Source organism: Phaeodactylibacter xiamenensis (assembly GCF_000759025.1).
GTDB classification, from domain to species: domain Bacteria; phylum Bacteroidota; class Bacteroidia; order Chitinophagales; family Saprospiraceae; genus Phaeodactylibacter; species Phaeodactylibacter xiamenensis.
In genome coordinates this window covers 173,015-230,685 of record NZ_JPOS01000079.1, presented here as the reverse complement: position 1 = coordinate 230,685, position 57,671 = coordinate 173,015, and the positions used below count along the sequence as shown (strand labels likewise).

43 protein-coding genes and 1 pseudogene (1 of these 44 cut by a window edge) are annotated in these 57,671 nt (G+C 52.3%); 18 read left to right on the top strand and 26 right to left on the bottom strand.

Annotated features, from left to right (window positions below; all coding sequences use genetic code 11):
• The first annotated feature begins 46 nt into the window (after positions 1-46).
• The 8 genes from IX84_RS33565 (at position 47) to IX84_RS20845 (ending at position 12,876) form a co-directional block, all read left to right on the top strand.
• Entirely contained in the window at positions 47-211 is a 165-nt protein-coding gene (locus IX84_RS33565; RefSeq protein ID WP_160213859.1) for a hypothetical protein, read from the top strand.
• A gap of 153 nt (positions 212-364) precedes the next feature.
• Positions 365-1,105 (top strand): glycoside hydrolase family 108 protein, encoded by a 741-nt coding sequence (locus IX84_RS31275; RefSeq protein ID WP_052516250.1) that lies wholly within the window; start codon positions 365-367, stop codon positions 1,103-1,105.
• The gene (locus tag IX84_RS20870; protein ID WP_044225285.1) at positions 1,102-1,359 is read left to right on the top strand and encodes a hypothetical protein; all 258 of its coding nucleotides are present in this window, start codon (positions 1,102-1,104) and stop codon (positions 1,357-1,359) included. Before IX84_RS31275 ends, IX84_RS20870 begins: the two co-directional genes overlap by 4 nt.
• Positions 1,360-1,362: 3 nt before the next feature.
• On the top strand, positions 1,363-2,175 hold the full coding sequence (locus tag IX84_RS20865) for an Eco57I restriction-modification methylase domain-containing protein (RefSeq protein ID WP_044225283.1): 813 nt from the start codon (positions 1,363-1,365) through the stop codon (positions 2,173-2,175).
• The gene (locus tag IX84_RS20860; RefSeq protein ID WP_044225280.1) at positions 2,175-2,414 is read left to right on the top strand and encodes a hypothetical protein; all 240 of its coding nucleotides are present in this window, start codon (positions 2,175-2,177) and stop codon (positions 2,412-2,414) included. The genes IX84_RS20865 and IX84_RS20860 overlap by 1 nt, the downstream gene beginning before the upstream one ends.
• Positions 2,414-4,984 (top strand): hypothetical protein, encoded by a 2,571-nt coding sequence (locus IX84_RS20855; protein ID WP_044225278.1) that lies wholly within the window; start codon positions 2,414-2,416, stop codon positions 4,982-4,984. The genes IX84_RS20860 and IX84_RS20855 overlap by 1 nt, the downstream gene beginning before the upstream one ends.
• 1 nt (position 4,985) lies before the next feature.
• Entirely contained in the window at positions 4,986-9,122 is a 4,137-nt protein-coding gene (locus IX84_RS20850) for a DEAD/DEAH box helicase family protein (protein WP_044225277.1), read from the top strand.
• A gap of 13 nt (positions 9,123-9,135) precedes the next feature.
• The gene (locus IX84_RS20845; protein ID WP_044225275.1) at positions 9,136-12,876 is read left to right on the top strand and encodes a zeta toxin family protein; all 3,741 of its coding nucleotides are present in this window, start codon (positions 9,136-9,138) and stop codon (positions 12,874-12,876) included.
• A gap of 13 nt (positions 12,877-12,889) precedes the next feature.
• On the opposite strand, the gene IX84_RS20840 is transcribed toward IX84_RS20845, so the two are convergent.
• The 3 genes and pseudogenes from IX84_RS20840 to IX84_RS33560 all read right to left on the bottom strand — a co-directional run.
• Positions 12,890-13,171, bottom strand: coding sequence for a helix-turn-helix domain-containing protein (locus IX84_RS20840; protein WP_044225273.1), 282 nt, complete (start codon positions 13,169-13,171; stop codon positions 12,890-12,892).
• Between the two features lie 14 nt (positions 13,172-13,185).
• A complete protein-coding gene (locus IX84_RS34680; protein ID WP_394333437.1) occupies positions 13,186-13,308 on the bottom strand; it encodes a hypothetical protein in 123 nt (40 codons plus the stop codon).
• Between the two features lie 178 nt (positions 13,309-13,486).
• Positions 13,487-14,332, bottom strand: a pseudogene (locus IX84_RS33560) (phage integrase SAM-like domain-containing protein); the annotation flags it as partial.
• Positions 14,333-14,546: 214 nt separating this feature from the next.
• Between IX84_RS33560 and IX84_RS20825 the strand changes: the two are divergent.
• Both IX84_RS20825 and accC read left to right on the top strand, forming a co-directional pair.
• Entirely contained in the window at positions 14,547-15,791 is a 1,245-nt protein-coding gene (locus tag IX84_RS20825) for a transposase (RefSeq protein WP_052515835.1), read from the top strand.
• Positions 15,792-16,080: 289 nt separating this feature from the next.
• Positions 16,081-17,547 carry an acetyl-CoA carboxylase biotin carboxylase subunit gene (gene accC / locus IX84_RS20820; protein WP_044225267.1) on the top strand — a complete coding sequence of 489 codons (1,467 nt, stop codon included), beginning with the start codon at positions 16,081-16,083 and terminating at the stop codon, positions 17,545-17,547.
• 135 nt (positions 17,548-17,682) lie between these two features.
• Here accC and IX84_RS20815 read toward each other — a convergent pair whose 3' ends face one another.
• The 3 genes from IX84_RS20815 to IX84_RS20805 form a co-directional block, all read right to left on the bottom strand.
• Positions 17,683-17,913 (bottom strand): hypothetical protein, encoded by a 231-nt coding sequence (locus tag IX84_RS20815; protein WP_044225264.1) that lies wholly within the window; start codon positions 17,911-17,913, stop codon positions 17,683-17,685.
• Positions 17,894-18,760 carry a S24 family peptidase gene (locus IX84_RS20810; protein ID WP_044225262.1) on the bottom strand — a complete coding sequence of 289 codons (867 nt, stop codon included), beginning with the start codon at positions 18,758-18,760 and terminating at the stop codon, positions 17,894-17,896. Before IX84_RS20810 ends, IX84_RS20815 begins: the two co-directional genes overlap by 20 nt.
• Before the next feature lie 101 nt (positions 18,761-18,861).
• Positions 18,862-19,467 (bottom strand): cohesin domain-containing protein, encoded by a 606-nt coding sequence (locus IX84_RS20805; RefSeq protein WP_044225260.1) that lies wholly within the window; start codon positions 19,465-19,467, stop codon positions 18,862-18,864.
• A gap of 174 nt (positions 19,468-19,641) precedes the next feature.
• Between IX84_RS20805 and IX84_RS20800 the strand changes: the two genes are divergently transcribed.
• The 3 genes from IX84_RS20800 to IX84_RS20790 all read left to right on the top strand — a co-directional run bounded on the left by IX84_RS20800 (position 19,642) and on the right by IX84_RS20790 (position 22,869).
• On the top strand, positions 19,642-20,631 hold the full coding sequence (locus IX84_RS20800; RefSeq protein ID WP_052516249.1) for an OmpA family protein: 990 nt from the start codon (positions 19,642-19,644) through the stop codon (positions 20,629-20,631).
• Between the two features lie 4 nt (positions 20,632-20,635).
• Positions 20,636-21,805: a zinc-dependent metalloprotease gene (locus IX84_RS20795; protein WP_052516248.1), complete on the top strand. Its 1,170-nt coding sequence runs from the start codon at positions 20,636-20,638 to the stop codon at positions 21,803-21,805.
• 209 nt (positions 21,806-22,014) lie between these two features.
• Positions 22,015-22,869, top strand: a complete 855-nt coding sequence (locus IX84_RS20790) for a DUF6438 domain-containing protein (protein ID WP_044225259.1) — start codon at positions 22,015-22,017, stop codon at positions 22,867-22,869.
• Position 22,870: 1 nt separating this feature from the next.
• Here the strand turns inward: IX84_RS20790 and IX84_RS20785 are convergent, their stop codons facing one another.
• Positions 22,871-23,770: a glycosyltransferase family 2 protein gene (locus tag IX84_RS20785; RefSeq protein WP_044225257.1), complete on the bottom strand. Its 900-nt coding sequence runs from the start codon at positions 23,768-23,770 to the stop codon at positions 22,871-22,873.
• Between the two features lie 228 nt (positions 23,771-23,998).
• Between IX84_RS20785 and IX84_RS20780 the strand changes: the two genes are divergently transcribed.
• Entirely contained in the window at positions 23,999-25,855 is a 1,857-nt protein-coding gene (locus IX84_RS20780; RefSeq protein ID WP_152605168.1) for a T9SS type A sorting domain-containing protein, read from the top strand.
• On the opposite strand, the gene rimM is transcribed toward IX84_RS20780, so the two are convergent.
• The 5 genes from rimM to IX84_RS20755 all read right to left on the bottom strand — a co-directional run bounded on the left by rimM (position 25,850) and on the right by IX84_RS20755 (position 31,524).
• A complete protein-coding gene (gene rimM, locus IX84_RS20775; protein WP_044225253.1) occupies positions 25,850-26,362 on the bottom strand; it encodes a ribosome maturation factor RimM in 513 nt (170 codons plus the stop codon). The two genes, IX84_RS20780 and rimM, sit on opposite strands and share 6 nt — an antisense overlap.
• A gap of 36 nt (positions 26,363-26,398) precedes the next feature.
• Positions 26,399-27,514 (bottom strand): tRNA 2-thiouridine(34) synthase MnmA, encoded by a 1,116-nt coding sequence (gene mnmA / locus IX84_RS20770; protein WP_044225251.1) that lies wholly within the window; start codon positions 27,512-27,514, stop codon positions 26,399-26,401.
• 272 nt (positions 27,515-27,786) lie between these two features.
• Positions 27,787-28,833 carry a T9SS type A sorting domain-containing protein gene (locus tag IX84_RS20765; protein ID WP_044225248.1) on the bottom strand — a complete coding sequence of 349 codons (1,047 nt, stop codon included), beginning with the start codon at positions 28,831-28,833 and terminating at the stop codon, positions 27,787-27,789.
• An 81-nt stretch (positions 28,834-28,914) separates the two neighbouring features.
• Complete coding sequence (locus tag IX84_RS20760) at positions 28,915-30,456, bottom strand: hypothetical protein (protein ID WP_044225247.1); 1,542 nt, start codon at positions 30,454-30,456, stop codon at positions 28,915-28,917.
• Positions 30,457-30,462: 6 nt separating this feature from the next.
• Complete coding sequence (locus tag IX84_RS20755; RefSeq protein WP_044225245.1) at positions 30,463-31,524, bottom strand: DUF7948 domain-containing protein; 1,062 nt, start codon at positions 31,522-31,524, stop codon at positions 30,463-30,465.
• Positions 31,525-31,938: 414 nt separating this feature from the next.
• Here IX84_RS20755 and IX84_RS20750 point away from each other — a divergent pair, with 414 nt between their 5' ends.
• Entirely contained in the window at positions 31,939-32,853 is a 915-nt protein-coding gene (locus IX84_RS20750; RefSeq protein ID WP_044225243.1) for a septal ring lytic transglycosylase RlpA family protein, read from the top strand.
• 86 nt (positions 32,854-32,939) lie between these two features.
• On the opposite strand, the gene IX84_RS20745 is transcribed toward IX84_RS20750, so the two are convergent.
• The 6 genes from IX84_RS20745 to bioD form a co-directional block, all read right to left on the bottom strand.
• Positions 32,940-34,208, bottom strand: coding sequence for a hypothetical protein (locus IX84_RS20745; protein WP_044225241.1), 1,269 nt, complete (start codon positions 34,206-34,208; stop codon positions 32,940-32,942).
• A 3-nt stretch (positions 34,209-34,211) separates the two neighbouring features.
• Positions 34,212-34,970: a triose-phosphate isomerase gene (tpiA, locus tag IX84_RS20740; protein ID WP_044225239.1), complete on the bottom strand. Its 759-nt coding sequence runs from the start codon at positions 34,968-34,970 to the stop codon at positions 34,212-34,214.
• Between the two features lie 3 nt (positions 34,971-34,973).
• Positions 34,974-36,077, bottom strand: a complete 1,104-nt coding sequence (gene bioB, locus IX84_RS20735) for a biotin synthase BioB (protein WP_044225238.1) — start codon at positions 36,075-36,077, stop codon at positions 34,974-34,976.
• 1 nt (position 36,078) lies between these two features.
• Positions 36,079-36,633, bottom strand: coding sequence for a hypothetical protein (locus IX84_RS20730; RefSeq protein WP_044225237.1), 555 nt, complete (start codon positions 36,631-36,633; stop codon positions 36,079-36,081).
• 98 nt (positions 36,634-36,731) lie between these two features.
• Entirely contained in the window at positions 36,732-38,021 is a 1,290-nt protein-coding gene (gene bioA / locus IX84_RS20725; protein WP_044225448.1) for an adenosylmethionine--8-amino-7-oxononanoate transaminase, read from the bottom strand.
• Between the two features lie 87 nt (positions 38,022-38,108).
• Positions 38,109-38,747, bottom strand: coding sequence for a dethiobiotin synthase (bioD, locus tag IX84_RS20720; protein WP_044225234.1), 639 nt, complete (start codon positions 38,745-38,747; stop codon positions 38,109-38,111).
• A 95-nt stretch (positions 38,748-38,842) separates the two neighbouring features.
• On the opposite strand from bioD, the gene IX84_RS20715 reads away from it, so the two are divergent.
• The 3 genes from IX84_RS20715 (at position 38,843) to IX84_RS20705 (ending at position 43,618) form a co-directional block, all read left to right on the top strand.
• Positions 38,843-39,769 (top strand): DUF72 domain-containing protein, encoded by a 927-nt coding sequence (locus IX84_RS20715; protein WP_044225229.1) that lies wholly within the window; start codon positions 38,843-38,845, stop codon positions 39,767-39,769.
• A gap of 50 nt (positions 39,770-39,819) precedes the next feature.
• The gene (ppk1, locus tag IX84_RS20710) at positions 39,820-42,003 is read left to right on the top strand and encodes a polyphosphate kinase 1 (protein WP_238578314.1); all 2,184 of its coding nucleotides are present in this window, start codon (positions 39,820-39,822) and stop codon (positions 42,001-42,003) included.
• Positions 42,004-42,103: 100 nt separating this feature from the next.
• Positions 42,104-43,618 carry a DUF4836 family protein gene (locus IX84_RS20705; RefSeq protein WP_044225226.1) on the top strand — a complete coding sequence of 505 codons (1,515 nt, stop codon included), beginning with the start codon at positions 42,104-42,106 and terminating at the stop codon, positions 43,616-43,618.
• A gap of 26 nt (positions 43,619-43,644) precedes the next feature.
• On the opposite strand, the gene IX84_RS20700 is transcribed toward IX84_RS20705, so the two are convergent.
• From IX84_RS20700 to IX84_RS20665, 8 genes are all read right to left on the bottom strand, one after another.
• Positions 43,645-43,956 (bottom strand): type II toxin-antitoxin system VapC family toxin, encoded by a 312-nt coding sequence (locus tag IX84_RS20700; protein WP_081968870.1) that lies wholly within the window; start codon positions 43,954-43,956, stop codon positions 43,645-43,647.
• Entirely contained in the window at positions 43,956-44,192 is a 237-nt protein-coding gene (locus tag IX84_RS20695; protein ID WP_044225223.1) for a hypothetical protein, read from the bottom strand. Before IX84_RS20695 ends, IX84_RS20700 begins: the two co-directional genes overlap by 1 nt.
• Before the next feature lie 153 nt (positions 44,193-44,345).
• On the bottom strand, positions 44,346-46,178 hold the full coding sequence (locus tag IX84_RS20690) for a Xaa-Pro dipeptidyl-peptidase (protein ID WP_044225221.1): 1,833 nt from the start codon (positions 46,176-46,178) through the stop codon (positions 44,346-44,348).
• Positions 46,179-46,246: 68 nt separating this feature from the next.
• A complete protein-coding gene (locus tag IX84_RS20685; protein ID WP_152605167.1) occupies positions 46,247-47,134 on the bottom strand; it encodes an AsmA family protein in 888 nt (295 codons plus the stop codon).
• A 90-nt stretch (positions 47,135-47,224) separates the two neighbouring features.
• A complete protein-coding gene (locus IX84_RS20680) occupies positions 47,225-47,866 on the bottom strand; it encodes an AsmA family protein (protein WP_044225217.1) in 642 nt (213 codons plus the stop codon).
• Positions 47,867-47,940: 74 nt separating this feature from the next.
• Complete coding sequence (locus IX84_RS34010; protein WP_052516247.1) at positions 47,941-48,378, bottom strand: glycoside hydrolase family 17 protein; 438 nt, start codon at positions 48,376-48,378, stop codon at positions 47,941-47,943.
• Between the two features lie 30 nt (positions 48,379-48,408).
• Positions 48,409-49,104 (bottom strand): hypothetical protein, encoded by a 696-nt coding sequence (locus tag IX84_RS20670; RefSeq protein ID WP_152605166.1) that lies wholly within the window; start codon positions 49,102-49,104, stop codon positions 48,409-48,411.
• Between the two features lie 4 nt (positions 49,105-49,108).
• Positions 49,109-57,671, bottom strand: partial view of a PKD domain-containing protein gene (locus IX84_RS20665; RefSeq protein WP_044225213.1) — the 3' portion only. It continues 1,145 nt past the right edge of the window; only the last 8,563 of its 9,708 coding nucleotides appear in the window; the start codon falls outside the window, past its right edge; the stop codon is at positions 49,109-49,111.

Sequence of the window (57,671 nt, the reverse complement as noted above, 5' to 3'; positions counted from 1 at the left end):
TAAATGTACGATTTTGTTTGTACAAAAACAAGTATTCTTTTTGGGAATGAAAACACCACCCAAGTCCATACTCATCGTGCAATTCGAGGACCAATCAACCTACCGCTTTGAAAACGGCGAACTGGCAGAAGAAGTCGAAGGCAGCCCCATCGGAAACCACCAATCCGACCCTGAAATTACTAAGGGCGTTTCAGTCAAAAATTGCGAATAAGGCAACTAATGATTAATTTAGTGGCTCGAAGAGCTGCTATCATTAAGGTTGTGACTAACCGCAGCCAGAAAGAAAGCGCCCAGCCCCTTATCTACGGGGGAAGGCGTTTTCTTCAGCAGCATTCAAAAGGATAGCAGTTAACAAATACTGCTAATGGCAAGCTTCAATTTATTCGCGGGCAAAATCCTACAGATCGAGGGCGGTTACAACGACAACCGCGACTGGGATGAGAACTTTTTGAACGGAGCGTTCATCGGTACTAAGTACGGTATTACGCCCGCTACACTCGCCCACCACCTGCGCCGGGACATTACCCAGGCAGACATGGTAAACCTGACTAAGGCAACCGCTCTGGAAATCTACGAAAAGGAATACTGGGACCGTTACCGCCTTAGCGAGTTCGACAGTCAGGACTTAGCGGAGATCGTAGCGGACGGCATCATCCAGCACGGCCCGGGCGGCAACGGGGACACTAGCGGTGTAACGATGCTGCAGCAAACCCTCAATGACCTGGGGGAAGACCTCGAAGTCGATGGCATACTGGGGAGCCTGACCGTAGCCGCCTCCAACCGCCAAAGCAAAATCAATGGCGGGCTCCTATATAACCTCTACCGGGACTCCCGCCTGAAATACTACGAATGGCTTGCCCTGCAAGACCCACGAAAGCTCAGCGTACTGCCGGGCTGGAAAAACCGCATCAACAACCACTTTCCGGAAAAAGAAGACGGCGCCGTCATCGTCACCGCCTCCAAATTCCCTGTAGACCGCCTAATCGAAGTAGCGGTAGCAAAGTATGGCTGGGGCTGGATTATTGCTGCCGCTGTGCTGGTGCCAGTCACTGCGTATGCGGTGTACCAGCTCTTTTTCCGGAATGAAAAACCAGCCGCCGCATGAAAAGCCTGTTCGCCCAATCAGGAGAAAAGCCAATCGCCAAGCCTTACGAGCCCCGGCCCAAGATGCCTAAGCCGCTCTTGACTACGGAACAGGCCTTCTACATCGTGATAGGAATAATATTTCTAATGCCTGTTGCTGGTACTTTTTTGTACCGGCGAGGGCACCTGCTTGCAGGCCGGATTTTGATAGGGCTATTTATCCTACTGATCCTCATCAACCTGCTGGGCACTAGTGAAATCGGAGCAAAGAAGTAAATTATGACCAACCGGCAAGCCTACGGGCTCAACCGACAGATCGAAGCCTTGATTGACCAAAAAGGCATAAACCCAACTGCATATTCAGCAGATGAGAAAACCATGCTTAGCCAGTATTCCGGCTACGGCGGGCTAGACCAGTTTTTGGAAGAATCGAACGCGGGAATCCTCTACGAGTTTTTCACGCCCATACCTATAGTCAAAAAGATGTGGGGCTTGGCACTAAAACTTGGTTTCAAAGGAGGCGAAGTCCTGGAACCGGCAGCGGGCAATGGGGTATTCCTTGCTCAGGTGCCCGCCCGGCAATACCTGGAACGGGATGCCGTGGTGACCGCTATTGAGCCGCAGCAGTACAGCTATGCTATTCTGCGCATTCTTTATCCCGAAGCCCGGGCTGTTCAGGGCTTGTTTGAACAGCAATTCATTAATGAGGAAGTCAATTTGTCTATCAAAAACAGGGCCGCACCAGTGTTTGATTTAATCATTGGCAATCCTCCTTATGGAAGTATTACAGGTGGTAAAGGGGGGCGGTACATGGAAATGGGCGAAAGGAGTTATACAAAAGCGCGGTCATACGACGAATACTTCATCCGGCGCGGGATCGACTTGCTCAAGCCCGGCGGCATCCTGATCTACATCATCGGCTCAGAAGTGGCCAACGGCGGCGTGCCTTTCCTTCAGCGCGGCAACAGCCAGGTAAAGGAAGAAATTGCGGCCCGCGCCACCCTCTCGGATGCCTACCGCCTGCCCAACGGTGTATTCGACCGCACCGACGTACTGAGCGACATCGTTTGTTTCACCAAAAACGCAGCATAATGGACGCACAAGACCTACTCAACGACCTGAAAACCGCCATCAACGAGCAGCTGGACCAGTGCGAGGAAGACGGCACCGGCACCTTCACCCCAAAGGTGTGCAGCTTCATCAACAAGCCCGGTGGGCGGGAGAAAATCGTGCAGCTCGTGGTCAACTACGTGGCAGAAGAAGGCATGACCATTGCTGAGGCGATCGACCACATCGAGCGCGACTTTAACGATAATCTAATGGAACACTAATGACCGTACTTGGCAAAAAGATCATCCTTTCCATGCCCAACGGCGAGAAGCGCGATGCCCGGTTCGCTATTGTGGAGCTGGACAGCGTGCTGGCTTCTCACAACGAGCTGACCTTTGCGCCTACTCCCGGCTACCCGGTAAACGAGCAGAGGCAAAACGTGAACGACCGCAACTACGAGGACGACGCAGCGGCACAAGAGCGGGTGCGGGACAATGCCCGCAGGCTGGACCCTTACCGCCTGCTGACTACGAGCCGGACACCATCGGGCAGCCCCATCGTCGCCGGGCAGCAGATTGATGGCAAATGGATTGTCGTCTCTGGCAACAACCGCACCATGAGCACCAAGCTTGCGGCAAGCCGGCACCCGGAGAACTACAAAGCCTATGTGGATGCGCTGTGCGAAGAACTGGAAGCCTTTGGTTTTTCAACTACGGGCAAAACCGAAAGGATAGATTGCCAGAACGGGAAGCTGATTTACCTGCCCACGGGCGACGATTTCAGCATCAACAACGATGCCTATCAATTCCGCCAGCCTTTGCTCGTGCGGATCGACTACGGCTTCCCGGCTTTTCAGACCCGGGAGCTGGCCAAGTACAACCAAAGCACCATGAAGGGCAAGCGGGCGGTGGACAAAACCATTGAGCGCAGCAACAGCCTGCGGGAAAACCCGCTGTGCCAAACCCGCATCCCGGCTATGCTCGACCAGCACGAGCGCATGAGCGATTTCTACGCCGACCGGACGGCCCAAAAGCAGATGCTCGAAGCCCTGCTACAGTGCAACATCATCACGGAGCAGTCCGTCCCCGAATATTATGACGAGGGCTACTTCACAAACGCCGGGAAAGAACTCGTAGAGTCAGTCCTGGCGGGCGTAGTGCTGGAAAAAGCGGCCCTGAAAGCCGCCGAGCGGGACGGCATCAAGCAAGCCCGGCGGGTGGTGGTGTACGCCATGCCCGTACTGGTCAGCAACAGCACTTTGCCCGGCAGCGCTAACCTGATACCCCACATCAACGATGCCATCCTGTACCTGAACGAGATGAAAGCCAGCGGGCTCCCTTTCGACCAGTTTATCAATCAGGGTGCCTTGTTCTCCGAAAAGGCGTGGCCCCCACAGGCCATCTACCTGAGCCGCCTGATGTCCCAGGGGCAGCGCAAATTCAAAAGGGCAATTAAGGCATTTAACGAGAGCGTGCGGCGCAACACCGGGGCAGCACTGTTTTCTGATGAGAACGTCACTCCTGAAGAAGCATTCCAAGCTTATGTAATTGATCACATACCGGCAGAGGAAGCCCGGCTGATCGAAGCGTATGCCAACGCCCCCAACCCGCCCAAAAGCCGCTACCCGGACTGGCTTTTCGTCGGCAACATGGGCGGCAGTACGGTCTATGCTGACCGCCGAAAACGCAAAAACGACGACTACCTGAGCATCGCCCACCTCAACCCATACAACGGCGAAGTAACCCGGCTGATTAAGCCAACCGACAAAGATTACAGCCAAGACTATGAACTCGTTTACCAGCTGGCGGAAGAGGATGGGGTTAAGCAAATGCCTGAAGCGGAAAAAGAGCTTGACCCCCGCCCCGGAGATTACTTTGTCTCCGTGCATGACCAGGGGCAAAAACCGGTGCTTGCCCTTGGGCCGTTCCCCAATCATCAGGAGGCACTTGACAACGTGGGCGCGGTACGCGAGTATGTCACGGCCAATGACCCACAGGGTCATTTTTACGCTTATGGTACTGCCCGGCAGGAAAAGGGCACCGGCAATACGGGCAAGCTCAACTCGAAACTGGTCTATGCGCCCGGGCGGCCAATGTTAGCGCAACGTGGCGTACCGGTCAAAACCGATACCTTCTTCGCCCATGGCATACAGGTAAAAGTGACAGACCACGGTGGAAAGGACGGCAACTGCCGGATGCCCCATGGAGGGCCCCGCCTGCTCAGCCTGCAGGCAAAGCCCGGCAGCCAGCCTTTTATGCAAGATTACTACAAGGCCGTATGCGAAGCCGCCCGGCGGTACGATGGCATTTACTACGAAGTCGGCGGCCCGGCAGAAGAGCTTGTCAATAAGCTGCTCAAAGGGGCACTGGAGAGCGGGGAGCCTTCTGTTAAGATCATCTTTGGCTCCCGCCAGGAAGTGTGCGGTAAGGTCTATCACAAAATCCGCTACATCGGCAAAGCCCTGCCGCCTCCGGTTTTATCGCCCTACGAACAGATTTTCATGGAGTCGTTCGGCATCTCCCAGGCAGATGCCCACGAGATCTGGATGCGGGCCATGGACGAGTACGGCCGTCCACTTGACGATGTCAGCCGGGCAGAGCTGGTCCGGCGTGGGAAGGGCCAGCTTGATGCGCTAAAGTGGGAGCGCACTGAAGAAGGCTATCAATACCTGATTGGTCTGAACCAGGAAATACTTGGGGCCCCTCGTGAGGGAGCAAAAAACAGGCCGGCAAAAAACAGCTCCAGGAAAAAACCCAAAGCAGTGAAACCTTCGCCCAAAGAGGCCACCACCAAACTGCTGTTGGCGAAAGCCAAAAAGAAAAAGAAGCTCAAACTCTTAAAACTGGGATAGCATGATAGAAGCAATCATTAACGACAACTGGTATGTCCAGAACCCGGAAAAGGTACTCGGCACGCCCTACCAGGCCACCGGGCGCTTCTCTGACAACGTCACAAAGTACCGGGGCACGATGGAAGACGTGATGCGCATCCCGGGCGTAGCTTATGAAGCGGCTAATATGCTCTCGCCCCATATTTCCAGCGAGCATAGCGATACATTTGCAAAAGACATTCATATCCCGCAACAGAGGAATATCAAGCGGGCTTTAAAAAAGGCAAAAAAAGAAAAGAGCGCCCGCGGCCAGGCCAAAGCCGGCGAGCTGGATTTGATCACCTTTGATGAGATCGACCAGCAGTACAACAAACACCTGACGGATGCCCAAAAGGAAGTCTTTGTCTGGTACCAGACTAAGGTGCTGGGCCGTGCTATGAAAGGCGGGTGGAAGAAATACTACAACCCGGCTGCATTGTCGAAAAAAGTAGTGCCCCTGGAGTGGGCCAAACAAGAGCTCGTGTACTGGTTCGGCGATGGCTTCCTGCCAGCCTTTATCTACATGTCCGGCAATATCGCCGAGCGCCGGGAAATGCTCGGCCAGGACCAGCCCAAGATTGAAAGCATGAAAGATGGCAAAGCCATCTTTGAGCAGCAGTCTGCCGCCCTTGACCAGGTATGGAACCGGGTTGCGCTGCGCCGCAAGCGCCTCAATGCTGAGCGGGTGGAAGACCGCCTGATCATTAAGCCGGTCAGCAACCTGGCCAAAAAATACACCATCAGGCACCTGAAAGGCGAAGTCCGGCTGAAAGCCAAAATCCGGCAGAACGGGCAGATCGACTATGCCCGTACTTTGCAAAGAGGCATGCGGCAGGAACTCAAAGCGCCAATTTCCCTGCAAGGCGCTTTCGTGCTGTGGATGAGCGAGAATGCCCGGGAGCTGGGCATCCGGCGCGGGCTGACCTGGCGATCCATCAAGGAGCTTTACCTGGAAAGCCGCAAGCGCGGGAAAAAGGAGGACGTGCAAGAGTTCAAGCGCAACAAGTCCGCCGCCCAGCAGGAGGGCATCCGCCTGTTCTCGGACTTCCTGGCCAAAGCCATTACCGATGAAGACCGGGAAGCCATCGAGCGCATCTGGAATGAGCGCTACAATAGCGAAGTACCGGTAGACCTGGACCAGGTGCCCATCGGCTTTACCATGGCCCGCATCTACAACGGCATGGAAATGGACATCCGCCCGGAAAAGCGGGAGGCCGTTGCTTTTGCCCAGGTCAGGGGCGCGGGCTGCCTGGCCTACGGGGTAGGGCTGGGCAAGACCTGGTGCGCTATTTTCATCGCCGCCCAGTTCCTCGAAAACGGCTGGTGCAAACGGCCCTTCTTTGTGCTGCCCAACCAGGTCTACAAACAGTTCATGGGCGAGTGCAAAGGCATACTGCCGCACATCCCCCAAAATGACCTGTACAACCTCAGCGAAGATTACCTCGAAAATATCCCGGAGGAGGGGCCCATGCCCGAAGGCTCCATCACCTTCCTGACCTATCAGGGCTTCAAGCGGGTGGGGCTGGACGATATGCAGGAACTGAACTTCTTTGGGGAGCTGATGCCCATCCTAGAGCAGGAAGATAACCTTGCAACAGGCAAAGCCGCTAGCAAAGCCTACGAGCGCCTCAAAAACAAGGTCGGGGGGCTGATCGGCGTATCGCAGATGGGCGCACGCGCCAATATCGACCGCATGGGGCTCGACATGATGGTGGTGGACGAAGCGCACAGCGCTAAGAAGATATTCACCACCGTAAAAGCCGAGGAGGAAGAAAACCTGGACAATGAAAAGCGCATCAAGCGCTACGATATCAGCTCCGGGGAGCCTTCGGCCATGGGGCTCAAAACCTTTATGGTCGCCCAGTACGTCCAAAGGGTAAACCCCACCGGCAACGTCCTGCTGTTGACCGCCACGCCCTTTACCAACTCGCCTATGGAAATTTACTCCATGATCAGCCTGGTGGGGCTGCGCTATTTGCAGGAGCTGCAGCTGAAGAACCTCAAGCAGTTCTTCGACCAGTTTGTCAATACGTCCAATGAGCTGGTGTTCACCATTGCGCTCAACCCGGAGTTCAAAGATGTATTTGTGGGCTTCTCCAACCTCGATGCTCTGCAGTCTATCATCCGCCGTTTCTTCCTTTACAAGCAGTCGACCAAAAACCTCAAGCGGCCCAACAAGATCGTCCTGCCCCTGCGCCGCAAGGTGGTCAACGGTATGGAGATCAGGCTCGGCGGGAACGAGACGATTGAAACGGTGCTTCCATTCAACGCTTACCAAAAAGAACGCATGGACAGCATCCTGGCCTACGCTGCCGGGCAGATTAGCGTCAATGAGGCTTGCCAAAACGCCAAGGTAGACTCAGACGATAACGGGGGCGGCGTGCGCATGCTCCGTGCGGCAGGCATGGCCAGAAAAGTAGCCTTTTCGCCCTACATTTTGGAGTGCGATGAGGAAACGAAGAACCCCGGATCGCCCAAAGCCTTCATAGAAAGCTCGGCAAAGCTGGAGTTCATCACCGGCTGCATCCGCAGCGTGAAAGCCTACCATGAGCAGCAGGGCTCGCCTATGTCCGGGCAGATCATCTACAGCAATATGGGCGTAGAGTTCTTCCCTTTGCTGCGCGATTACCTGATCGAAAAAGTAGGTTTCCAGCCGCATGAGGTGGGCATCATCGTCAGTGAAAGCCGCATGAAAAAGATGGGATTCAAGGACAAGCAGACGGTGCAAAATGCCTTCCTGGGCCGCCGTTTTAACCCGGTAACACGCGATTACGAAGACATCCCCCACGAGTTCCGCTGCAAAGTGCTCATCGGCAGCGCCACCATACGCGAGGGCATCAACCTTCAGCGCTACGCTTCCTGCCTTTACATCCTGGAGCTGCCCTGGAACCCCACCGACGTCAATCAGCTCGAAGGGCGGCTGTGGCGGCAGGGCAACATCCACCGCAGCGTGCGCATCGTCAACCCGCTTATGGAGGACAGCATGGACATCTTCATGTTCCAAAAGCTGGAAGAGAAAACTGCCCGCATCAATGCCATTTGGGACTTTGATAATAACCAGAGCACGCTGGACACCCGCGACTTTGACCCAGCAGAGCTCAAGTACGTCCTGATCAAAGACCCTTTTCGCATCGCCGAGCTGGAAGCCAAAGAGCGCAGCCTGGAGCTGGAAGACGAGATCGTTGCCATTGATTCCCAGCTTAACACTCTGCAAGGGCTGCGCAACGACCGCTATCAGGCATTCAACCGTTTGGAAGAGATTGTAGAGGCGGTAAGCTACTACCGCGGCCTGCCGGAGGGCGCAGCGCAAGACCCCGACGAGATGCGGCGGCAGGTTTCCTACATCCTGCGCTCCAAAAAGCTCAAAGACGGGCGGCTGGTAGAAACGCTGCGCGAAGAAGTAGAGCGGGGCTACAAAGTCAGCCATTACTACCGCAACCCCTACGAAGATGCCTGGATAAAGCCTGCCGGTATAACGCCCCCTTATTGGTACTCCAACTGGAAAAAGAGCGTAGCAAAGTACAACCGGGCCGTGGTGGAAATCCTCAAGCCCAAAGGGCTGGACGACTCCGAAGAAGCCATCAAACAAGCGGTTGAGCAGCTCCAGGCAGAAAAAGAACAGAAGAGAAAAGAAAAGGAGGGCCTGCTCAAGGCAGAGCGCCTGCAAGAAAGGGCCGAAGAGATCAGGCTGAAAAAGGAAGCCGAGGGCATCGCTGCGGCTTCCATCGACGCGCGGGTGGCACAGTTCGCACAGCTTAATTACATGCTCGATGGCCTGCGCGTGGAAGAGCCCCAGGAAAGCATTGCCGGTGAAGCGGAGGATGCCCTGTACCGGGCAGGGGAAACCGTAGGCTATGCCGGTAAAAAAGCCCGTGTAGAGAAGGCTTACCGGGGCAGCAATGGGAAGTTTTACTACCTGGTCAAACAAAGCTCCTATGTAGAGCTGGCCCTTGAGGCGGAGCTGTCCCCGAACAATGCAACTCAGCAAAAACGTATGCAAGCCCGGCAGATGGGCAGCGTGCAAAAAGAGTTGCCGCAAAGGGCGAACACTAAGACAAAGATACTGCTGGCCAAAGCCAGGAAACGCAAAAAACTAAAACTGCTGCAGCTCGCAGCCTAAAACTTGAACAGCTATGAAATCTAAGGCACAAGCGTACCTCAAAACGATGGGCATGGACACCGCAAGCCTGCCCCAAAAGTACCAGGAAAACTTTGAAGCCATGCGGGACTTCGAGGAAATACTCGATATCGCGGAGCCCGGTTCCGAAGACTATAAGGAAGCCCTGGCTGAGTGGGAGGACTACGACGAGCAGATCCTCGCGGCATTGAAAAGGGACTACCCCGCGCAGCAAGGCTATGGGGGCACCCTGCGCTGGAACTGGGTCAGGGAAGGGGAGGAAGTGCGGGTGGACTGGGACCACCCCGAGCGGTACGTAGACGGGCGGTATTACATTATGCTGCCCAAACCTGCCGAGGGCAAGCTTGCCACTTACGAAAAAGTAGGCGAAGGCGATATCGAATTCCCCGGGCAGGATAAAAGAATACAGGAACTGCTCGCCCGCGCACCGCAGTGGGTCAAAGCCAAAACGCCCAGCCCGGAGGAAAAAGAGGGGCTGGGAAATGTCAACCGTGAGTTCCGGCAGTACATACAGAAACTGGATAGCGAACGCACAAAGCTCCCGGATTCATTGCCCTACATGAAGGGCGACAAAATCGTCGATGTAAAAGGCAGAGAGCACAAAGTCTACCTCGTGGTCGATGATGTCCCCTTTGCCATTTCCACCCGCCACCAAAGAGACGATGGGCACAAGCTCACCTTCCTGGAATACTACGACCGGCAGTCCAAGCTTTGGAAAAACGACGGCGAGCCTTACTACCATACCCACGCGCCAACTGAAGCGGCGATCCGCGCACGCCCCCGAGGCTTCTTTGAAGCGCGTTCCGCCGTGCCTGACAGCATGCCCCCGGTGGATGAAAAAGGCAAACGGCGCATTGACAGCCAAGCTTTGGATGCCCTGGAGGCGCACCTGGAAAAGCTGCCGCAGACCAAAGACATGCACTCGGAGTACGGGGAGTACACCGATGAGCGGAAAAAGCTGCACAACAAGATCATCACCGAAGAAGTTGAAGGCAACACCTGCATCCGCCGCGAAGCCCCCATCGCCATACTGACCGGCGGGCTGCCAGGCTCCGGCAAGTCGACCTACATCCGCAACAACAAGGACTGGATGGACAACCCGGCTATCTTCAAAGTTGATGCGGACGAAATCCGCGCCAAACTACCGGAATACAAGGGGTGGAACGCTTCTCAGACCCACAGCGAAACGCAGGATATCGTCAAAACCCTGCTCGGCAAAGTGGGCAAGTTTGGCTGTAGCTATGATGTCATTTACGATGGCACCATGAACAAATCCAAAAAGTACAAGCCCCTCATCGAAGTGCTCAAAAAGGAAGGCTACCGGGTGTTCATCATGTTCCTGAAAGTCGATAAAGCCACCAGCCTGGAACGGGCAATGGGGCGCTATCAAAAGTCCGGGCGCTACGTCCCCCGCTTTGTCATCGAAGAGGGCGTTCAAAATGGGCTAACGGCTTTTGAAGAACTCAAGGGCATGGTAGACGGCTACGTGCTGATTGACGGTAAAACTCAAAAAGTGCTGGAAAAAGGCGGTGCCGAAATCCCCGACGACCGGGACTACAGCAAGCTGGACGATCAGCCGTCCCAAAAAACAAGCAAAGCCAAGCCCCGCAAAAAAGCCAAAAAGGTCTACAAGAAAGACTACTACGCTGCGATGGACAAAGCCCATCCGGGGCTCAGCAAAGCCCAGGTCAAAGGCATGGGGCAAAAGGAGTACGAGGCCCTGATGGACAAGCTGGAGCAGGGCGCGAAGGGTATGGGCCTTACGGCAAAAAAAGCATCAGAGTATGCCGAGGCTTACGTCAGTGTGCATTTGCCGAAAGGCAGCACGGCCCAAAAGCCCAAAGGCTTCACACCACCTCCCTCCATGGAAGTCTTTCTGGTCATGAACCAGCCGGAAGAACCGGGGCAGTATGATCTGGAAGATGCCGACCTCTACCTGTCCAAAGAAAAAGCCCTGGCCAATAAAGACGAAGGCATAGCCGTGCGGGCTTCGCTCGATATTGAACAGTGGATGGAAGACAACGGCCTCTCTTTCGAGTCTGAAAAAGACTTATTGAAAGAAGTGCAGGAACCGGGCTGGTCATGGGATGGTGTGGTGTCTATTGAGGAGGAAATTGATTACCCTGAGTACACGCTCCCGGAAACCATCAAAGCCTACGGGGTGCTTAGTTTCGTAGACAAGGAAGAAGATTACTATGAATACGATACGCTGTCAATCGAGTTCAACAAGGGCCTTGTCGTTAAAACAGCGAAGGATTTAGGGCAGTGGGCCGTAGAATTGGACTTCAAAGCCGCAAAGTGGCTGGACAGGCTCAAACAAGAAGGTGGCCCGGTGCCTGCTATTCAGTCTTTGGAAGACATGAAAACTGAAATCCGGGGCGGAGGGTACGAGTACGATGATGGCATCGTTACTATCGGAAAGGTACTGCACAACCCGGACGACCTTTCCAATTTGAGAAAAAGCACGGGCACTGAGCCTTCAGCGGGCACTAAGCCTTCCTTTTCCTGGCGTACCGCTGCGGACACCTCCAAGCTGATGCCCATGCTCAACCACTGCCAGGAGTACGCCCTGAAGGTAGACAAAGACTTGCCCGTACAGCTCAAAGGCACCGGCAAGGAAAGCATAACGGTAACCGCTCAGAAAGGGGAGTACCTCATCTTCGACGATAAAGGGCACCTGGTCTACGTGATGAACGCCAACAGCTTCAAAAGGAAGTGTATTGAAAACACTACCCTCGAAAAGCACCTCAAGGAGAAGCACCAAAGCGGGCCCAAGCCCAGCGGCCGGCCATTGCCCAAAGCGCTGGAAAAATACCGGGGCGTATTCGGGGACTACGATGGGGACGGCGTACTGAACGTGGACGACCCCGACCCCTACACGCCGGGCGACGGGACAACCGTGGAAGAAGTTAAGCTGGCCGATGAGATCGAAAAGATCATCGACTTCCGAAAGGATTACGATACTGCCCGAAATGAATTTGTGGAGATCCTCAAAAAGCATGCAGAGGGCGAGACGGATATCCTCAGCCGCACCAAAACGCCATATTCCATCATCAACAAGCTCCGCCGAAAGCGGCTGGTTGGCAAAAAAGGCTTAACAGATGTGATCGGCACCATGGTCGTCTTCCCAGACCAGAAAAGCCTGGAAGATTTCAAGGACAAGGTAAACGCCGGAAAGCTGGGCGAAGTCCTGGAATTCGATGACTACTACAAAAAGCCACAGGCCGGCTACCGCGCCTACCACTGGAATGTCGTCTACAAAGGCTCACCGGTGGAGATCCAAGCCAAGACCGAGCGCGTGAAGAAGATCGCCAAAGCCAACCACACCCTCTATAAGGAAGGCAAAGACGATGCCGAAAAGTGGTACAGCCTCTGTATCGACTCTTACCGCCTGACCAAGATCGACACGCCAGCCCAGGGCAGCTACCGGAGCGTAGTAAGCAAAAGCCAGTTGCAGGCAGCTTACACCACCAAGGGGGAGCGGAAATACCGGAAATGCGCTGCCTTGCACTCGGAGCTTGCTAAATGCCGCATGAAAGGCAACTGCACCACAGAACAGCGCGAACGCTACAAAAAGGAGGTCGACACCTGCGGCAACCTGGCGAAGACTAAAGTAGGTGTACCAAAGTACGTCATCTACCTCCATGCAGAAACCAAAAAGCGCAGAAAAAAAGGCGAGGCATATAGTGATGCACTCGCCCGGGTGGCCGAAGAGCTGCGCAAAGCAGCCGCTTAATCATATCGTTTTTTTATACATGCTTTTCGTGGGTCGAAGTAAATAATGCTTCGGCCCTTTTCATTAGCTCTATCGGGTTTTGACCAGTCATAGCACAAATAATCAGAAACCGTGACAGATCCAGTTGGTATTTCCCGTTTTTGATCCTGCTCATACCAGACTTGTGGATACCCAGTTTCTCAGCGACTTCCCGGCTTGAAAAGCCTTTGTTTTTGTAGCCGGTAATCATGAGACTGACAATAATTTCTGTCAGTGTTTCAGCCTTCTCAATTGCAGTAATAATGCCTTTGTTCATAATCAGGAAGGTGCTTATTTAAAATGATCAAACTTCTGAGCTTTCTCAGCAATATCCATGTTGCCGGAGCGAAAATAGACAGCTAAGCTGGCAAGGTTTTTCCATCCCCCTAGCATCTTTATTCCATGCTGGCTCATCCCCTGCATATCCAAATTCGTTGCGGCGCTTCTTCGTGCAGTGTGCATACTTACTAAATTTCCATTTTGGAACAAGCTCATCCCCATCCTCGACAAGGGTGCTAATTCCTGCTATCTCAGCAACACGCCTTATGCACTTGTTGCGATAGCTGTTAGTGTACCGCGAGCAATCATAATCGTATCTTTTTAAGATTGTTTTTGCCTTGGCACTTACAGGCACAATCACCTGTGTTTTAGTCTTTTTGTTCGTTCCTACGTAAAACACTTTGCTGTTTTTCTCAATGAAATTTGATTTTGAAATAGCCGTCACATCGCTATCTCTAAGCAAAAGGTAGTAGGCAAGCAAAAAGAAGTCTCTTACAATATACTGAGCCTTTGACAGCTCAGAATCTGGGGTTTTTTCGATTTGTGCAATTTCGTTAGGGGTTAAAAAAGGCTTTGGGCGAGCTCTGCCCTGTTTATGCTTGATTTTCTCTATATGTGGATTATCAACCCGCTGGTGCATAATTGCCTTCTTAACTCGACCTAAATGATAAGCAGTTGTAGCCTTAACAAACCCCATCTTCTTCATATAGGTGACGAAATCAGCAACCCATTTTTCGTCAATATCCTTGATATATGATTTGATGGAGTAGTGTTTTTCAAACTGCCTGACTCGGCTTATAGTATTCCGATAAGCTTTTGCAGTACCAGCAGAATATTCACCTTTGTTCAAAGTGATATATTCTTCAAGCGCTTCGGTCAATAGCTTGCTTTTTGAAGATTTCAAAAAGTTTTCAAACGTCCCCCCATTAAGGAAGTGTTCTTCAAGAGCTATTTTCCTGGCTCTGATCTTGGCATTATAAAGCCTTGCGTTGGGGTGTTTAGACTTTACGACTTGCTTGTTCTTATCCCAGAACTTTGATTCGATATAAATACCATCAACCATAAAATATCGCACTACCCCATTAAGGTTAACATATACCTTGACAGCAGCCGTGCCATCCTTTCGCGGTTGGCCCCACAGAACAGTCCGAATTGTCACTATCTTTTGCTTAAAAATGTCTTAAAAAAGTGCTGACCAAAAATAAATAAAAAACACCAAAAACAAGCAAAAGAAAGGTCTGTTACTCTTTTGTAATCAGAGTGAATTATAATTTGTGTATTTGCAAGTGCTATTTGCATTACATAACTAAGCAATAGTTCGGTAATTTTTTGAAGCATTTGGATAAAACGAAAGGAAGCATCATTTTAGTGATATGCGACTATCTACTAATGATGCTTCCAGCAAGAGCCAGGCTCTTGTGGAAACGATACTAAGCAAAATTGATGGCTTAAACAAGCCGAGACGAAATTTTATCATTTCGATCATTGTACTGTATTTATCTCTACGAGGTCGATACACGTTCAAAGGCATGGAGCGATATGGCACTTACTGTGAAAAGACCTACCGACTCCAATTTGAAAAGTCATTCGATTTTCTCCAATTCAATATTGAGTTAAGTAAAGAACATTTAGGTGCTCACCGGATTATCGCCTTTGACCCAAGTTATCTTCCCAAAAGTGGGAAGCACACCCCACAGCTTGACAAATTCTGGAGTGGTTGTTTGGGTAAATCCGTCAAAGGCCTTGAAATAGGTGGTTTGGGCGTAGTCGGCATAGATGATCATACGGCTATGCCATTGGAAGCTATCCAGACGCCTGGTCAAAAAGAACTCAAAGAAAAAGGACAATCCCTGGTAGATCACTATGCCCAGTTGATCATCGAAAGGAAAGAGCAGCTTCGCCAGGTATCTAAGTATGTGGTCGTAGATGGCTATTTCTCAAAGATTTCCTTTATCGGCCCGGTTTGCAAGCAGACCGATCTAGAAGTTGTTTCTAAATTTCGTAAAGACGCTGATTTGAAATATCTCTACGCCGGTCCCAGAGAAAAAGGGCGTGGCCGGCCCAAGAAGTATAACGGTAAAATCAAGCTGAAGAAAATTGACAAAGACCAATTCCAACTGCTCCACGAAGATCAGGAGGTGAAAATATGGGGATTGATCTGTTGGGCAGTCCGTTTGAAAAGAAAGGTCAATTTAGCCTATGTTGAGTTCCTTGACGAAGGTCAGCCTACAGGCCGGTATGCCGTATACTTTTCAACGGATCTGGAACTGGATGGCCAGTTGATCTACGCTTATTATAAGGCTCGTTACCAGATTGAGTTCTTATTCAGAGATGCCAAGCAATACACTGGTTTGACTCACTGTCAATCCAGAGATGAAAAGAAGATGCATTTCCATTTCAACACCTCCTTGACGGCGGTTGGAGTAGCCAAGGCCGCCCACTACCTGGACCAGGATGTAGAACTAAGAAATGGATTTTCTTTAGCTAACGTAAAGACCTCGTATTTCAATGAACTGATACTGGATTTATTTTTATCCAACTTCGAAATCGACCCAGAACTGGAAAAAAATAAATCTGCCTTGCAAAGGCTATTGAATTTCGGCAAGATTGCCGCTTAAAAAATTACCGAACTATTGACTAAGGAAAATATTTAAAATAACAAATTTTAATTAATACCCTGTAATACAGAGTTTTAAAAAGCGATTTTTTAAAGCTTATGTCAAATACTTAAAAAATACCTTATATGAGATTTTATCTGATGAAGATTTACACCTAGTTTTCGGTATAGGTAAGGATTAAAGTTATTCCGCCTGTACGGGGATTCATGAATTATAGTTATTTTCCCGCAGGAAAACAGAACGAGCAGCTCGCAATTCTCAGAGCTGTCCAACAAAAAAGCTAAAACCAATGAAGAAAATCCTTGTCGCCAACCGGGGCGAAATCGCACTACGTGTCATGCGGACCGCAAAGAAAATGGGTATACGTACCGTTGCTGTTTACTCTGAGGCAGACCGGCACGCGCCTCATGTCAAATTCGCTGACGAAGCGGTATGCATCGGCCCTCCGGCGTCCGCTCAATCTTACCTGCTGATTGATAAAATCCTTGATGTTGCCAAGTCCCTGAATGTAGATGGCATACACCCGGGCTACGGTTTCCTGAGTGAGAATGCGAAGTTCTCCCAGGCTGCCGAAGATGCGGGTATCAAATTCATAGGACCGGGTCCGCACGCTATTGAAGTGATGGGTAGTAAACTGGCGGCTAAAGATGCGGTAAAAGCCTACGACATTCCTATGGTGCCCGGGCTGGACCACGCCATTACGGATATTGACGAAGCAAAAAAAGTAGCTAAAGAGATTGGATTCCCCGTACTGATCAAGGCCTCCGCCGGTGGTGGTGGCAAGGGGATGCGGATTGTTGAAAATCCGGATGAATTTGAAGACCAGATGAAGCGGGCCATTAGCGAAGCGACTTCTGCTTTTGGCGATGGCTCGGTATTTGTTGAAAAATATGTGACTTCTCCCCGCCACATCGAAATTCAGGTGCTGGCCGATGAGCACGGCAACTACATCCATTTCTTTGAGCGGGAATGCAGCATTCAGCGCCGCCACCAAAAGGTGGTGGAAGAAGCGCCTTCCGCTATCCTGACTCCGGAGCTGCGGGAGAAGATGGGCAATGACGCCCTCAACGTAGCCCGTTCCTGTAACTACACCGGAGCCGGCACGGTGGAGTTCCTCATGGATGCCGACATGAACTACTACTTCCTGGAAATGAATACCCGCCTGCAGGTAGAGCACCCGGTCACGGAGCTCATTACCGGCGTGGACCTGGTGGAACAGCAAATTCTCATCGCAAGAGGCGAGCCTTTAAAGATCAAACAGGAAGACCTGAGCATTACCGGCCACGCCCTGGAACTCAGGGTGTATGCCGAAGACCCGGCGGAGAACTTCCTCCCAAGCGTTGGTACTTTATCCCGGTACCGCCGCCCAAAAGGAGATAACATCCGCCTTGACGATGGGTATGAAGAAGGCATGGAAATCCCAATCTATTACGACCCGATGATTGCCAAGCTGGTGACCTACGGTGTTAATCGCGATGCGGCCATTCAGCGCATGATCGAAGCCATTGAGATGTATGAAATCGAAGGGGTGGAGACGACTTTGCCGTTCGGTAAGTTTGTTTGCGAACACGAAGCCTTTACAAGCGGAAAGTTTGACACTCACTTTGTCAAGCACTACTTCACGCCCGAAGCTCTTGAGAAGGGGAATGAAGGTGCCGCAAAAGTGGCAGCCAAGCTGTCTGCATACCTGTTTGAACGCAACAAGATCCAGCTCAACGTTCCGGAAGTGAATCATTCGGAATGGCAGAATCGATAGTCGCTTGTTGAAAGGGCTAAAAAGCCTTTTTCGCACCTGAAAGCGATAATCCTTCATCACGTTACCCGGAACAAATTGAACCGGGACCAAAGTGCCCGCCTCGATTTTACGATCCTGGCGGGTTCTTTTGTTGTTTTAAGGGTGCAGGGTATGAAAAGAGACGACCTTAACCGGTTGCCCCCACATGTGGATGGACATTTCCTCTTCTACTGGTTTGAGTGTCACTTCGACCGATTCCCCATCGTGCTTGAGCTGTTCGGGCATTTGGATAGGCCGGTACTCCCGCCCGTCATCGGCTACAATGCCCCAGAAGCCGCCTTCCAGCTTCACGTGTTTGATGGTCCCTTTAATCCTGATGTTTTTCATGTGGCTCGGTGGTTGATTTATTATTCAACAAACGCTCCACCGTATCGTTGAGGTTGTTGATAAGCCTGGACTGATTTTGGATGGTTTGCTTGAGGTCCTTCATTTCATCGTGAAGGTAGCGCTTGATGTTTTGCGGGGAAGGCAGGAAAGGGCTTATCTTCGCCCGCACATACCAGATTTCCCGAATATCGCCCAGGTTGAGGTGGTAAGGTTCGTAGAAGTTGTTATCAGAATGCAGCTCCAGGCTTTGCTTCTCTTTCAGATGGTTGAACGCCCGCTTCACCACCACATCGCCCCGGGTAACGACTACATAAACGTAGCTGTCCTTGACTCCGGATTCCCAGAGGGTGGGCTCCAGGTAGCTGCAAATGACCTTGTCCCCTTCAAACAGCGTGGGTTCCATGCTATCGCCCGCTACATCAAAAGACCGGTGAGTTCCAATTTTGTACTTGTAATCCGGCAGCGTGAAATGCGGCAGTTCCTGAATGAAGGTGGGGTCGGTCATCTCGGCAGCATAACCTGCCTGCGCCGGTACGGGCACATGCACAATGCGCTCCTCCTCATTGGAGTTGGTCACGATAGTCAGTACCCGGAAACTTTTATCACCTTCCTCACTCATGAACATGGGGCCCTCACCGGTGTAGATATAGACCGGATTGATCTTATACTGTTCCACGGCTTTACGCAGCAGCTCTATCGTTACGTCGCGCCGGCCCTTCAGAATTTCGCTCAGGCTTTGAGGTAAATAATCAAGCGACAAGGCAAACTGACGGCTGGACCGAACTTGGTTATCCGCCTTCAGTTTATCGTGGCACTTGACGAAACGCTGGGTAACGATATTACTCATAAGTTATGATTTCTAACAAAAATAAAATTTCTGTCCATAAAATGAGTAGTAACGCGGGTAAGTTTACCAAATAAGTGACACCTATACTCAAAATACTGTCATTACTGTACTGTAATCGTGCCCGGCTCACTGTCCAGCCCTACGAGTTTCTCCCCCAGATTGACCACTTCGATAGCGGTAGGCTGATCAATAATCTGCACCGGGCTTGATTGCCCACTCGCCTTTGCTTCAAAGCAAACCGTGTAGAGCGGGTTCCCCGTACTTACCGTCACACCTTTAAGCGCATTATCGATCCAGGCCACCGGCATCACGCCTTCCTGTACCCGGGTTGTACCGAAGTTTTGGATGGTCAGATAAGGCAGCCCAAAGTCCTTCAGACCCTTAAAGGTAAGCACATTCGGGTTCCATGCCACGGTATACTGCATGGATAAAAGGCTGTTGAACCCCTTCGCGCGTACCGGTGTACAGACCGTTTCCCCGGCAGCAACCGTTTGATCGTCGATGCTCAAAAAAAGGACTTCCGTACTCTGCGGGGGCTGATAAAGCGAGGGCTGCGGGCGGGCCTCTTTTTCATCAGGCACAACAGTTGCTGAAGTTGCCGGCTGATTGGTTTCGGATTGCTGATCAGCAGTGGAACCGGAGGCATCGCTCTGGCAGCTCCACAACATGAAAAAGACAGGCAGTAAGAAGAATAAACGGATGGTCATTGGATTATTTTTTCTGCAAAGTTAATGGGCTTACCTTTGGTATTGCAAAAAATCACGAATCAATCCGGCTGAAATAAATCACCGCCTGCAAACTAGACCAGTGGAGAGATACGTTAAGAACAGGTGTTTCTGTGATTTCACAAAATTTGGTACATTGCACAAAAAATTTGCAGCATGAAGCCCCTTTTTCCAATTGCCATTTTATTTGTTGCGCTGCTGTCCAGCTGTGTGACCAAGAAGGAGTATCAGGAAATGGAAGAGCTCAAAGCCTTCTACGAGCAGGAAGCCCAGTCCACGGATTCTCTACAAAATGAGTACAACAAACTCGCTGAAGAAACCAGGCAACTGGAAATTGAGGTCCGTAATACCCGCCTTGAGCTGGAGGAGTACGTTGTGACCAATAAAAGCCTGAACCGCAGCTATCAGGACCTGCTTCAGCGTATGGACCGCATCCTCGAAGAGCGCAATGAGCTTGACGAGACCGCCTCCTATGAAAAGGTAGCCCTGCAGCGGCAGCTCACCCAACAGCAACAAAACCTGGACAAGGACAGAGAACGCCTCGAAGGGCTGGAATACGAGCTTTACCAAAAAGCCAACCGCCTCAATACCATGGAGTACGACTATACCGCGATGAAAGGCACCCTTCAGGACCGGAATATCCGTATTCAGGAGCTGGAGGAAATGCTCAACCTCAAGGAGGATAACATGCAGGGCGTTCGGGCCAGCCTGGATGATATTGTCGGGCAGTTCTCCTCCCGCGGGCTTAGCGTGGAAGACCGGGGCGGCAAGCTTTATGTTTCTCTTAGCGCTGAGCTGCTCTTCCCAAGCGGCAGTACCCGTATTGACCCCTCTGGCAAGGAAGCCCTGCGCCAACTGGCCGGGGCACTAAAGAACAACCCGGACATTGACATCCTCGTCGAAGGGCATACCGATTCAGATGGCAGTGAACTGGCGAACTGGAACCTCAGCGTGGACCGGGCTGTTGCCGTCACCCAAATTCTGACTCAGTTTGGGGTATCCCCACAGCGGCTTACCGCTGCCGGCCGGGGCGAAAACATGCCGGTGGCGACCAATAATACTGCTGCCGGTAAAGCACAAAACCGCCGTACGGAAATCGTCATTTCGCCAAAGCTTGACGAGGTGTACGAGCTGTTGAGCAATTAAAACTATGTTTCCTGTCACTGCGCGTTTTCTACTGGTTTACACTCTATTGAGCAGCGTAGTTGCGCTAGCTCAAGCTCAGCCACGCTGTGCGCTGAACACCCACAACAGCCCGGTGAGAAACAGTGGAGCCATCGTGCCAATACGGGAGCCTGTTGTCATACCCGTGGCTGTGCACGTAGTCTGGCATACCGCTGAAGAAAATATTTCCGACGAACAGGTCGTGTCACAGATTGAGGTCCTGAATCAGGACTTCCGAAGCCTGAATGTGGAAGTCCCATTTGTCCACCCCCTCTTCGATGAGCTTGTCAGTGACCTGGAGCTGGAATTCTGCCTCGTTGCCATCACCCGCACTTACACACCGGTGGCAGGCATTACCAATACCTTTTCCAACGGCAAGCGGCGCCTTTGCTATACAGACCTGGGCGGCAGAGACGGCTTCGACCCCGACCGGTACCTGAACATTTGGGTGGCTGGCCGGAACGATGGCGCACTAGGCTCCGCCACTTTTCCGGAAGAGGGACAGGAAACGCCCACTGAGGATGGGCTCTACATTCAGCCTGATGCCTTTGGCACGACCGGCACTGTAAGCCCCCCTTTTCACCTGGGGCGGACCTGTACGCATGAGCTCGGCCACTACTTCAATCTGCAGCACCTCTGGGGCCCCAATGCAAACAATTTCAACTGTGATCAGGACGATGGCATTGCCGACACCCCACTTCAGGCCGACACCTACCAAGGTACCTGCCCTACCCTGCCCCCGTTTTCCTGCGGCTCACCGGATATGTTTATGAACTTCATGAATTTCACGCAGGACGCCTGCATGGCGCTGTTCACACCCGGCCAAAAAGCGCGCGTGCTGAGCACCCTGCAGTCCTACCGCCCCGGGCTGCTGCAAGGCTCCTGCACGCCTGTTTCCATCCAAACAACGGGCACCTCTTCGTCAGAGGTCTCTATAATTGGGAATCCCGCCAGAGACCATCTTCGAATCCGCCTGCCTGGAAATGAACCGGCAAAGCTTGCAATTTTTGACCTTGCCGGCCGTTTAGTACAGCAGGTTGAAGCCGCAGGCCCCGAAGCGGAGCTCAGTGTGGCGGGCTTTTATGCCGGAAATTATTATATAAAAATCCGGTATGGGAATAAAATGCACGTCAAAAAGCTTATTATTGCCCGGTGAGAACGATGGCGGTGGCCAGTAGCTGTAACCAACCAGAATTGTTGTATTATGGCAGTGAATCCGTGTGATAGAACTGAAGAAAAGGGTGGCGAGCATTCCATACAAGAAGTTGTACCTGCCCGGCCACTCCGGTTTCTATCCACCGGCACACCCCGCAAGCGGAGCTGTGCTGCCATTATCCACTGCTTAAACCAAACCTTCGTTTCCTGATGAGTATCAATCCTCTCGTTCCCCCCAGGAATCTGGGCTTCCTGCTTTTTTTCGGTGCGGTCCTGACCATGCTCCACAGTTGTGGCTCCCCGGCTTCGGCTTCACTGAGTAAGCTCGACCCCCTCATTGAAATGAGCAAAGGGCCCTGCTACGGACGCTGTCCGGTATTCACCCTGACCATTTACGAAAATGGCATTGCCAGTTACAAGGGAGAACGCTATACCGACCGGCTGGGCACCTTCGTCAGAAAACTGGAAAAATCTGAAATGGAACGCATCCTGGGCGAATTTGACCGGGCCAACTTCTGGCAGTTCCGCGATAGCTACCGGGGGCGCATCCCGGATATGCAGAGCGTCACCATCTCCTACCATCAGAATGGCAAGAAGAAAACGGTGACCGGAAAGGAAATCCGGCCTAATGCGGTCAAATGGCTGGAGTCCCAACTCGATCAAATCGCACAAAGGGAGGGCTGGATCCTTAAAGAAGCACCGGAAGAACAAGTGCCGGACTTCCTCATCCCTGATCAGCTGCTGGTCGAACTGGGCGAAGATACGGACCCTGAAGAATGGGCAAAAAAGTACGCACAGACCGACATGACTTTCCTGCGTTCCCTCAATGACACCGGGTACTGGATTTTCTCCTACGATGAGGAGACCATCACCCCGGATCAGATACTGGAACAGGTGCGTAATGACGAGGAAGTCATTAGCGCAGAGTTCAACAAAAAAATCTACGAAAACCTGGAAGAGGAATTGGAGGAAAGCTCCCCCGCTAAGGAGGCGGCTCCCGCTTCTGATGCCGGCACCCAAAGCAAGGGAAAATCCAATACCCCTAAATCCGGCAAACAGCAATAAATTAATTGCACAAATAGTGAAGCAGCATCCCCAGCTTGTAAAGGTCAAAAGCCCGCAGGTTGGGGGTGTTAGCGTATAGAAGGTGCTGTTTTAGCAAGGGGCGGACCTGATCCAGCAGATAGCGGGCCGGTCGCGCCGCTTTCCAGGCATCAAGGCGTTCGTAGGCGCGAAGCAGGCGGGTCTCCCTCAGGCTGCCTTCCTGATACAGAAATGCCAGGTTCTCAATGGCCTGTTCGGATTTGCGCAGAAATGTCTCTGCCGCCTCCAGCCCGGCATGGATCAGCGGGTTATCGAGGTGCAAAATGGGAATGCCCCGCCGCTGCAGTTCCAGGCCAAAGAGCGTATCCTCATGCCCGTACTGCAACAGGCGCTCATCGAACTGTATCGGGGCAAACAAGGTTTTGGGAATGAGAAAATTATTGGTCATAAAGCTGTGGTAGGGCTGTTTTTGCCGCGCTTCTGCCTGCTGCACCTCCCGCGACCTGCCATAGTGCCAATGAAATCTGAGCCGAGGTGATTCCGGAGGCTCCGGCTGGTAAATCCGCCCCCCGTAGAGCAAACGGCCAGGGGTACAGTGCGACTGGTATTTCTCCAGGTAATCCGCCCGGGCGACCTCTGAATCGCCATCCATAAACAACAAATAGTCGTACCGCGCCGCTTCCGCCAGGCGGTTCCGGATACGGGAGCGCCCCAGGTTTTCAGGCATCAACCGATAGGTGACGCCCGGCAACTGCCCAAGGGGAGCATTTATGTTTTGAAATTCAGGAAGGGACGCATCGTCCCAGCAAAGGATTTCCACGGCCCATTCCAAGACATCAGCCTGTTGGCGCAAAGCCTCCACCAACGGCCGCACGTCATAGTTGTAAACAGGAATCAGTATAGAAAGCCCGGAAGCTGGCATAGGAACATTGGGTTATGGTCGCTCAAACTTAGGTATTTTTTAAACCAACTCCTTTTCCCGGATCGCCATAATATTTTGTAACTTTAAACGGGATCACTTGCTGTAACTATACCGACGATAAAGTGGTTTGCCACAGCAAACCAACTTGATGTCGGCATAAACGCTGGAAAGTGGCCTGCTACGATATCGCAAACCACTTTGTTAAGCGCATACAATCCGGTACCCGCAATGAGAAAACGATTGCTCGCCATAATACTATGCTACGGCCTGATCAGCGGCCTGCATGCCCAGGACTTCATCCTGCAAGGCTGCTACTGGAGCTGCCCGGAAGATGCGCCCGGCAGCCTGCCTGATAGTGCCACCCTTCGTTTTTGGGTAGACCACCTGACGGAGCAATCCCCGGAATTTGCCCATGCCGGCTTTACCGCCATCTGGCTGCCCAACCTCACGGCACAGGCACCACCGCAGGTCCGCACCCTCATTCAGCGCCTCGAAGCACAGGGCCTGACTGTCATTGCAGAAATCGACCTGAGCCAGGACTCCCTTGGCTCGTTGGCGGAACAGGGCATAGCGCTCCGGGAAGCGCTGGGTGTGGAAGCCTTTAGCATTACCGACCTTCCGCTCTCCCCTGCCGAGGCGTTTGCTGCTGATTTTAAAACCCTTGCTGCGGCCGGCCTTGCTCCTAAGTTTGTCATTCGGGGCGTGCCGGGCTTTGACCGTAAGAAAGGACAGGTGCAATGGATACGTAATATCCTCAAAGCACTGGGGCAGGATGCCAGCCCTAAACCGCGCATTTACGATTACCAACTACGGGAGGCGCTCCGCCAGGCTTGTTCTGACTCCACCTACGATGTACGGAAAATTTATCAGGTCAGCATCCGGGATGCTTCCGCGCTATCGGGTTACAATATTGTGACCATGGCCAACCATCCGGCCTATAAAAACCAGAATGCAACGCCCGGCGACTACGATGACCCCATTTCCAGCCCCTTACTGGCCTACGCCTATTTACTGACCAATAATCAACTTGGCCTGCCTACGGTTTTTTATGGTGACTACTTCGGTGGGGAATCAGAGCTGGCAGAATATGAAGACAAAAAGCCCCTGCGGGCTCACATCGACCAACTGCTGGCCATCCACCGGCAGTTCATCTTCAACTCTTCCATGGTGGAATACCTGAATGCAGCAGGCAGTGAAAAGCGTTCGGCTTACTACAGCGGAGATTCTACCCGGGCATTAGTTTTCCAGCTGGAAGGCAGTAATACGCCGGCGGGACTAAAGAGCAGCACACAGGGCCCCCGGGACGTGCTGGCAGTCATCAATTTTGGAAAGGACACGCTGTCCATTAAGCAGGAGCTCAACACTTCCAATATCAAAAACGGCGATTACTTCACAGATGTCACCGATCATGCCCTTACGCCGAAAGCCACCCTTGTCCATTTCGATTCCCTGGATGCCTCGCCCTCGGCAGTAGCGCTCGAGGTACCTCCCCGGTCTTACGCTATATGGGTGCAGGGCAGAGCTCAAAAGGTCAGGCCCAGCCGTATTCAACTGACTGCCATTCCCTATCCCGACTATATTGAACTCAACTGGGAGGTCGCTTACGAACGTAAAGTGCTGGGATACCAGATCGAACGCTCAGTCAATGGCGGAGCTTTTGAGCCGATCGGACAGCTCCCTCCGCTTTCCAATGAAAATGAGCCGGCGTCTTTCCTGTTCCTGGATAAGGATATTTTTCCCGAAGAGGAACTGCGCTACCGCGTAAAGCTGATTGATCAGGAAGGCAGGCATCAATTCAGCCCGGTTGCCGAAACCCGGCCTGCACAGCGTAACCTGAAGTTTGAATTAATCAAAGCGCCGGAACAACATACCTGCGCCTTCAAAATGAGAAGCAATTACAGCGGGCAGGGGGCACTTGCTATTTATGATGCTGGCGGTACGGTTGTTTTTGAACAGCCACAGACCATTAAAAAAGGGGAAAACGTGACCCGGGTTGATTTATCGAAACTCGACAAAGGCATTTACTACATCCGCTTCCGGGCGGAAGAAGGGGAACTTTGGAGTACAAAGGTGGTAAGGCTATAGGTCGAGCAGCCCTTCCGGCAGTTGCATTTCCACCCGTTCTGCTTCCGGGTCGATCGCCTGCAGGAAGGTTTCATTCAATGGGATCAGGACTTCCCGCCCCTGATAACTGACCAGCGCTAAGATTTGCTCCGGATAGGCTTCCACGGATAGGATGGGGCCGATTTCGCCTTCCGTTTCCGTCACCACAGTAAAGCCCTCCAGCAGGCGGAAATCCTCAATGCCCAGTTCCTCCGCCTCCACCTCCTCAGCGGGCAACAGGATATCCAGGCCCGTTAGTGCTTTGGCGGCCTCTTTCGTGTCCACATCTTCCAGCTTAATGACCAGCGGGCTTTCCAGAAGGACGCCCTCATTAAAATAGGGCACCGGGCTGCCATCAACCGGAGCGAACAGCACTTCTGCTTCAAGGGCCGCATCAAGAAAAGCATCCTCCACTAAGATGCGGATGCCTCCGTTTAGCCCATGCGTTTTGCCGAACCGGCCGACCTTGGTATAGGATTCTTTTGCCATAGTTTTCTTTGTGCGGCTCTGAGAACCGCTGCCCCATTAGTTCTGCCGCCCCTCGTCCAAAAAGCTGCCGTGAATAATACCACCGCCCAGCACATCATCTCCTTCGTAAAACACAGCCGACTGCCCGGGGGCCACGCCCTTCACATTAGCGTAAAAGTCAACATGGATATTTTCTCCCATATTGCTTAACTGGCTTAAGGTGCCCTGATCGTTGTAGCGGATCATCGTAACCGCCTCTGTGCCATCGGGGATTTGGTCGTACTTCATCCGGTTGACCTTGCCGACCATCATGCCATTCCGGACAAGTTCCTCCTGCCGGCCCAGCACAACGGTATTCGTGTCGGGGCGGATTTCCGTCACATACATCGGCTCCCCAAAGGCAACGCCCAGCCCTTTGCGCTGACCGATGGTGTAGAAGGGATAGCCTTTATGGGTACCAATTACGTCCCCTGCGGTATTGACAAACTGCCCCCCATCCACACGCGCTTCCAGCCCGTCGACCCGGCGCTTGAGGAAGCCCCGGTAGTCGTTGTCGGGCACAAAACAGATTTCATAGCTTTCCGCCTTTTTGGACAAGGCTTCATACCCCCAGTCGGCAGCCATCTGCCGGACTTCAGGCTTTGTGTAGGGGCCCAGGGGGAAACGGCTGCGCGCCATGCACTCCTGGCTCAGCCCCCAGAGGACGTAAGATTGATCCTTGTGCTCGTCCACTGCCTTGCTTACGTAATGCCGCCCGTTGAGCTCATTGAGCTGGGCATAGTGCCCGGTAGCAATGAATTCGCAGTCCAGCGCATCCGCCCGCTTCAGCAGGGCACTCCATTTGATGTGGGTATTGCAAAGGACACAGGGATTGGGGGTGCGCCCTGCCAGGTACTCGTCCACAAAATTGTCGATGACATAATCACCGAACTCATCGCGTATATCGATAATAAAGTGGTGGAAGCCTACTTTTACAGCTACCTCCCGGGCATCGTTGATGGAATCCAGGCTACAGCAGCCCGTCTCCTTGGAAGACCCACCGGAATTGGCGTAATCCCAGGTTTTCATGGTGATCCCAACAACTTCATAGCCCATATCGTGCATCATCATAGCTGTGACGGTGCTGTCAATGCCCCCGCTCATGGCTACCAATACTCTTCCGTGCTTACTCATGAAAAAAATTACAGTTTTGATTCTGGCCAACTGCCTTCAAAATCAACACACAAAGGTACAAATTTGGGCGCTGATTAGTTCAACCGGTGGAGTAGAATGTAGGCAGAAAACAAAGGCCTTTTTGTCATCCGCGCTACCGGAGACTCGGCAGCTATTGTGAATAAGTCCGATTTTGTGCCGCGTACCTTTTGATCCATTTGTCTATTCTGATCAATGGTCCTACCGCACGTTTGATACTGCCATACTGCTCATTTTGCCGTCGCTTTTACCGGTCACTCCTTCACAAACTTCCGCACCACCTGCTCCGCCCCTGCCTGCAAGCGTACCACATACACCCCGCTCGGCCAGTCCGCCACATCGACCTGCCAGCTTTGCAGGACCGGGCCCAAATTCAAAGCTTCGGTATGAAGGGTTTGGCCGGACAGGTTCTCGATTTGAAGCTTGCCCTGGGTGGATTGAGTATGTTGAAGTTGTAATTGGAGAGTGGAGGTGACGGGATTTGGGAAAAGCCAAAACCCGTCCTTCGTCGATTCAACTTCATGTTGTGATACGATCATTTCTTCATCGATCTCGAACATCAGCCCAATGGTAGTGGTAGAGAGCGTTATCGAATCTGTTACTCCGGAGTAGTCCTCTCCTTTTTGGATCATTTTTACCCCTAAAGCATAGATGCCAGGCGCTTTAGGCTTATCCCAATAGAGCATATCGTTCTCTATATACAAATCCTCTGAAGGGATCGTATCAAGGAAACCTTCGGCTGGAAAGGGGACAATCTCGTAGGTATAACTAAAAAAATGATAACCTGAGTTAGAGCTATCAGGCAACCTAATTAATTGATGCGTTAATACTCCATCCGAACGGACTTCAAAGTTCCTTCGCCCAGCAGTGGGATTAAAAAAATTCTCTTGCCAGCCATTGTCTTCTGGAAAAATATAAATAGAGTCCCTAATAGAAATAGTCCTGATTTCAGACTGATCTATATTCCTAACTTCAGGAATTAAGAAGCTGTCCTGAAAGAGCAGCTCAAACATTCCCGAAGTATCGTAGGTGTAATGCGTCCCATACTCAATCCGGTAGAGCTCTGAATCTTCAAGATAAGCTGTGCCAAAATGCTCTAATAAACTACTGTTTCCATCTCCCCAGGCTATGATAGGTGTCTGAATTTCCGGAATTTCGACTAAGTAAAATAGCCGAAGGTATATGGTCTTACCTGCCACATCTTTACTAGCAATTTCTGCGCCTCTAATGTGTTGTGCCTCTACGGATATTGCTGTAAAAACAAAAAAAATAACCGAATAAATCAATGCGATAGCTCTCATTCTTTAGTTTTTAATGACTTTCACTGCTGAACCGTGCATGGTGAAGAAATATGCTCCTTTGGGTAGGCTATCAAACTCTACTTACAACTCCGAATTCCCTCTTTCCAGTGCAAAGGTTTTAATAAGCTGTCCGAGACTGTTTACCAGATTGATTTCTGAATCAAAAGAAAGCGGAGCAAAGGTTAAAGTTACAGATTGCTGCCCAAAGACAGGATTTGGGAAAACCTTTAAACCTGAACTTAAAGAGCGTTCATTTTCTTTTACAGAAGTGACGGTCAGACCACCTATAGGAAGTTTTGCAAGGAAATTATCCCTGCTACCGTAAAGGGTTTCCTGTTTGTACATATCATCTGGTGAAGCAGGAAACTCTAGTGGGAAGTCAATATCGCTCTCGGTTATACCCGCAAAGATGAAGTCTCCATTTGATAAATTAGCTACACAACTAACATACTCATCTGCATTGCCGCCAAAATAAGTCCCATACTTAAACAAATAAGAAGGCGTAAAGCCCATTATGGAGATGTCCTTTCCACCTTGAAGTAAAGGAGAACCTACCGTACCTTGAAAGTATAAATCTAGACCATAAGGAGGGCAAACTGGGTAGTCTAAAACGCTCGATGGCAAGCCGCAATATTCTAAGAATGGAACCGGTTCACAATCTGTAGACCCAAAAGCAATCAACGTTCCATCTGAAGAATAAATAACGGATTCTCCTGATTCTTGAAAAGGAAATATAGAGTTATTTTCAAAGCATCCGTAAGCAGAAGCCCAATCAAGTTTACGGTCAACAAATACCGAAACCACATGCTCTCCTTTCCCTGTTTGGAAAAATGAACCATAAGTATCAGGTGGAGGGAATGTGGAAAAATTTGAAGTCGAAAAAACAATAGCTACTTTATTGTTTGAAGCCACTGCGATTTTGTTAGCTCCCGGTCCAAATCTATCAGCCCCGTTCCCACCATAAAAAGTGCTCCATAATAGATTATTACCAGCATCAAACTCAGCAATAAAAACATCCTCTATATTATCACTACTACCATTCCCTTTAGGAAATGAATCTGATCCTGATGAAGAATACTTCGGGAAACCACCATCAGTTGGAGGAGTGTTTTGTTGAATTGAATAGGATTTTGTATTTGTATCCCCAACTAAGAAAAAATGACCATTATTATCGCTAAACTCTATATCCACAGGCCGATCTCCACTATCTCCTCCAAAGTGAGTTAACCAAATAAAGTTTAAATCTGCACTGATTTCACCAACAATTACGTCCAATGATCCAGCAACAGTTTGATTGTAAGCCCCCGTCTGAGCGACATTTGTAACTGTTCCTGAACCCTCTGACGTCCCTGCTACAATAATTTTATCACTATGAATATCAATAGCCCTAAAATCATTCCATTTCAAGCCCCCAATAACTTTCAGTGCTTCAATAGTTCCATCAATTTCTTTTATCTTACCTAGAAAACCTTGCCGATCACCAAAACCAATAGGAGGATTACCCGTTGTGAGGGGGATATCATCAGAGTTTGTTCTTCCAACCAAGAAAATATTATCTCCATCCACTTTTATATCGTACCCTATCTCAAATCCCCTGCCACCAAAAATAGTTATATAATTCAATACATTCTACGAATTAAACTTGGCAACTATTACAGAATTAGAGGATAAATCTGAATCATTGGAGTTATTGGAAACATCAATTAGTTCTCCATCTACCTCAGGGAAGACAAAATTCTCTGTTTCGCCTGCCACAAAAATGTTATCTCCTCCATCTACATCAATAGCTCTCACCAAGTCTCTACTAGAGTTTGAACCGAAATATGTTATCCAGTTATCCCCTGAGTTTACTATAACTGGATCACGCCGCAACTCCACCACCAGCACCTTAGTACTATCATAGCTCCCCGTACTGCTAAAGCTCACCCGGCTGCCCGCAATACTATATTCCGGTTTCCAGGCCGTGGATACCTCCTGGCCCAGGCTGTCTATCTGGAAAGCTTTAGGGGCTGGCAAATTAAAATCTCCTAATGAGGTGCCCACGAACAAGTTGCGCGCTTTCAAATAAAGAGAGTCCTGCCCATGAAAATCCAGCTTTAGGTCATCGGGGTCCCCGCCCGGCTGTATGACAAAGTAGTACACTATGCCGCTCTCATCAGCAAACATTTGCAGGTTGATGCCATCATAAAGATCGGTTACGGCTACCCGGCCGTACTGCCCGACACGTGCCCGGCCTTCCGGGATGTGCCCCAGATAGTAATTCCGGTAGTTGTCCAGTTGGTCCAGCCCGGCTGCGCTCATCAGGGCCTTCTTGCTGTCAAAAAACGTAATGTCAACGCGGTGCAAAGTGTCTGGCGTAGCGCTGCTCGTGTCTACACTAGCGGTCACAAAGCTTAGTGTATCGTTCTGCACATATAAGGGCGGATAACTGCCGGTACTGTAAAAGCGCACGCCTTCTACCGAAGTGCCAGACGTATCCGTCAGCTGCCCCCGCTGCTCCGTGAATGCTAAAGCTGGCGAAGCGGCCCCATCCCCAGGAGGTATAGTCAACTGTTTTTTAGCATACCGCACCAACATGTATTCTGTAGAGCCGTTAGACAGCCCGTTTTTGCCCAGAATAGACAAGCCGCCTTCACCATCTAATGCGATAGAGGTCGCTTCATCGTCTTTGCTGTGCAGCCTTTTTTTCATAGGTAAATTATTAATCGGTAAAGAAAATAAAGCATCAAGTGTGCCAGATTCAGGGCATAAAGCCTCCGTCTTCCCGAAGCACAAGGCCTCAAAAAGCAGCAACAGGCATATCTATCGGGCAACCGAATAAACGCGAGCGCAGAACTGAAGCGGAAGCAAAACATCCACCTCAAGAAAGGGAGCGAACGGGCGCGTTCGGATTTTTCGTAAGATACGCAAATGATAGCAAAGGTGCAATGTTAACAAGGAGAAAGGGGATATGAATTCCGGCATGCCGATAGATCAGCTCAAAAATTGCAGCCTAAAATATTGGCCTGCGCCCGGCAAACCGCAATAAAAACGCGCAAACCTGCGTATCTAATTAAGCTTGCCAATTTTTTTGATTAATTTCAAGCCGTCCAAAAAACGATAATCATGAAGAAACGACTGAACTTAAGCCTCCTCCTTGCCCTTTGTTTTACCGTAGCATTGTCTGCGCAAAGCAATGAAGAATGGGGTATCGCATCGTACTACCACGATAGCTTCCACGGGAAGGAAACCGCCTACGGCGTCAAATACGACAAAAAAGCCATGACCGCCGCCCACCGGGAACTCCCCTACGGCACAATGGTCCGGGTTACCCGGCTCGACAATGAAAAATCAGTAGTGGTGAAAGTGACCGACAAAGGGCCTTACAAGCGTGGCCGGGTGGTCGACCTTTCGCGGGCTGCCGCCGAACGGATTGGGCTGATTCAGGACGGATTGACGGAAGTCAAACTGGAAGTAGTCAAACGGGGCACAGCAGCGCCCGAAAAGCCTTCCAAAAAAGCGCAACGCAAGGAACGGCAGGCCAGCACCCCTTCCTCCTATGACAATACCAGCCGTGACCGAATCGTAACGGATGCGGGCAATGCCCCTGCTCCGGCTGAAAAAAAGGTCGCCAGTAATACGGCTTCCAAGCCTGCTGCCTCCGAAACAAAACCCAAGGGCCAAGCTAAAGCCGCCGCTCCGGCTGCGCAGCCTAAACTCGTGGGCAAGGAATACCAAAAGTACGGCTTATACAAAATCAGCATTCATGAACCCGGCGAGAAAGGCTTCGCCGTTCAGGTAGCCTCGCTGACCAATTACGAGAACGTCTTCAAGCAAGTGGCCGACCTGCAAGCCAAATGGTTTGACAACGTGCTCATTAGCATTGAAGAGGGCAGCCGCATGCCATCCTACAAAGTCCTTTTGGGCCCGTTCAAGGAAGAAGCTGCTGCGGAAAACTACCGCAAAAACCTGCTGAAGAAGCATAAGATCAAAGGCTTTGTGGTAGACCTCAATGCTATTGAGTACAGTAAAGAAAGATAGCCAAAGCACTCCAAAGCCTGAACGCAAACAGCTCCGTCTTCTTTAGCCGGAGCTGTTTTTGTTTACTGCAATGACTCCTCCGGGAATTACTGAAACGGGATATTAATGTGGAAGGAATCCTGCTCAAACCGGGCAGGGATGATCCGAAGGCAGTGCCCACCCACACGCTGCCCCTGCATAGGAAGGTAGACTCTTATGCCCTCTTGTTTACTATCTTTTTGCTTGTACAGGTACAAACCGGATGGTACGACCTCAGTACTGTCGATCTTAAAGGTGTAGTAAGACTCCAGGCAGGCTTGCCGCTCCTCCCGCTCTCCATCTTCCCACTCCGGGCCACAGTAGGCCTGTATGAGCTCCCGCTCGGTTTTAGGTACCGGCACAAAGACCGTTGCGACCGTCCCGCGGATGACATCGCTGCTGAGCATGGCAAAGCGAATGTGCGCTCCGGGCGGCCTTAGGTTTTCATAGCGCTCTGCATACTGCACGCTCTCACGCCCGGCTACCCGCTTACGGCTACCGGCATCCAGCATAAACAGATTAGAGTCCTGCACCCAAAAAACAAAGCCGATCATGAGCACAACCATATACCCTGCCGTAACCCCGATATAGCGGGTTTTGGAAACGTTGGTAGCCAGTGTCTGCCCAATGTAGGTGAATGGCTCCAGAAAGGGGCCGGCCATGATCCGGACGGAAAACAGATACAAAGGGAACTGTACTTTCTTCACCCAGCTCTTGTCCCGAAGCTTCTTATGATTGAGAAGCCCCTGAAACAGCAGCACCGAAGTAAGTAGAAAAAGTCCGCCCAGTGCAAAGTAGGTCGCGGGCAGCCCTGGAAAAACCATCGATAAAAAGTACCCGATCCCCCAAAATACCACCAAAATGATGGTGATGAAAGAAAAGGTGAGCACACTAATTCCTGCAATAGAAAAAAGGAGACTGCAGAGATTGTCCAGCCGTTGATTAAATCCTTGCAGGTCAGGGAAGCGGGCCTTGAGCCTGGCCAGAAAATGAGGGCTGTACCGATCGGAATGCTCATTGATCCCTTCCGGGAAAACTGATGCCAGACCGATATTCCCAATCCATAGGGTACGGAGGGAAAAATGAAGGATGAAATTGAAAATCAGTATTAAAGCTCCGAACAGCAAGTAGATGAACAGATACCCGAGCAGTTCCTGCTGTTCAGCCGTGGTGCGCTGCAGGCTCCAATTCAGCAATTGGTCCAGCAGGCCCGGCAGTTGGAATGCCCCCAACAGCGCCACACCCGAAACAATGAGCTCGGCCTGATAGCTTTCCTGCTCCAGGCGCTCCAGCCACTGCGGTTTCGGCTTAGGGTTATTGGGGGCACTACTGCTCATCGCTTAAAAACTATCAACAATAGCATTAAAGTCCGCCGCTTTGAGGGAAGCACCACCGATCAGCCCGCCATCCACATCGGGATTGGCGAATAGTTCTTTGGCGTTGCCGGGCTTCACGCTGCCTCCGTAGAGGATGGTAATGCTGTCCGCAATTTCCGCACCGTACTGATCACGGATCAGGCTGCGGATGTGGGCATGCATTTCCTGTGCCTGTGCCGGAGAAGCCGTTTTGCCCGTACCAATGGCCCAGACCGGCTCATAGGCGATGACCACCTTTTGCAGGTCCTCCGCGCTGAGGTGGAAAAGGGCAGTTTTGACCTGCTCTGCAACCAGCTCATTTTGCTTGCCGCTTTCGCGAACGTCCAGCTTTTCCCCACAGCAGTAAATCGGCTCCATGCCCTGTCCCAGGACTGCATCAATCTTTTTAGCAATGAGCTCATCCTTCTCGCCGAAATACTCGCGGCGCTCCGAGTGGCCCAGGATGACGTATTCCACCCCGCAGGACTTCAGCATGCTTGCGGAAACTTCGCCCGTGTAGGCACCGCTTTCTTCCTGATGGCAGTTTTGCGCCGCCAGTTTCAGGTTGGAAATATCTTTGATTATGCTGGCCACATTGCGAAGATGGATGAACGGCGTACCGAGAATCACCAGCGCATCGGAGGGTTGCAGCCCATCGATGACCGCCTTGGTGAGGTCGCGGCCCTGTTCATAATCCATATTCATTTTCCAGTTGCCGGCAACAATTTGCTTGCGTTTTGTCATAACTTATTTTTGAATGGCTTTTTTCTTGAGTTTTCCCTTCTTGGTGTATTCCACATGAGCCGGGATACGGTGCCCCGGGCGACTCCATTTGGGGTTTTCCTTTTTGGCGCGCTCTTCCTCCGTCAGCGGTTCAGGCTGCGGGCGGTCGCCTTTAGCGAATGGCGCGGTGGGCTGTAGCCCCAGGATTTCAAACATTTCCAGGTCCTCGTTCGTAGCGGGGTTGGGGGTGGTGAGCAGTTTGTCCCCTGCAAAGATAGACCCGGCTCCTGCCATAAAGCACAGCGCCTGCCCTTCTTTGGTCATTGACAAGCGGCCCGCAGAAAGGCGTACCGTTGACTTCGGCATCACAATACGGGCGGTCGCTACCATGCGCACCATATCCCAGATCGGCACCGGCTCCTGATCTTCCATTGGGGTACCCTCCACCGCCACGAGGGCATTGATGGGCACAGACTCCGGCTGCGGGTCGAGCTGAGAAAGGGTCAGCAGCATCTTGCAGCGGTCTTCCACGGACTCGCCCATGCCGATGATACCACCGGAGCAAACGGTCAGCTTAGCTTTGCGGACATTACTGAGGGTTTCCAGGCGGTCTTCGTACCCCCGGGTGGAAATCACCTCCTTGTAGTAATCCTCCGAAGTATCGAGGTTGTGGTTGTAAGCGTAAAGCCCGGCCTCCGCCAGTTTTTTGGCCTGCGTCTCCGTGACCATGCCCAGCGTGGCACAGACTTCCATGTCCATGCTGTTGACGGTCTGCACCAGCCTGATGACCTGATCGAAATCCTCGTCGTCCTTCACGTTCCGCCAGGCAGCGCCCATGCATACGCGGGAGGCGCCCAGTACTTTCGCCCGGTTAGCAGCCGTGGTCACCTGCTCTACGGACATGAGGTCATTTTCTTCAATATCTGTGTGATAACGGGCGGCCTGCGGGCAGTAGCCACAATCTTCCTGACAACCTCCTGTCTTGATAGAAAGGAGGCTGCTGATTTGTACTTCGTTCGGGTTGTGGTGTTTACGGTGGACGGTAGCGGCCTCGTACACCAGCTCCAGGAGCGGTTTTCGGTGTACTTCCAGGATTTCGGCTAACGTCCATTCTTTACGTTCTTCCATGTTATGCTTTCTTGCGATTATAGAATGCTTCCATACCGATAGCAACCAGGCCTGCCCCCAGCATCATGAGGGCATTCCAGTACCAGGCTACCGGTGCTTCATTTTCATTGATGACGATGACCGGGGATTCCCAGCTGTAGCCTTTCTCTTTGAGCCGGTCCAGCCCGGTCAGGTTGGCGTCGGGCAAAGGGCGTACCACCCCTCTCAGGGTTCTTGTGCCGGCGGCGATGCAGGTGTCCGCTTCCACACAGGGGTCAAAGAAGTCGGCGGTCCAGGCCAGCAAAGCCGGGGTTTGGACCGGACTGCTTTCCGCAAAAACCGGATAAAGGATAATTGGCGGGCTGCCTGGTTGTTCCGCTTCCTGATACACAAAATCAGGCTCGAACCGGGCATTCGTGATTTCTACGTAGTCGGCATCCCCAATGCCCTTTTCGGCCACCTCTGCCATGTCAAAAGACCGCAGCTTGTGCGTGCCAAAAAACTGGGAGATCAGGCTGTTGCACCCGTTGATGAAAAACACCAGGCACAGGAGAATAATGATAATCCTTACGATCATAAGTTCAAACTATGCCCCCTAAAGTAGGGCCTATTTTTGATTTATCGGAGTACGGTCCGGGTAATTTTCGTCATCCTTCCGAAATCCAAAGCGACAGGTCAGTCCTGCTCCTGCAGCAGAAAGGCCGAGAAGGCGGCTTCCATCGCGCTGTAGGCCTGTTCGAGCTGCTCATTGGTGATGCAATAGGGCGGGATCATGTAAATCAGGTTGCCCAATGGCCGCAGCAGTACGCCCCGGTCCAGAAAATAGTGGTACAACTGATCCCTCAGGTTATTGAAATAGCCCGTGGCTTCCTCGCTTTCAAACTCTACCGCCAGTATGGTGCCTCGCTGCCGGGACGACCGCACGGCCGGGTGCTGCTCTATGCGCGCCCGGAATGCCCGGTGCTGCGCTTCCACCCGTTGACGGTCCCGGGCGGAGCCCTCCGACTCCAGAAGATCAAGGCTAGCCAGTGCAGCGGCGCAGCCCACCGGGTTGGCCGTGTAGGAATGGCCATGAAAAAAGGTCTTGTACTTATCATCCGACCAAAAGGCTTCAAAAACCTCTTCCGTGCAGGACGTCACCGCGAGGGGCAACGTGCCACCAGTCAGCCCCTTCGACAGGCACATGATATCCGGCTGCTCCGTCAGGTAATCACAGGCAAACATGCGCCCGGTCCGCCCAAAGCCCGTCATCACCTCATCGGCAATACAGAGGGCACCGTACTTTTTGCACAGCGCCATGAGCTGACTGAGTATTTCGGGCTCGTACATGATCATCCCTCCGGCGCCCATCACCAGGGGCTCAAAAATAAAGGCGTAAACTTCACCCGTTTTCAGGTGCGCCTCCAGGGCTTCCAGCGCAGCCGCCTCCTGCCCCTGCACCGGGTTGGGAATGCGCTTGACCTCAAAGAGGAAGTCCTGAAATGCCGTAAAGAAAGAGTGGTCGCCACTGGCTGCCATCGCCCCGAAGGTCTCCCCGTGAAAGCCCATATCAAAGGCAACGAGCTGCGTGCGCGGCCGGCCCTGATTGAAAAAGTACTGAATGGCCATTTTGATGCCAATCTCTACGGCAGAGGAGCCATTGTCAGAGTAAAAAATCCGGTTTTGGCGGTCGGGAAGATGGCCAATCAGGCGCTCCGCCAGCTCCACGGCCGGCGGGTGGGTAAAGCCGGCGAAGATGACGTGCTCAAGTTGCAACAACTGCTGATGCACTTTTTCTGCGATATAGGGATGGGCATGACCGTGCAAATTCACCCACCAGGAAGCCACACAGTCAATGTAGGACCGCCCCTGCTCATCGTACAACAACGCCCCTTCCGCTTTCACAACCGGCAGAGGTGGGGCAGCCGTTTTCATTTGTGTATAAGGATGCCAGATATGCCGGGCATCGCGTTCCGTTAGGTTCATCGTATTTTGTGGTTTGTCATGGGTAAAGTAAGTAAAAAACCGGCAGGGCTTCCAGGACCCGGATGACCTGACCATTTTATGACAAAATTACCCGAGCAGGCTTTTGCAGGCCGCGCCCACCCGCTGCACCTGCCGCTCAAAGCAGGTTTCTGTGAGGGCTTCCATTTCTCCCATGCGGAAGAGCGGCTGTATGCCGGTCATTTTTTCGATAATGCTCTCGGTGGAGGGATGAGGGTCACCGTTAAAGACCAGCCCGGCAATCGGGATATTGCGGTGGCGCAGGGCTTCCACACTCAGCAGCGTATGGTTGATGCTGCCCAGGTAGTGGCGGGAAACCAGGACGACTGGCAGCCCGAGTTGCTGAATCAGGTCGATTATACAATCATGGTCATTCAGCGGAACATGCAGCCCGCCGGCTCCTTCCGCCACCAGAAAGTTATCGGTCTGTGGCAATTCGAAATGCTCCAGCCTGATCTGTACGCCATCGTCGGCAGCACTGGCGTGAGGCGACATTGGCAGGTTGAGGCGATAGCGCTCCGGGTGAATTTGCCCGGCGGCAGCTCCGGCCCAGGCCGTGACCTTCATGGTATCCGTATTGTGAAGGTCACCGGATTGCACAGGTTTCCAATAGTCGGCTTTCAAAGCGCGGACCAGGAGGGCGGAGACTACTGTTTTGCCCACTTCGGTCCCAATCCCGGTTACAAAAACGCCTTTCGTTTGCTTCATGATCTTTCGTTTTACGAGAACAGCAATTCACTTCGGGCGGCAAAAATAGACTTTTTTCTTACCTTCGGCAGCATCACCAACTTCTTCTTCCAGGTATGAAATTTGGCAAACTTCCGGATATCAGTGATGTGGACTTCAGCTTGCCGGCAGATGCGCCGGGCAATGCGCAGCGTTTGTCCGCTTTGCCTGCCAACGGAGCAGCCCCACAGCTTTACATTGGCTGCACCGGCTGGAGCATGAAGGAATGGGTGGGCAGCGTTTATCCTAAGGGTACCAAAGCCAAAGACTACCTCAAAGCCTACAGCCTGCAGTTCAACACCATAGAGCTCAATACCACCCACTACCGAATTCCCGACGCTCAGACCATCGACAAGTGGTACCGGGAATCCACGGCTGACTTCCGGTTCTGCCCGAAGGTGCCGCAAACGATTAGCCACAGCAAATCGCTGGGCCTGGGCACTGATCTGATCCCGACCTTTTGTACCGCCATCGCCGGGCTGAAGGAAAAGCTGGGCTGCTGTTTTTTGCAACCCCCCCCCTACTTTGGCGCCGACCGCCTGCCCCAACTTGAGCAGTTCCTGCAAGCCTTCCCGGCTGAAATCCAACTGGCGGTGGAAGTGCGGCACGAAAGCTGGTTTGAAGATGTACGCAGTCTGGAACAATTGCTCAACACGCTGCACCGCCTGCAGCGCAGCGTAGTCATCACAGATGTGGCCGGCCGGCGGGATGTCCTCCACATGGGCGTCACGAATGCCACGGCTATGGTCCGCTTTGTAGGCAACGGGCTGCACCCCACCGATTACGCGCGGGCAGCTGATTGGGTGGGAAGGCTAAAGCAATGGGCACAACAGGGTGTGAAGGAAATCTACTTTTTCCCCCACGAGCCCGACAACCTCCTCGCACCCGAAATGGCTGCCCACTTTTATGAGACTGCAGCAGAGGGGATTCCTGCCATTCAAACCCGTGGCCCGGAATTATCTGAGCCCGGCGATCCGAAAGGTGAGCAAATGTCCTTATTTTAGCCAGTGAACCTATTTGGCACTCGCCAGGTCAAACTATAAGACTTCTTTCAATGTCCAAACTTGTTGAACACCAGGAAATGCTGAGAAACGAAAACGCGATATCGAATTACGACACCACTGAACTGATTCACCAAAGCAGTAAGGGTTTCCCTTTGCTGGAGCGCGATATCAGCTGGCTTTCCTTCAATTACAGGGTGCTTCAGGAAGCCAAAGACCCCACAGTGCCGTTGTTTGAGCGCATCAAGTTCCTGGCCATTTATTCCTCCAACCTCGATGAGTTCTTCCGGGTGCGCATGGCTAACCACCGCAACCTACTGCGTGTCGGCAAGAAGACGAAGAAAGAACTGCATATCAACTCCAAGCAGATCGTAAAAGACATCCAACGAATCGTCAACAAGCAACAGGAGGAATTCAGCCGGATTTTTGAGGAAGAAATCATTCCGGAACTGCGCAACCACGGTATTTACATGATCCGCCGCCTCGATCTTAACGATGCCCAGAAAGAGTATGTGGAGACCTACTTCAAGGATCATATGTTGCCTTTCGTGCAGCCGGTGCTTCTGGTCAAGAATAAAATCCGCCCTTTCCTCAACAACGCCGCCCTGTACCTGACCGTTCTGCTGGCCGAGCGCAACAACCCTAATGCGCCCCACAAGTACGCCATCGTCAAAATCCCTTCCGACCATCTCCCGCGTTTCATCCCTCTGCCGTCAGATGGCGGGCACAAGGATGTGATTATGCTGGACGATATCGTGCGCCACTCCGTGAGCTGGATGTTCCCGGGCTACGAGATCCTCGACACCTTTTCCATCAAGCTGACCCGGGACGCGGAGCTGTACATTGACGATGAGTTTTCCGGCGATCTGGTGGAGAAAATCAAAGCCAGCCTTTCCCGGCGGCAGGTAGGTCCGGCTTCCCGCTTCGTGTACGACCGGGAAATGCCCGATGAGCTGCTCGATTTCCTAAAAGAGGCTTTCGACCTGGAGAAATACGATATCCTTCAGGAAGGCCGCTATCACAATAACTTCGACTTTTTCAAATTTCCGACCTTTGACATTGACCACCTGAGCAACCCGCCTATGCCGCCCCTGCCCTACCACCCGCTGGAAGATGCAGACGATTTTTACCAGGCTTTGCGGGAACGCGACCATTTGATACATGTTCCCTACCATTCCTATGAGTCCGTGGTGCGCTTTTTTGAGACGGCCGCCCATGACCCCAAGGTGACGCACATCAAGATTATTCAGTACCGGGTGGCCCGTAAGTCGCGCATCATGAAAGCGCTGATGGAAGCGGTGGAAGCCGGCAAGCAGGTCTCTGTTTTCATAGAAGTAAAGGCGAGGTTTGATGAGGAAGCCAACCTGCGCTGGGGCGAAAAGCTGGAACAGGCGGGCGTGAATGTACATTACAGTTTTCCTGGCGTTAAAGTACATTCCAAAGTGGCGTTGGTACGCCGGGTGGAAAACCGCCGGGCCCGGATGTATGCGTATTTATCTACAGGCAACTTCCATGAAGATACCGCGAAGGTCTACAGCGACTTTGGGGTCTTCACCTCTGACGAACGCCTCGTCAATGAGGCGGCACGGGTCTTTTCCTTTTTGGAAACGGTAAAGGTGCCGCAGCAGGGTTTCGAGCACTTGATGGTAGGGCAGTTCAACCTCCGTACCGGACTGGAGCAGCTGATTGACTATGAAATCGAGCAGGCCAAAGCTGGCAACCGGGCAGAGATCATTCTCAAGCTCAACAGCCTGCAGGACGAGCCCATGATAGAAAAGCTTTATCAGGCCAGTCAGGCGGGCGTAAAAATCGAGCTGATCATCCGGGGCATTTGCTCCCTGGTGCCGGGTATAGAAGGCGTCAGCGAGAACATACGGGTCATCAGTATTGTGGACCGGTTTCTGGAGCACGCGCGGGTCTTTATCTTTTACCATGGTGGTGAAGAGCTGATTTACCTGTCCTCCGCTGACTGGATGTCGCGCAACCTCAGCTACCGGGTGGAGACTGCTTTTCCAATTTACGCGCCCCACATCCGCAATCAGATTAAGGACTTCATGACTATTCAGATGAGCGATAATGTGAAGGCCCGGGTGATCGACGCCGCCTCTTCCAACCATTACCGCAAGGATGGGTCAGATTTGGCGATCCGGTCTCAGATGGAAACCTATTACTACATCAAACGGCAGGCCGACCGGGAAAGCGGGCACGATCAGGAAGTGGTGCCGGGAATGATGTAAGGGCCCGCTTTTATCGAAATTTCACCCAGCTTAATCTATGCATCTGGCTTTCAAGGGCCTGAAGGATTAGTTTTGGAGCATTAATCAACGAAATCACGTTATGAAATTGCTCCGACTTATCACCCTTGGCCTGTTAGCCGCTCTTGTCATCAGCCTGAGTAGCTGCCAGAAAGACCCCGTCCCGACCGATAGCCTGGCCTACATTCCCGCCCACGCCGCCTCCGTCAGCACCTTCAATCTGCAACAACTGATGGACAAGGCGGATTATCCTACGCTGGTGCAAACGCCAGGCTTCCAAAAGATGGTGTCCGACATTGCCGAAGACAACCCTACCCTGGCCGCCATCGTAGCCAACCCCGAGCAATCAGGCGTAGACCTGAGCCAGAACGTCTACCTGTCCACCCTGCTTAGTGATACGGATGAGCCCCTGATGGTGTTCTCCGCCTCCCTGAGCGACACCGCTGCTTTTGGGCGTATGATCCGAAGCACCGAAATCAAGGCATTGCCCGCCAGTCAGCCCTTCAACTATGCCACTACGCCCGACGATGGGGCCATGGCCTGGAACGGAAAGGTCGCCCTTCTGGCTGTGTCCCAAAACAAGGAAGATGTTCAGGGCCGCCTGAAGGCACTCCTGGACAACTCCTCTAAAGCATCAATAGCTCAGAATACCAGCCTGCGCAAGCACCTGAATGGCGATTATGACCTGCTGAACTGGCTGTCCAGCGACTTCATCCTGCGCTCTGAAAGAATCAAATCCGGAGGCGCCCTGCTCAACTACAGCGAGGAAGACCTGCAGGGGCAGCACATAGCACATACCCTGACTTTCGAGAAAGGCTATGTGAACAGTGAAGTGGCCCTCGACCTGCAGGGGCAAATTAAAAATGACCTCAGCATGCTCTTTAAGGACGAAGTAAAAACCGATTTCGCCACCTTAGCGCCCGCTGGTACGCCCATGTTTATGCTCACCGCTGCTTTCGACATCACCGGTCTGAACCAACTGCTGATCGAGAAGTACACCAAAGGCATGGCAGAAGAAAGCCTGGCTGCATTCGGTTTTGATGTGGAAGGCCTGATTGACGAGCTTGATGGGGACATCATGCTTGCCGCCTACGATGAGCTTAACATCATTTTTGCTGCCAAACTCAAAGACGAAGCCCGTTTCCTCAATAACCTGAATGCTGCGGCGGCGGAAGGCAGCCTTGACCAGTTATCCGACCGTCGGTTCCGCTTCCTGAAGTTCAGGAAAGGCGCACCAGCTGACTCCACCGGGCAATCGCAAAGCATCGACATCGAAGGGCAGATTTTAATTCAGGATGGGCTGTTGTATCTTGCCAGCAATCCTGATTTACTGAAGCAGGTGGAAAGTGGCGACACCGGCCTGACAGGCACGGTCGCCGATGCTATGGGCGAGGTGATGATGGAGCAAATCTTCACAGCCATCGGAACACCTGTAGCCCTGTCCAAATGGGATGATGACCTCAGGCGCATTGAAGACGTGCGTGCCGGGGCCACCCGCGAGGGCGTGCAGTTCCGCGTAGACCTGGAAGAAAAGGAAATGAACAGCCTTCGCTATCTGATTGAGCAAATTCAGGAAGAGGAGGCTTCGGAGTTGTAGGAATGTATCAGGCGGCTGTGGGTGAGCTACAGCCGCCTTATTGCAGTTGCACCAATTATGGCATCCGGTATAAGCAGACCATGGCTAAGCCTATAATCTTCGATAAACCCTGATGCCATGATAGAAGTCGCTTTATCTATTTGAAGTTTATCATAGAAATTAATTCGCTTTTTCATCTGATCCAGCTCGGCTTTGTTACCCATACCCTGGTATAGCTCCATAACTGTGACCGCAGAGAGTATGATATTTGAAAGCCCGATCTTGTTTAGTTCTTCAATAGTAACAGAGTTACCATTGAAAGCATGTATAAAAATATTAGTATCACACAAAACCATCATTACTGCTCAAATTTTCTGTCCCATGCAGTGGCACGAACCTGCTCTAAAGTCTTGGGGTGTTTACTCCATATACCAAATAAAGAGGTAGGGTCAATGCTTTTATCTCCCTTAATGTAACTCTCCGATGCTGTTGAGGGCTCAAGCTGAACATTCACACTATTAATACCTAAAGTCTTAAGTAAATTCAGCACCTTCGCTAAAGCTTCTTTGTCGGCTGTCTGAATGGTAATGGTCATCTGTGGTATTTTTTAATCCAAAAATAAAACGTTTTTCACGATCATTAAGTGCCCAGCTTTTTTCACGATCAATAACAAATAATGCGTGGTTTCAACAACCCTTTTCGGACATTGCAAAATAAATGGTCAACGCTTTTCAGGAAGCTGCCAAAGTTACTCCTCCCCCATTCCCTTTCTAACCTGCGCTTCGCCGCCCACAACCGGTAGCACCAGCTTCGTCTTTTCCAGGTCTACGGTCAGCTCGGTACCCGGGTCTGGCCAAAGCGTAAAATCCCGGTCGGAGGAGAAAATCATCAACCCAATCTGTTGACCAGCGGGAATAACCTGATCATCCGGTTGAAGATCAAAGGAAACGGTATAGTACCGCCCGGGGTTCAGGGGCTCGCTTTCGCGAATGGAGGCGTGGTTCTGCGGGTCTGCCCAGCCGCGGGTGATGATGTTGTCGGTGATTTTGGTGCGGCGGCCTTCCTCCCAGGGCAGGGAGACCAGCCATACGGACAAGTTCGCTGCGGGCTTGCTGCTCGACAGGCGGATGGTCACGCGGGGGACTCCGGAAAGGTGCAGGTCTTCTTTCAGCTCCGGCGTGACGTACATCAGCCGGTGGTTAGTGTACTCGGCTTGTGCAAGGGCTCTGCCATCAAAGGAGAAGTTATCGGTCAGCGTTTCCTGCCCGGGCTTTTTGGCGGGCTGTAGTTGCAGTGCCCCCTGCCCCGGTGCGCCACCCTTCAGGTAAAAAGTAACCGCTTCCGCTGCCGGATTCGGATAATCCTCGTAGGGCGTGGGGTTGCTGTTTTCATCCTCCTCTCTGACAATCCAGGCTACGGGGTCGTCCTCTACCCCATTGTCAACGCCATGCAGGTAGCGGGTAAACCAACGGTTCATGATCCGCATGGGTGGTGGGCCGCCGTGCCCGGCCTGATGGTAGTAAATCTGCGCAGGCAGCCCTTTCTCTTTGGCTGCTTTATAAATGCGATAGCTATGCTCCGGCATGACATTCCAGTCGTTGAAGCCATGCGACATCAATAGGGCCGCTTTCATCGGCTCCATATCATTGAGGTAGTCGCGGCCCGCCCAAAAGTCATTGTAATCCCCGGTTTGACGGTCCATGCCTGCTTTCATTTCCTGATCGCGCACGGTGGCGTTATTATAGGCCCGCTTCTCCGGATTGCCGCTGTGGATGAAATCATAGAGCACGTCTATATCTTCGCCCAGGTAGCCCCCCGGAGAACGCACCAGCCCGTTGCTGCGGTAGTAATGGTAGTAAGAGGTATTGGGCGCAATGGGAATGATGGCCTCTAACCCATCCACGCCGGTGGTGGCAGCGGCCAGAGGGAGGGTCCCATTGTAGGAAGTCCCGGTCATGCCTACTTTGCCGGTCGACCAGTAGGCTTCCACTTCTTCATCGCCATCGGGCGTAGTGTAACCTTTTACCCGTCCATTGAGCCAGTCGATGACTGCTTTGGGCGCTAAAGACTCATTGTCGCCCCCAACTGTGGGCGCCCCCTGTGACAAGCCTGTGCCCGGAGAGGAAGAGTGCACCACAATATACCCCCTCGGCACCCAGGTACGGATATGGGAGTTGGAGATAATGGGGCGGTCCACACGCATTTCCACCTCAGGGTGTGCCCGCTCCGGGCCTATCTCCCCCAGCTCATGCCGTACATTCCAGAACAAGCCCTCCACATCTGGCGCTACACCGGCAAAATAAGGACTGGATACATAAACGACGGGCAGTTTCAGCCCTTCCGTTTCCGTTTGCTTTGGGCGGGTCACAGCGACATGCATGCGGTCCGGCTTATCATCGCCATCGGTGTCGAAGGTGGTTTCCACCCAGAGGTCGTGGCGTATCCATTCGTCTGCATTTTCGAAGGCGGGTACAATCTGAGCTTCGCCATCCTTGAATACAGGCTTGGTTTGTGCAAAAACACTGGCAGCAGCCAGGAAGCTGATCAGGGCAGCAAGCACTATGGTTCTGAATCGTAGCATTTAGGCATCGTATTGGTTGCCCGCTGAAGATAAGACAAAAAACTGAGGTGGAATATAGCGCGCAAACACTAGTGCCTCAAGCCGTCCTCCTCCGGCTCAACCTTAGTATGTTTTAACGCCTCGGGCAAAACCAGGTTGAGCAGTATGGTAGATTTGATGCCCGACAAAGCAGACCGCCATAGATAATGAAAAACAGAGCGGCTGTCGTCACGGTCAGCATGGATTTTTCCCAAACGGTGCTTGCCGCCCGCCAGGTTTTCCTGAGGGAATGCTAACCCTTCCACCACCCCATTTAGTATTTTTTTCACCAGTTTGGAGTCGCTGTCCAGGTACTGGATATCCAAGTCTTTATAAAAAAACCGCATTTCTCCTTCTACCTGCTGTGCATTAGCCACAGCGTTCAGGGTAAGCTCATCGACCATACCGCTTTTAAAACGAAAGCCTGCTGCCTCCGCCAGAATGGCATTCGCTCTGGGCAACGGGAACTGTTCCAGCCGGGCATTGTACCGAAAGGGCGCGCCGGGGTCATTGATGGGGAACTGTGCTGATAAATAAAGAGGCGCTTCTCCGTAAAAGGAGCATTCTAGTTCAAGGGTTATAGGACTTAGATCTGCATCGTTCCCAACTGTATGGATATCAGCGTTCAAATCTTTAAAATCTACTGTTCCAAGTTCCTCCTGGCCGGCGTAAAGCTCTGCATATTGAATATCCGCTCTGCGTAGCAGGATTTTATTAATCCTCACGCTCCTGCCCAAGTCTGACAGCCGGTTATGCGGCAAAGACTTCTGACGGGTAGAATCATGGGGCACCCGCTTGTCCATCACCACGCGCAGCTGAGGAGATTCCAGCGTAAGGGAGTGGGCGTGGAGGCTGTCTCGCAGTAGTGCTTTATAGCCCAGCCCTTCCACCTGTAGCGCCGGCAATTGCAGCGCGTAGCGCCCCTTCCGGTAGTCCATTTGCCGGGCAAAATCATTGGCGCCATGCAAAGATTGAACAGATAGGGCTTTGAGCTTGAGGGTGCTGTCCCGGCTATCCCCTGAGAGCTGCTACAGGGAAATTTGGTGCAAAAACGCCCGGTCCGGCATTTTACAGCTCCGGAGGTTGAAGGAGAGGTAGTCAGCCACCTTTGACGAAAGTCCCTCCCCTGACTGATAAGCGATCCCACCAATTGCTAGCGAAAAGGTATCTATGGTTGCGCGGGCGGTGGTGTCCTGGGAATTGGTGTAAATAAACTGCCCGTTTTGTGCGTAAAGCCGGCCGATTTCAAAGCGGAATTGTTTGCCAGATTGCCCGGAAGTCGTATCTGCCCTGACCTTGCCGGAAGTGTCCCTTTCCAAGTTTATCTGTGGAGCCTCCCATTTCACCTCCGAAACATGAAAAGTGGAATGAATCAATTTCAGCCATCGGATTTGGCGGACATGCAGGGCTTTGACCTGATACTGAAAGGCCCATCGCCCCGATGCGGTCTGCAAATCGCCCTTCACCTCCATACCAAAACAGGACACCTGCCGCCGAATGATGCTGACTTCCATTTTGTCATAGGAAAGGGCAACCTGACTGTTCCCGGCAGCCTGCTGAATTTTGTGCTCCACCCAGGAAGGTAAAATATAAAACACCCCGACCCCCAGTGTACAAGCTACCAGGAAGGCAATCAGCAAAAAGGTTTTCGATAGTTTTATTCTGGTCATTAACTTTTCCAACCTGTGCTTTTGCCGTGTGTTCGATTTCAAAGGGCCAGACCAGCCCCTTTTTCATCGGCCAGTCAGCAGACCTTGCACCACGAGCTTAGGCGACCGATCCACCCGGAACAAGCCCCAATGTTTCTCCGGCTCATTGGGGTCCGGTGAGCCTTTCCAGGGCTCGTCGAAGGAGAGAAGTAGAAGACCTCGATATTGTCCTGCCGGGCCCACTGCTGAATATTGAGGAAGTAGCGCAGCGCATTGTGGTGAGCAGGCGCTGCATCATTGAGTGCCGTGCCCTGACTGGGCCAACCGGTTTCGGTAATTATCACTTTCTTGCCCTGCCCGGCGTGCAAGGCCTGATAATACATCTGCTTGGCATGCATAAGGCTGTAATCAATATGACAGCTTCCCCAGTAAGGGTAGCAGTTGGCTAGAATGACATCACATGCAGCGGTAATCTGTGGATGGGCCCAAAATTCAAAGTAAGCGTCAACATAGCCTACCTGGACTTCCTCCAAACTAGTGAAGCATCTGCAGGGCAGTGTGCTCTACTCCACCTCCACATCAATCACAACAGGATCAGACCATGCTTCATCATTATCCTGCACCCGCACACTGATTTGGTAACGACCTGGTTTGGGGTAAATATAATCCAGCAAACTTCTTGAGGTAACTGTTTTATAAAACCCGATCAGGTCAAACTCGTAAGCGATCACACTTCCACCCCAATCCGCATCTGTATCCAGGCTTTCTCCTGCATCGATGCGGACGTGGTACGGCGATGCCTCCGCAACCCACGCAGCAGTCACTCTGACCTGCGGCCGTTGATTTTCCATAGCTATAATCTCGATTACCGCAGTACTTGAAGAACCGGAAGCCGCCCGGGCTTCTAAAAAAAACGAGTGCACGCCGGCTTCCAAAGGGCGGAAAATAACATCTCCCTCACTCCAATCTAACACAACGGTTGTGTTATTCAGTACCTGCCCATCGTACATTACCAAACCGCCTTCGAGCCTTGACATTGACAATTCTGTACTGCCCTCACTGCCCAGGATGCGAAAAGGGATTTGAAGTGTGGCACCGTGACCAAACTTCAGCGTATCCTCATAAACATCTGTCCCTCCAATTTGCAGTTCGATTTCAGCATTACCACCTGGGTTATCGCCTTCCGGATTACAGGCTGCGCAGCCAAGGGCGAACAGCAGGAGTAAACCCACTAATCTATTGGTTACCATTGCTTTCATATTTTTATTGTCTGATCAATTTAACCACGGCGCCTCCGTATTGCCCTTGAAGCCGCAAGTAGTACAATCCCGCCGGTAGTGATACTCCATTTAGATTAAACCGGATATTTTCCACTTGCTCGCTGAGAATCAGCTCCCGCCTCAGCAACTGCTTTCCGTAGGCATCCAGCAATTCAAGCTGATACAGGCCAGGCTGCTCTACCTTTAATGTCGCATTAATAAAACTCCGGAAAGGATTGGGGAATACCCGCCCATCAATATCTCTGCTACCTACGAGTGGCGTGCCACGCTCGTCCAGTCCCCCTCCAACCCCATCCCAAACAGAAACGGAAACCAGGCTTTCTTCCATTTGATACCCCACACAGCCGGCTGAATCCGTCACTTCCAGCGACACATCGAAGGTACCGGGCAGGTTGTAAAAGTAGTAAGGAGCCGGGTCTGTGCTCCATCCATTATCACCAAACTCCCAGAAGTAACTGCAATTGCCACAAACCTCTGTTGGCAAAAACTGTACCAGGTCACCCTCCTCTAAATCCAGGCCGGGGTTCACCGTGAAGACAGCTTCCGGTGCCTGCACTTCGATAGGATACTGCACTAATGCAGATGTACAGCCTGCTATCCTGCTTCGGGTGTAAATCACCTCATCTGTTTCAAAGCCCGGGCTTACCCACACCGGACCGGTAGCAAAGGGGGTGTCGTCTGAGAGGCTGCCGTACCATTCTACAGCAGCCTGAGGGTAACCGGGCACCGTACCCGAGAAGTAAGCAGGCTCACCCCGGCAGATTACGCCCCCACCATTCGCCAGGATCTCAGGAGCCGGAGGAGGAGTATCCAGACTTGTAACGGTACCGGAAATGCTATCAGACAGCCCGTTAGCATCCGTAACAGTAAGGCTGTAATCTCCTGTAGGCAACCCTTCAATAAAAGCAGTCGTTGCTCCATTGCTCCAGGCGTAGGTGAAGGGTGGCACACCGCCCTGCGCCGTAGCATGAATTGCTCCTGTGGTGCCAGATGCACAAAGTGTTGGTTCAACAGACAAAGCCAGTGTCAATTGAGGTGGGGCAGCTATCGTCAGGACTTGAGAATGCTGGGCTGTACAACCCTCAGTAGTTGACACTTCCAAAACTACGGTATAAACGCCTGGGAGCAGGAAGGTATGCGTTGGCGAGGTTAAATCCGTTAACTGCCCATCCCCGAAATCCCAATTGTAGCTGGCATGGTCATTAGCCACAGGTAAAAAGACTACTGCTTCCTGAGCTGTAAGATTACCTTCAATACTAAAATCAGCTTCCGGAGACTGCACTTCCAGGCTGAGAAAAGCAGAAGGCGAGAAACAGCTGCCCCGGCTGGCCTGAACAAATATGGACAGAGAATCTGTATCATCAGGCGCGAGGGCAATGTTGCTACCCGTTCCTATCAGGGTGCTATCTTCATTATACCACCAATACTGATCTACAACCTGCCCTGTGGTCGCCGTGAACAGCGTACTTTCCGAAGCACATAAAGGAGTACCGCCAGGCACCGTAATGACAGGTTCAGGTGGGGTATTAAACAATGGATTTAGTTGCAGTTGCCGTTGCAGCGATAGCCCATCAGCATCAGTCAGGGTAAGCCCGTATGCCCCTGCTGCCAGCCCCTCGGCAGTCATTCCGGTACTCCCGTTAGACCAATTGACGGTGAAGGGAGGGGTGCCGCTGACGACTTCTGTTATAGTGATGGCTCCGGTGCTGTCACTTTCACACTCGGGCCGTTGCAGAGCTACGGCTAAGCTCAACTGCCCGGCAGGGGCTACGCTTACTGCATTGGGCTGCACCGCAGAAGCCGTACACCCCTGCGGAGAGCTGACCGTCAATCCAACCGAATACATACCAGGTACCTGGTATGCATGAACGGGTGCCACTTGCTCTGCTACCTGACCATCACCAAATGACCACTGATAGGTATAGCCTGTCCCCACCCAGTCTGGCTGAAACTCTACCGATTCCCCTGTCGCAGCAACCGGGCTGCTTACCTGAAAGCCAGCGGATAGGTCCTGTTGGTACAACGTCACCGCCGAGCGCTCCTGACTTTGACAGCCATTGCTCACTGATTCTACATAAAAGGTCTGGCTGGTGCCATTCAGCCCGTGTTGACTGTAAGCTGCGCCCGAGCCTAACAAACCATTACCGCTAGCACTACTATACCACAGGAAATTGCTCGCCACCCCATCCGGGTCGTAAGCGTACATCAAAGCAAGTTCTCCGGCACATAACGTATCCTGCCCGGTCAGGGCAACCGGAGCAGGCAATGCCGGCACAGTGCTTTCCAGCACGATTTCACCGTTTGCTGTATTCCCTGCAGCGTCTGTAACAGTAAGGTTGTAGGTACCGGAGGACAAACCGCTAATTATGCCGGAGGTTGGGCCATGTGCCCAATTGTAAGTGTGAGGAGCAAGGCCTCCTGTTACCAACGCCTGTACTTCTCCGTCTTCATCTTCTGCGCAGAAGGGAGAAACGGACTCAAAAGTTACCGCAAGTGCCTGGCCATTCCCCACTGCCAAGCTTCGGGAAAAGGTCGCCGAGCATCCCTCAGGGCTTGTTACTGTTAGTGTGGCCAGGAACGTACCGGAGGAAGAATAGATATGTACCGGTGCCTGATCAAAGGAGCTGCCCCCATCACCAAACGTCCAGTCATAGTTCCATTCCGAACCTAAAGTATCCGGAATGAAAGATATAGCCGAACCAGGCAGCACATTTATCGGATCTGTGGTAAAGGTAGCAGAAACAGCCAACGGGTCCAGGACAGCTTCAGTCCGCTCCTCTGAAACACAACCGCCAACAGCGGAGCCAGCGTACCATCCTGAAGCAGTAGCAGGCAAGGTATAGGCAGCGCCTGCATAAACAGGGGAACCTCCCGTAGGTGTAGGATACCACAGCACGGTAGCTCCGGGCGAGGAAGGCACTCCCACCAGTGTAACAGGACTGCCCATACAAGCCTGCGCGGGAGCGTTCACAATGGGTGGTGGCAAATCCCCCACAGCGCTTTCCAGCTGATAATCAGCTGTGACCTCCTGCCCTTCCGCATCAGTTACAGTTACTCCATAAAAACCTGGCAACAGCTCTTCCGTCAAGGAATCAGATGCGCCATGGCTCCAGCTAAAGTTATAAGGAGGTTCGCCCCCTGTTGCCAGGGCTGTCAGTGAACCATCTGGCACATCCGGACAAGACGGAGCTTCGGCGGCTATGGCGACCTGAAGGCTGACCCCCTGATTGCTCAACACTTCCACCCATTGCGATTGCATAGCGTTACAACCGCCCGGAGTCTGAGCCGTTAGTTCCACCTGATATAAACCCGGCGACGTATAGATATGCCCGTTGGAAGGCCCGCTAGCGGTCTCTCCATCCCCAAAAGCCCAGGTATACTCATCACTGACCGGTCCCTCGGCTTCCACCACAAGTACATCACCTGCTGTAAGAACAACCGAAGAAAGTGAAAAAGCAGCATTCGCAGCATCAATGCCTACCGCAGCGGTTGTGCTTTCTTCTGACACACAGCCTTCATATACTGTGCGTACTTCATAAGATTGCGGCACTGATACTGCTGGAAGTAATAAATAACTGCCTGTATAAACGACATTTCCTCCCTGCAACCATTGATATTGTGCTCCTGCGGGGCCTCCCGTAGCGGAGATCCACGCGCTTTCACTTTCACAGACAGTGGCTGTAGTTTGTCCGATTACAGGCGCTGACAATGCAGGTACCACAGGCGCTAGCTCCGCTGCTGCCTCACCAGTCCTGCCTTCGCTATCTGAAACCGTAACAGCATAATAACCAGGCAGCAGCCCGGTTAAAGTACCGTTTGCTGCTCCCGTATTCCAGGTATAGTTAAAAGGAGGCGTACCGCCAGAGACTACAGCGGAAAGCCCACCTGTAGCGTCTTCCGCGCAAATCGGGCGGTCCATTTCCAAATCCAGCGACAATCCTCCGGAATGGGCTCCGCTTACCACGACAAACGCTTGCGACTCCACTTCACAACCTCCGGCACTAATGACAGTCAGGATCACCTGGTACGTGCCAGGTTCATTGTAAGTATGCTGGACCGCCGAACCCTGAGCAGAAGTACCATCGCCCAATTCCCAGGAGAAGGAAGCGGCAGAGGGCTCGGAAGCCTGAATATTGACCACCTGCCCAACCGAAGGCGCAGCCGGAATAACCGAAAAAGCTGCAGTTGGCATTTCAAATGTTACATCTATGGGTGTACGGAGAGAAGTGCACCCGCCCAGGCTGGTTTCAGCATAAATGGTGCCGGGTAGGCCTCCCGCCATAGCCTCCAATACAGGCCCCTGTCCCAACAGGTCCCCGCCTATTGGGCTATCATACCAGAATACCGTAGCTCCGGGCCGTATTCCATTAGCTGAAATAACTACCGGGGTGCTCGGACAAACAGGCTGAGCGCCCAGTACGGTTAACTGGGGCGGCTCCAGCGCATCATCTGCCCCCACTACAGTACTCCCAAAAGCCTCGGCGCCCTGACTATCTGTAACAGTTAAAGTGTACGAATCAGGCAACACTCCAACCTGGTAAGCTTCTGCACTGCCGTTACTCCAGGCGTAAGTGTACGGAGGAAGTCCGCCGATGGCGGCTGCCGATAGTGTACCAGAAGCACTGTTTGGGCAGGTAGCCGGTTCCGAGAGAGGCAACGCCTGCAATACGCTTTGTGCGCTTCCGGCATTTGAGCTACCAAGCACCTGTATGCGTTTGGTCTGTACGTCAGTGCACCCCGATTGTACAGCTAGCGCAGTAAGTGAAACCTCATAAATGCCCGGTTCGGAATAGGTGTGCTGCATGTTTGACAAGGTGCCATCCGGTGTGTTATCGCCCCAATCGTAAACAAAAGTCTGCCCCAGTTGAAGATTTAATGCTGTGAATGTAATCGGCTGATTAACATAAACCACTTCAAAATCAGTGGTAAAAGTTGCATTGGGCCGGATGACCTGTATAGGCACCGGCGTTCGGGAAGAGGAACAACCTGATGCTGTACGCGCCTCCACATAGTAAGTCTGGCTTTCTTCTACATCCAACAAAAACAGGGTCTCCCCCACGTATACCGGTTCATCACCAACAGCAGTGGGGTACCAAAAGTAGTCTACTTCTTCGTCGCCTTCTGTTTGATAAGCGACAGCCCAGGCATCTTCGCCCGCACAGATAAAGCTACCGGCATTAATAATCACATCGGGGGCTACTGGTGAAGAGCCTGCATGGATGCTGACTTGGGCAGCCCTGTCGTAACCATCAGCATCCGTTACCGTTACGGTATAAACGCCTGCACTTACATCATTCAGAAAGGGCCCTGTGCTACCCTCTGACCATTGAATGCTGTAAGGAGGTGTGCCCCCCACTACCTGCACCTGTGCCTGGCCATCATCAGCCCCCTGACAGGTAGCAGGCTGAGCTTGAAGGTCTAAAGCCAGGTTTCCTGCCCATACCTGTACTGTGACCGTTACTTCTGATACACAGCCTGCGGGATTCGTTGCCCGTAACCAGACTTGGTAACTTCCTGGCAGCTCATAGGCATGGAGGTGTGGGCCAGGCCCAAAGGCATGCTCCCCATCACCGAACGCCCATTCATAATCCAGTCCTGCAGGGGCCTCAAAAGTCAACGCCTCTCCGGGCTGGGCGGAGTAATCCGAAACCGTGATCACCGGGTTCACTTCGGCTACTTCAACTGTTACCGGCACCCGTTCGCTCACACACCCATCGAGACGGGCTTCAGCCCATAACTCCATATCCAAATTCAGGCCCAAAAGGGTAAGCTGATCGCCCACATAAACCGGGGTCAGGTCATCCGGGCCACTATACCACCAAATATTGGCCGCCGTTGCTTCAGTAAAAGCGGATAAGGTAACCTGCTCATCCTGACAGTGTGTGCCCCCTCCCGAGACCATCGGAACTGGCAAGGCCGAAGGAGCTTCAGGCACCTCCAAAATGAGTTGTGCCGTAGCGCCCACCGCATCCGTAGCCGTGACGGTATATTGACCAGCTAGGAGACTATCGGCCAAAAGCCCGGTTAGCCCATTGCTCCAGGCTAACGTATATGGAGGCATGCCTCCTTCAACCTGCAGATGTACAATACCCGTATTGGAATTGCACGCAGCAGGCACAACGTCGGCTTCCAGGCTTACGGTACTGCCCCAAATGACAACGGTCCGGCTTGCCGAAGCTTCACACCCCAGGGGGCTTATAACTGTGAGGGCCACTTCATAAACTCCAGGTTGATCAAACTGGAAGCTACTTTCTACCTGACTGGCTGTCCCCAGGCCGCCCCAATCCCAGTGATAGGAATAACCGGTCTGCATGGTATCAGGAGCAGCCGTTAAAACCTCTCCAGGGAAGGCACCCGTTGCTGAAAGGTGAAAGGTAGTCAATGGTGTTTCTACTGTAATCTGCGTGTTCGTTCGCCCCGGAGATGTGCATGCACCATATCCCGCCTCAACCCACAATGATTGCGGTTCTGTCACGCCATACAACACCAGGGTATTGCCTGTATGGAACGGGGTGAGATCAGCTGAGTCTCTGTACCAGTTCAAACGCGCCTCGCTGCCTGGTGCTACCGCAGAAAGAACCACATTGGAGCCGGCGCAATACCCGCCGCCGCCCGCAATGACTGGTAGGGGTAAATTATCAGCTGTTGCACCCACGATGAACTCCGTGGACGCCGTGCTGCCCTGGCCACTTCGGTTCTCTTCCCATTGCAGCGCACCGGTCAGCAAATCAGGGAGTTGGTCGCCATTAATATCTCCTACCGAATGAATCTTCCCTGAAGCGTCAGGACCGACCGGTCCGCGTTGCAGATAGCCGCTCGGCAACGATTCGTACCAAAGCGTCCCATTCGTACCTAAATCCAGCAGTATATCCTCCTGGCCATTTCCCGCCATATCCAGGCCCCACACCCCCTTTGCGGCAGTGGGTGCAGTGAATAGTATTTCAGATGTTCCGGTATCCAGGCTGTAGCGGGCGACCTGACCATCCGATTGAAGAACCAAAACAGAACCGTCTGACGCCCAAAGCCCTTGTACCGATGCATCCGTCAGCAAATTGGCAGAAAAATCCCCCGGAGCTGTTTGAAGGTAGGCGGTCAGTCCCCACGTACCACCAACCACCAAGTCAGCCAGGCCGTCCGCTCCGTTGTCTGCCAGCGCAAGCTGTCCTGTATTGCCGCCCGGCGCACCAATCACCTGGCTTTGCCAATTCCCAGCGCCCTGCCGGAACCATCGGACTTGACCGCCCCAGAATGCTACCACATCGGTATCCTCGTCTCCATCCATATCAGCAGCCAGGAGTGCTTCCACTTCACTGCCGGCAGCATCAAGAACTTCCACGGCAAAGGTATCAGCAGCATAGCGCAAAGCAGATAAGCGAAGCCCGCTGCTATCGGCTGCAAAAAGAAGGGTATCCGACTCATGAGCCGGAATAGCGCTTAGATGAGTGATGTTACTCAAAGGCACAGCAACAGCTTCCATGTGGAAATTTTCCGGATGAGACTGCCACAGGCTGTCCCCTCCGGCCATAACATTCATAACACCATCATTGTCTATATCCGTGAGAATAGCATCCCCCGAAGTGAAAGATGGCAGCAAGGGATGGGTTTCAAAAGGTAAACTTTCCGTAACAGATACCGTATACACCCCGGGCAGCAGGCCTGTCGCCTCCGGCCCGGAAGCGCCATTACTCCATTGATACCGGTAAGGAGGCTGGCCACCCTCCAATATCAAACTGGCACTGCCGGTAGGGCTGTCAGGACAATCTGCGTCGCTTACCACCGGCACAATGCGAAAACTACTTTCTGCAATATTTATCAATTGCACTTCGCTTGCGGTACAACCCTGAGCGGTGACCACACTGAGTTCCACTTCGAATACCCCGGCAGCACCGAAGGCATGAGCCACAGAAGGCCCCTGAGCAATTGCCCCATCTCCAAAGTCCCATTCGTAACTATATGTAGTATCCACCACACCCGCAGTAAAAAAGATGGAATCCTCAGGAGCATTGACTAATGCGGAAGCCATGAATCCGGCATCGGGCGCATCAACGAAAACCTGCGCGGGTGTTCTGGCCTCAGAAGCACAATTGTTCAAGCGTGCTTCAGCCCAAAAAGTAACGGTATCTGCAACGCCATTCAGCGTCATCGTATTCCCTACATAAAAAGGCACCTGGCCAGTAGAGTCAGCGTACCACCAGGTCAGCCCACCCATCAGGCTTTCCTGAGTAGTTAATGAAACGGTGGCCCCCTCACAGTAAGTGCCGCCACCCAAAACCGCGGGCGCAACGACCCATTGTTCAGGCTGCAGCGAGATGGTATCGGAAAAGGCGGTGCCAGTCTGATCAGTCACCGTGACAATATATTCGCCTGGCGACAGGTGCTCAATCCGGCGGCTGTCCGCTCCGGTATTCCAACTGTAGAGATAGGGCGGGATGCCATTTACGGCCTGTACCGTGATGAAGCCCGTGGTATCTGTTTGGCAAAGGGGAGCTGTGATGTCGACCAAAAGATCAAAGCTGAGCTCATCCACTTCTACCAATGCCGAGGAG

What these genes read in the sequence shown, in the direction of transcription:
- IX84_RS20850 (WP_044225277.1), top strand. Translation starts at nt 4,986, where the DNA reads ATGATAGAAGCAATCATTAACGACAACTGGTATGTCCAGAACCCGGAA.
- IX84_RS20670 (WP_152605166.1), bottom strand. Translation starts at nt 49,104, where the DNA reads ATGAAAGCAATGGTAACCAATAGATTAGTGGGTTTACTCCTGCTGTTC.
- IX84_RS20790 (WP_044225259.1), top strand. Translation starts at nt 22,015, where the DNA reads ATGAGTATCAATCCTCTCGTTCCCCCCAGGAATCTGGGCTTCCTGCTT.
- IX84_RS20745 (WP_044225241.1), bottom strand. Translation starts at nt 34,208, where the DNA reads ATGAGCAGTAGTGCCCCCAATAACCCTAAGCCGAAACCGCAGTGGCTG.
- IX84_RS20700 (WP_081968870.1), bottom strand. Translation starts at nt 43,956, where the DNA reads ATGATGGTTTTGTGTGATACTAATATTTTTATACATGCTTTCAATGGT.
- IX84_RS20800 (WP_052516249.1), top strand. Translation starts at nt 19,642, where the DNA reads ATGAAGCCCCTTTTTCCAATTGCCATTTTATTTGTTGCGCTGCTGTCC.
- IX84_RS20795 (WP_052516248.1), top strand. Translation starts at nt 20,636, where the DNA reads ATGTTTCCTGTCACTGCGCGTTTTCTACTGGTTTACACTCTATTGAGC.
- IX84_RS20690 (WP_044225221.1), bottom strand. Translation starts at nt 46,178, where the DNA reads ATGCTACGATTCAGAACCATAGTGCTTGCTGCCCTGATCAGCTTCCTG.
- IX84_RS20785 (WP_044225257.1), bottom strand. Translation starts at nt 23,770, where the DNA reads ATGCCAGCTTCCGGGCTTTCTATACTGATTCCTGTTTACAACTATGAC.
- bioD (WP_044225234.1), bottom strand. Translation starts at nt 38,747, where the DNA reads ATGAAGCAAACGAAAGGCGTTTTTGTAACCGGGATTGGGACCGAAGTG.
- IX84_RS20805 (WP_044225260.1), bottom strand. Translation starts at nt 19,467, where the DNA reads ATGACCATCCGTTTATTCTTCTTACTGCCTGTCTTTTTCATGTTGTGG.
- IX84_RS33565 (WP_160213859.1), top strand. Translation starts at nt 47, where the DNA reads ATGAAAACACCACCCAAGTCCATACTCATCGTGCAATTCGAGGACCAA.
- IX84_RS20855 (WP_044225278.1), top strand. Translation starts at nt 2,414, where the DNA reads ATGACCGTACTTGGCAAAAAGATCATCCTTTCCATGCCCAACGGCGAG.
- IX84_RS34680 (WP_394333437.1), bottom strand. Translation starts at nt 13,308, where the DNA reads ATGAGCCAGCATGGAATAAAGATGCTAGGGGGATGGAAAAACCTTGCC.
- IX84_RS20840 (WP_044225273.1), bottom strand. Translation starts at nt 13,171, where the DNA reads ATGAACAAAGGCATTATTACTGCAATTGAGAAGGCTGAAACACTGACA.
- IX84_RS20870 (WP_044225285.1), top strand. Translation starts at nt 1,102, where the DNA reads ATGAAAAGCCTGTTCGCCCAATCAGGAGAAAAGCCAATCGCCAAGCCT.
- IX84_RS20715 (WP_044225229.1), top strand. Translation starts at nt 38,843, where the DNA reads ATGAAATTTGGCAAACTTCCGGATATCAGTGATGTGGACTTCAGCTTG.
- bioB (WP_044225238.1), bottom strand. Translation starts at nt 36,077, where the DNA reads ATGGAAGAACGTAAAGAATGGACGTTAGCCGAAATCCTGGAAGTACAC.
- IX84_RS20755 (WP_044225245.1), bottom strand. Translation starts at nt 31,524, where the DNA reads ATGAAAAAAAGGCTGCACAGCAAAGACGATGAAGCGACCTCTATCGCA.
- IX84_RS20705 (WP_044225226.1), top strand. Translation starts at nt 42,104, where the DNA reads ATGAAATTGCTCCGACTTATCACCCTTGGCCTGTTAGCCGCTCTTGTC.
- rimM (WP_044225253.1), bottom strand. Translation starts at nt 26,362, where the DNA reads ATGGCAAAAGAATCCTATACCAAGGTCGGCCGGTTCGGCAAAACGCAT.
- ppk1 (WP_238578314.1), top strand. Translation starts at nt 39,820, where the DNA reads ATGTCCAAACTTGTTGAACACCAGGAAATGCTGAGAAACGAAAACGCG.
- IX84_RS20750 (WP_044225243.1), top strand. Translation starts at nt 31,939, where the DNA reads ATGAAGAAACGACTGAACTTAAGCCTCCTCCTTGCCCTTTGTTTTACC.
- IX84_RS20780 (WP_152605168.1), top strand. Translation starts at nt 23,999, where the DNA reads ATGAGAAAACGATTGCTCGCCATAATACTATGCTACGGCCTGATCAGC.
- accC (WP_044225267.1), top strand. Translation starts at nt 16,081, where the DNA reads ATGAAGAAAATCCTTGTCGCCAACCGGGGCGAAATCGCACTACGTGTC.
- IX84_RS20825 (WP_052515835.1), top strand. Translation starts at nt 14,547, where the DNA reads ATGCGACTATCTACTAATGATGCTTCCAGCAAGAGCCAGGCTCTTGTG.
- mnmA (WP_044225251.1), bottom strand. Translation starts at nt 27,514, where the DNA reads ATGAGTAAGCACGGAAGAGTATTGGTAGCCATGAGCGGGGGCATTGAC.
- IX84_RS20865 (WP_044225283.1), top strand. Translation starts at nt 1,363, where the DNA reads ATGACCAACCGGCAAGCCTACGGGCTCAACCGACAGATCGAAGCCTTG.
- IX84_RS20845 (WP_044225275.1), top strand. Translation starts at nt 9,136, where the DNA reads ATGAAATCTAAGGCACAAGCGTACCTCAAAACGATGGGCATGGACACC.
- IX84_RS20730 (WP_044225237.1), bottom strand. Translation starts at nt 36,633, where the DNA reads ATGATCGTAAGGATTATCATTATTCTCCTGTGCCTGGTGTTTTTCATC.
- IX84_RS20680 (WP_044225217.1), bottom strand. Translation starts at nt 47,866, where the DNA reads ATGACCAGAATAAAACTATCGAAAACCTTTTTGCTGATTGCCTTCCTG.
- IX84_RS20810 (WP_044225262.1), bottom strand. Translation starts at nt 18,760, where the DNA reads ATGAGTAATATCGTTACCCAGCGTTTCGTCAAGTGCCACGATAAACTG.
- bioA (WP_044225448.1), bottom strand. Translation starts at nt 38,021, where the DNA reads ATGAACCTAACGGAACGCGATGCCCGGCATATCTGGCATCCTTATACA.
- IX84_RS20695 (WP_044225223.1), bottom strand. Translation starts at nt 44,192, where the DNA reads ATGACCATTACCATTCAGACAGCCGACAAAGAAGCTTTAGCGAAGGTG.
- IX84_RS20685 (WP_152605167.1), bottom strand. Translation starts at nt 47,134, where the DNA reads ATGGACTACCGGAAGGGGCGCTACGCGCTGCAATTGCCGGCGCTACAG.
- IX84_RS31275 (WP_052516250.1), top strand. Translation starts at nt 365, where the DNA reads ATGGCAAGCTTCAATTTATTCGCGGGCAAAATCCTACAGATCGAGGGC.
- IX84_RS20765 (WP_044225248.1), bottom strand. Translation starts at nt 28,833, where the DNA reads ATGAGAGCTATCGCATTGATTTATTCGGTTATTTTTTTTGTTTTTACA.
- tpiA (WP_044225239.1), bottom strand. Translation starts at nt 34,970, where the DNA reads ATGACAAAACGCAAGCAAATTGTTGCCGGCAACTGGAAAATGAATATG.
- IX84_RS20860 (WP_044225280.1), top strand. Translation starts at nt 2,175, where the DNA reads ATGGACGCACAAGACCTACTCAACGACCTGAAAACCGCCATCAACGAG.
- IX84_RS20815 (WP_044225264.1), bottom strand. Translation starts at nt 17,913, where the DNA reads ATGAAAAACATCAGGATTAAAGGGACCATCAAACACGTGAAGCTGGAA.